Source organism: Corynebacterium sp. ED61 (assembly GCF_015233855.1).
GTDB classification, from domain to species: domain Bacteria; phylum Actinomycetota; class Actinomycetes; order Mycobacteriales; family Mycobacteriaceae; genus Corynebacterium; species Corynebacterium dentalis.
Genome location: NZ_JADGIT010000002.1, coordinates 288,141 through 345,442 on the forward strand (window position 1 = coordinate 288,141; position 57,302 = coordinate 345,442).

The 57,302-nt window shown below is 58.9% G+C and carries 55 protein-coding genes (2 of these 55 cut by a window edge); 20 read left to right on the plus strand and 35 right to left on the minus strand.

Going from position 1 to position 57,302, the window contains the following annotated elements:
* Both IM764_RS03405 and rsgA read left to right on the plus strand, forming a co-directional pair.
* On the plus strand, positions 1–314 hold the final stretch of the coding sequence (locus IM764_RS03405) for a 3-phosphoshikimate 1-carboxyvinyltransferase (RefSeq protein WP_194186901.1). 1,048 nt of this gene lie to the left of the window's left edge; only the last 314 of its 1,362 coding nucleotides appear in the window; the start codon falls outside the window, past its left edge; the stop codon is at positions 312–314.
* A complete protein-coding gene (gene rsgA / locus IM764_RS03410) occupies positions 307–1,314 on the plus strand; it encodes a ribosome small subunit-dependent GTPase A (RefSeq protein WP_194186902.1) in 1,008 nt (335 codons plus the stop codon). The genes IM764_RS03405 and rsgA overlap by 8 nt, the downstream gene beginning before the upstream one ends.
* A gap of 3 nt (positions 1,315–1,317) precedes the next feature.
* Here the strand turns inward: rsgA and IM764_RS03415 are convergent, their stop codons facing one another.
* Genes IM764_RS03415 through IM764_RS03425 form a run of 3 tightly spaced genes read right to left on the minus strand, consistent with a single transcriptional unit; the run spans position 1,318 to position 3,730 of the window.
* The gene (locus tag IM764_RS03415; RefSeq protein ID WP_194186903.1) at positions 1,318–1,824 is read right to left on the minus strand and encodes a hypothetical protein; all 507 of its coding nucleotides are present in this window, start codon (positions 1,822–1,824) and stop codon (positions 1,318–1,320) included.
* Positions 1,825–1,829: 5 nt separating this feature from the next.
* Positions 1,830–2,240, minus strand: coding sequence for an HAD family hydrolase (locus IM764_RS03420; protein WP_194186904.1), 411 nt, complete (start codon positions 2,238–2,240; stop codon positions 1,830–1,832).
* Positions 2,241–2,299: 59 nt separating this feature from the next.
* On the minus strand, positions 2,300–3,730 hold the full coding sequence (locus tag IM764_RS03425) for an NAD-dependent succinate-semialdehyde dehydrogenase (protein ID WP_228073318.1): 1,431 nt from the start codon (positions 3,728–3,730) through the stop codon (positions 2,300–2,302).
* 255 nt (positions 3,731–3,985) lie between these two features.
* Here IM764_RS03425 and IM764_RS03430 point away from each other — a divergent pair, with 255 nt between their 5' ends.
* Positions 3,986–4,915: an oxygenase MpaB family protein gene (locus IM764_RS03430; protein WP_194186906.1), complete on the plus strand. Its 930-nt coding sequence runs from the start codon at positions 3,986–3,988 to the stop codon at positions 4,913–4,915.
* A 113-nt stretch (positions 4,916–5,028) separates the two neighbouring features.
* Here IM764_RS03430 and IM764_RS03435 read toward each other — a convergent pair whose 3' ends face one another.
* The 4 genes from IM764_RS03435 to IM764_RS03450 all read right to left on the minus strand — a co-directional run bounded on the left by IM764_RS03435 (position 5,029) and on the right by IM764_RS03450 (position 8,573).
* Positions 5,029–5,901: an oxygenase MpaB family protein gene (locus IM764_RS03435; protein ID WP_228073282.1), complete on the minus strand. Its 873-nt coding sequence runs from the start codon at positions 5,899–5,901 to the stop codon at positions 5,029–5,031.
* 41 nt (positions 5,902–5,942) lie between these two features.
* Entirely contained in the window at positions 5,943–6,689 is a 747-nt protein-coding gene (locus IM764_RS03440) for an FAD-dependent oxidoreductase (RefSeq protein ID WP_194186907.1), read from the minus strand.
* 116 nt (positions 6,690–6,805) lie between these two features.
* Positions 6,806–7,999 (minus strand): DUF6114 domain-containing protein, encoded by a 1,194-nt coding sequence (locus IM764_RS03445; protein ID WP_194186908.1) that lies wholly within the window; start codon positions 7,997–7,999, stop codon positions 6,806–6,808.
* Positions 7,989–8,573, minus strand: a complete 585-nt coding sequence (locus tag IM764_RS03450; protein ID WP_194186909.1) for a DUF6230 family protein — start codon at positions 8,571–8,573, stop codon at positions 7,989–7,991. Before IM764_RS03450 ends, IM764_RS03445 begins: the two co-directional genes overlap by 11 nt.
* A 250-nt stretch (positions 8,574–8,823) precedes the next feature.
* Here IM764_RS03450 and IM764_RS03455 point away from each other — a divergent pair, with 250 nt between their 5' ends.
* A complete protein-coding gene (locus tag IM764_RS03455) occupies positions 8,824–10,098 on the plus strand; it encodes a helix-turn-helix domain-containing protein (protein WP_194186910.1) in 1,275 nt (424 codons plus the stop codon).
* A gap of 105 nt (positions 10,099–10,203) precedes the next feature.
* Positions 10,204–10,722, plus strand: coding sequence for an Rv3235 family protein (locus IM764_RS03460; protein WP_194186911.1), 519 nt, complete (start codon positions 10,204–10,206; stop codon positions 10,720–10,722).
* Positions 10,723–10,734: 12 nt separating this feature from the next.
* On the opposite strand, the gene secA is transcribed toward IM764_RS03460, so the two are convergent.
* The 9 genes from secA to IM764_RS03505 all read right to left on the minus strand — a co-directional run bounded on the left by secA (position 10,735) and on the right by IM764_RS03505 (position 22,183).
* Positions 10,735–13,347, minus strand: a complete 2,613-nt coding sequence (gene secA, locus IM764_RS03465; RefSeq protein WP_194186976.1) for a preprotein translocase subunit SecA — start codon at positions 13,345–13,347, stop codon at positions 10,735–10,737.
* A gap of 136 nt (positions 13,348–13,483) precedes the next feature.
* Positions 13,484–14,197, minus strand: coding sequence for a ribosome hibernation-promoting factor, HPF/YfiA family (gene hpf, locus IM764_RS03470; RefSeq protein WP_370551530.1), 714 nt, complete (start codon positions 14,195–14,197; stop codon positions 13,484–13,486).
* A gap of 150 nt (positions 14,198–14,347) precedes the next feature.
* On the minus strand, positions 14,348–15,088 hold the full coding sequence (locus tag IM764_RS03475; protein ID WP_194186912.1) for a ComF family protein: 741 nt from the start codon (positions 15,086–15,088) through the stop codon (positions 14,348–14,350).
* A gap of 63 nt (positions 15,089–15,151) precedes the next feature.
* Positions 15,152–16,885: an MtrAB system accessory lipoprotein LpqB gene (gene lpqB / locus IM764_RS03480; protein WP_194186913.1), complete on the minus strand. Its 1,734-nt coding sequence runs from the start codon at positions 16,883–16,885 to the stop codon at positions 15,152–15,154.
* Complete coding sequence (gene mtrB / locus IM764_RS03485; RefSeq protein ID WP_099298028.1) at positions 16,882–18,507, minus strand: MtrAB system histidine kinase MtrB; 1,626 nt, start codon at positions 18,505–18,507, stop codon at positions 16,882–16,884. The genes lpqB and mtrB overlap by 4 nt, the downstream gene beginning before the upstream one ends.
* A 194-nt stretch (positions 18,508–18,701) precedes the next feature.
* On the minus strand, positions 18,702–19,376 hold the full coding sequence (mtrA, locus tag IM764_RS03490; protein ID WP_194186914.1) for an MtrAB system response regulator MtrA: 675 nt from the start codon (positions 19,374–19,376) through the stop codon (positions 18,702–18,704).
* Between the two features lie 50 nt (positions 19,377–19,426).
* On the minus strand, positions 19,427–20,122 hold the full coding sequence (locus tag IM764_RS03495) for a dTMP kinase (protein ID WP_194186915.1): 696 nt from the start codon (positions 20,120–20,122) through the stop codon (positions 19,427–19,429).
* Between the two features lie 26 nt (positions 20,123–20,148).
* On the minus strand, positions 20,149–21,624 hold the full coding sequence (ahcY, locus tag IM764_RS03500; RefSeq protein WP_194186978.1) for an adenosylhomocysteinase: 1,476 nt from the start codon (positions 21,622–21,624) through the stop codon (positions 20,149–20,151).
* 187 nt (positions 21,625–21,811) lie between these two features.
* Positions 21,812–22,183: a DUF4259 domain-containing protein gene (locus IM764_RS03505; RefSeq protein ID WP_099297769.1), complete on the minus strand. Its 372-nt coding sequence runs from the start codon at positions 22,181–22,183 to the stop codon at positions 21,812–21,814.
* A gap of 451 nt (positions 22,184–22,634) precedes the next feature.
* Here IM764_RS03505 and IM764_RS03510 point away from each other — a divergent pair, with 451 nt between their 5' ends.
* Entirely contained in the window at positions 22,635–23,495 is an 861-nt protein-coding gene (locus IM764_RS03510; RefSeq protein ID WP_194186916.1) for a hypothetical protein, read from the plus strand.
* A 13-nt stretch (positions 23,496–23,508) separates the two neighbouring features.
* On the opposite strand, the gene manA is transcribed toward IM764_RS03510, so the two are convergent.
* From manA to IM764_RS03525, 3 genes are all read right to left on the minus strand, one after another.
* Positions 23,509–24,702, minus strand: coding sequence for a mannose-6-phosphate isomerase, class I (manA, locus tag IM764_RS03515; protein ID WP_370551531.1), 1,194 nt, complete (start codon positions 24,700–24,702; stop codon positions 23,509–23,511).
* 20 nt (positions 24,703–24,722) lie between these two features.
* Entirely contained in the window at positions 24,723–26,099 is a 1,377-nt protein-coding gene (locus IM764_RS03520; protein WP_099297775.1) for a phosphomannomutase/phosphoglucomutase, read from the minus strand.
* A gap of 80 nt (positions 26,100–26,179) precedes the next feature.
* Positions 26,180–26,680, minus strand: coding sequence for a DUF3499 domain-containing protein (locus IM764_RS03525; protein WP_370551538.1), 501 nt, complete (start codon positions 26,678–26,680; stop codon positions 26,180–26,182).
* 40 nt (positions 26,681–26,720) lie between these two features.
* Between IM764_RS03525 and IM764_RS03530 the strand changes: the two genes are divergently transcribed.
* Entirely contained in the window at positions 26,721–27,185 is a 465-nt protein-coding gene (locus tag IM764_RS03530; RefSeq protein ID WP_099297779.1) for a metallopeptidase family protein, read from the plus strand.
* A 141-nt stretch (positions 27,186–27,326) separates the two neighbouring features.
* Here IM764_RS03530 and IM764_RS03535 read toward each other — a convergent pair whose 3' ends face one another.
* The 4 genes from IM764_RS03535 to IM764_RS03550 form a co-directional block, all read right to left on the minus strand.
* A complete protein-coding gene (locus IM764_RS03535) occupies positions 27,327–27,692 on the minus strand; it encodes a WhiB family transcriptional regulator (protein WP_288802265.1) in 366 nt (121 codons plus the stop codon).
* Positions 27,693–28,157: 465 nt separating this feature from the next.
* Entirely contained in the window at positions 28,158–29,243 is a 1,086-nt protein-coding gene (locus IM764_RS03540) for a sugar phosphate nucleotidyltransferase (RefSeq protein ID WP_194186918.1), read from the minus strand.
* Positions 29,244–29,397: 154 nt separating this feature from the next.
* Positions 29,398–30,297, minus strand: a complete 900-nt coding sequence (locus IM764_RS03545; RefSeq protein WP_194186919.1) for a glycosyltransferase family 2 protein — start codon at positions 30,295–30,297, stop codon at positions 29,398–29,400.
* Between the two features lie 11 nt (positions 30,298–30,308).
* Complete coding sequence (locus tag IM764_RS03550; protein WP_194186920.1) at positions 30,309–31,193, minus strand: NAD(P)-dependent oxidoreductase; 885 nt, start codon at positions 31,191–31,193, stop codon at positions 30,309–30,311.
* Positions 31,194–31,371: 178 nt separating this feature from the next.
* On the opposite strand from IM764_RS03550, the gene IM764_RS03555 reads away from it, so the two are divergent.
* A complete protein-coding gene (locus IM764_RS03555; RefSeq protein ID WP_194186921.1) occupies positions 31,372–33,087 on the plus strand; it encodes an LCP family protein in 1,716 nt (571 codons plus the stop codon).
* A gap of 55 nt (positions 33,088–33,142) precedes the next feature.
* Complete coding sequence (locus tag IM764_RS03560; RefSeq protein ID WP_099297789.1) at positions 33,143–33,838, plus strand: TIGR03089 family protein; 696 nt, start codon at positions 33,143–33,145, stop codon at positions 33,836–33,838.
* 83 nt (positions 33,839–33,921) lie between these two features.
* On the opposite strand, the gene IM764_RS03565 is transcribed toward IM764_RS03560, so the two are convergent.
* The 4 genes from IM764_RS03565 to IM764_RS03580 are packed head-to-tail and all read right to left on the minus strand — an operon-like array spanning position 33,922 to position 37,856.
* Positions 33,922–34,734 (minus strand): hypothetical protein, encoded by an 813-nt coding sequence (locus IM764_RS03565; protein WP_099297791.1) that lies wholly within the window; start codon positions 34,732–34,734, stop codon positions 33,922–33,924.
* Positions 34,734–35,774, minus strand: coding sequence for an ABC transporter ATP-binding protein (locus IM764_RS03570; RefSeq protein WP_370551532.1), 1,041 nt, complete (start codon positions 35,772–35,774; stop codon positions 34,734–34,736). Before IM764_RS03570 ends, IM764_RS03565 begins: the two co-directional genes overlap by 1 nt.
* Before the next feature lie 41 nt (positions 35,775–35,815).
* Positions 35,816–36,640: a response regulator transcription factor gene (locus IM764_RS03575; RefSeq protein WP_194186923.1), complete on the minus strand. Its 825-nt coding sequence runs from the start codon at positions 36,638–36,640 to the stop codon at positions 35,816–35,818.
* A 25-nt stretch (positions 36,641–36,665) separates the two neighbouring features.
* Entirely contained in the window at positions 36,666–37,856 is a 1,191-nt protein-coding gene (locus IM764_RS03580; protein ID WP_194186924.1) for a sensor histidine kinase, read from the minus strand.
* Positions 37,857–37,917: 61 nt separating this feature from the next.
* Between IM764_RS03580 and IM764_RS03585 the strand changes: the two genes are divergently transcribed.
* The 6 genes from IM764_RS03585 (at position 37,918) to IM764_RS03610 (ending at position 44,012) form a co-directional block, all read left to right on the plus strand.
* Positions 37,918–38,973: an ABC transporter ATP-binding protein gene (locus tag IM764_RS03585; RefSeq protein WP_194186925.1), complete on the plus strand. Its 1,056-nt coding sequence runs from the start codon at positions 37,918–37,920 to the stop codon at positions 38,971–38,973.
* Between the two features lie 147 nt (positions 38,974–39,120).
* Positions 39,121–40,368: an ABC transporter substrate-binding protein gene (locus IM764_RS03590; RefSeq protein ID WP_194186926.1), complete on the plus strand. Its 1,248-nt coding sequence runs from the start codon at positions 39,121–39,123 to the stop codon at positions 40,366–40,368.
* A 234-nt stretch (positions 40,369–40,602) separates the two neighbouring features.
* Positions 40,603–41,589 (plus strand): carbohydrate ABC transporter permease, encoded by a 987-nt coding sequence (locus IM764_RS03595; protein ID WP_194186927.1) that lies wholly within the window; start codon positions 40,603–40,605, stop codon positions 41,587–41,589.
* A 2-nt stretch (positions 41,590–41,591) separates the two neighbouring features.
* A complete protein-coding gene (locus tag IM764_RS03600; protein ID WP_099297803.1) occupies positions 41,592–42,410 on the plus strand; it encodes a carbohydrate ABC transporter permease in 819 nt (272 codons plus the stop codon).
* 27 nt (positions 42,411–42,437) lie between these two features.
* Positions 42,438–42,680 carry a hypothetical protein gene (locus tag IM764_RS03605; protein ID WP_099297805.1) on the plus strand — a complete coding sequence of 81 codons (243 nt, stop codon included), beginning with the start codon at positions 42,438–42,440 and terminating at the stop codon, positions 42,678–42,680.
* A gap of 111 nt (positions 42,681–42,791) precedes the next feature.
* Positions 42,792–44,012, plus strand: a complete 1,221-nt coding sequence (locus IM764_RS03610) for a dicarboxylate/amino acid:cation symporter (protein WP_194186928.1) — start codon at positions 42,792–42,794, stop codon at positions 44,010–44,012.
* Positions 44,013–44,014: 2 nt separating this feature from the next.
* Here IM764_RS03610 and IM764_RS03615 read toward each other — a convergent pair whose 3' ends face one another.
* The 5 genes from IM764_RS03615 to IM764_RS03635 all read right to left on the minus strand — a co-directional run bounded on the left by IM764_RS03615 (position 44,015) and on the right by IM764_RS03635 (position 48,382).
* Complete coding sequence (locus IM764_RS03615) at positions 44,015–44,899, minus strand: YdcF family protein (RefSeq protein WP_194186929.1); 885 nt, start codon at positions 44,897–44,899, stop codon at positions 44,015–44,017.
* An 80-nt stretch (positions 44,900–44,979) separates the two neighbouring features.
* Positions 44,980–45,513 (minus strand): 5-(carboxyamino)imidazole ribonucleotide mutase, encoded by a 534-nt coding sequence (gene purE, locus IM764_RS03620; RefSeq protein WP_099297811.1) that lies wholly within the window; start codon positions 45,511–45,513, stop codon positions 44,980–44,982.
* Positions 45,514–45,573: 60 nt separating this feature from the next.
* Entirely contained in the window at positions 45,574–46,791 is a 1,218-nt protein-coding gene (locus IM764_RS03625; protein ID WP_194186980.1) for a 5-(carboxyamino)imidazole ribonucleotide synthase, read from the minus strand.
* Between the two features lie 99 nt (positions 46,792–46,890).
* Positions 46,891–47,430 (minus strand): hypothetical protein, encoded by a 540-nt coding sequence (locus IM764_RS03630; protein ID WP_194186930.1) that lies wholly within the window; start codon positions 47,428–47,430, stop codon positions 46,891–46,893.
* Positions 47,423–48,382 carry a biotin--[acetyl-CoA-carboxylase] ligase gene (locus tag IM764_RS03635; protein WP_194186931.1) on the minus strand — a complete coding sequence of 320 codons (960 nt, stop codon included), beginning with the start codon at positions 48,380–48,382 and terminating at the stop codon, positions 47,423–47,425. Before IM764_RS03635 ends, IM764_RS03630 begins: the two co-directional genes overlap by 8 nt.
* A 99-nt stretch (positions 48,383–48,481) precedes the next feature.
* Here IM764_RS03635 and IM764_RS03640 point away from each other — a divergent pair, with 99 nt between their 5' ends.
* The 3 genes from IM764_RS03640 to IM764_RS03650 are packed head-to-tail and all read left to right on the plus strand — an operon-like array spanning position 48,482 to position 50,875.
* Positions 48,482–49,951, plus strand: a complete 1,470-nt coding sequence (locus IM764_RS03640) for an acyl-CoA carboxylase subunit beta (RefSeq protein ID WP_194186932.1) — start codon at positions 48,482–48,484, stop codon at positions 49,949–49,951.
* A gap of 22 nt (positions 49,952–49,973) precedes the next feature.
* Positions 49,974–50,246 (plus strand): hypothetical protein, encoded by a 273-nt coding sequence (locus tag IM764_RS03645; RefSeq protein WP_099297819.1) that lies wholly within the window; start codon positions 49,974–49,976, stop codon positions 50,244–50,246.
* Entirely contained in the window at positions 50,243–50,875 is a 633-nt protein-coding gene (locus IM764_RS03650; RefSeq protein ID WP_099297821.1) for a nucleoside triphosphate pyrophosphatase, read from the plus strand. The genes IM764_RS03645 and IM764_RS03650 overlap by 4 nt, the downstream gene beginning before the upstream one ends.
* On the opposite strand, the gene IM764_RS03655 is transcribed toward IM764_RS03650, so the two are convergent.
* The 3 genes from IM764_RS03655 to IM764_RS03665 form a co-directional block, all read right to left on the minus strand.
* Positions 50,872–52,026: a bifunctional 2-methylcitrate synthase/citrate synthase gene (locus IM764_RS03655; protein ID WP_194186933.1), complete on the minus strand. Its 1,155-nt coding sequence runs from the start codon at positions 52,024–52,026 to the stop codon at positions 50,872–50,874. The genes IM764_RS03650 and IM764_RS03655 overlap by 4 nt on opposite strands.
* A 65-nt stretch (positions 52,027–52,091) precedes the next feature.
* Positions 52,092–53,612, minus strand: a complete 1,521-nt coding sequence (gene prpD, locus IM764_RS03660; protein WP_099297825.1) for a 2-methylcitrate dehydratase PrpD — start codon at positions 53,610–53,612, stop codon at positions 52,092–52,094.
* 144 nt (positions 53,613–53,756) lie between these two features.
* Positions 53,757–54,818, minus strand: a complete 1,062-nt coding sequence (locus tag IM764_RS03665; RefSeq protein WP_194186934.1) for a Cj0069 family protein — start codon at positions 54,816–54,818, stop codon at positions 53,757–53,759.
* 154 nt (positions 54,819–54,972) lie between these two features.
* Between IM764_RS03665 and IM764_RS03670 the strand changes: the two genes are divergently transcribed.
* Both IM764_RS03670 and IM764_RS03675 read left to right on the plus strand, forming a co-directional pair.
* Positions 54,973–55,827: a sulfurtransferase gene (locus IM764_RS03670; RefSeq protein WP_194186935.1), complete on the plus strand. Its 855-nt coding sequence runs from the start codon at positions 54,973–54,975 to the stop codon at positions 55,825–55,827.
* Between the two features lie 161 nt (positions 55,828–55,988).
* Positions 55,989–57,302, plus strand: partial view of a biotin carboxylase N-terminal domain-containing protein gene (locus IM764_RS03675; protein ID WP_370551533.1) — the 5' portion only. Its footprint extends 489 nt past the window's final position; the window shows 1,314 of its 1,803 coding nt (coding positions 1–1,314); it begins with the start codon at positions 55,989–55,991; its stop codon lies beyond the right edge, outside the window.

Below are 57,302 nucleotides of genomic sequence, written 5' to 3' on the forward strand. Positions count from 1 at the left end.
GCCACCTCTATGGCATCGCTCACCTCCGAGGACACGAGACCAACCGCTTGGCCGCACTGGCCGATAACATCAACGCGCTGGGCGGAAACGTGCGCGAAACTGAGGACGGTCTGCTCATCGAGCCGCGCCCACTGCACGGTGGGCGATGGGAATCCTACGAGGATCACCGCATGGCCACAGCCGGCGCCATCCTCGGGTTGGCAGTACCGGAGATTCTGGTGAATGACATCGAAACTACCGCCAAGACGCTCCCCGGTTTCCGCCAACGATGGGCGGATATGCTGAACCACACTGCCGAGGGTGCGGATGCCTAAACGCGGACAGCGCAGCTGGGACGAAAGCGACATCCGGGTTCGGCCCGGCAAGGGATCTCGCCCGCGCACCAAGGATCGGCCCGAGCACAACGATGCTGAATTCGGCATGGTGGTGAGCAAAGATCGCGGCAGGTGGGGCGTGGTGCTGGATGGTTCGCACACGCACGTCACCGCCATGCGCGCCCGCGAGCTGGGACGCACCGCAATCGTGGTGGGCGACCGCGTGGGCGTGGTGGGCGACGTATCCGGACAAAAGGACACTCTGGCGCGCATCGTGAAGCTGGAAGAGCGCACCAGCGTGCTGCGCCGCACCGCCGATGACAATGATCCTTATGAGCGCGTGGTGGTGGCCAACGCGGATCAGCTCTACATCGTCACAGCTGTCGCCGATCCCCCGCCGCGCGCGGGCTTCGTGGAGCGCGCGCTGATCGCGGCGTTCGTGGGCGGAGTAACCCCCGTGCTGTGCCTGACTAAATCAGACTTGGCGGATCCGCAGGAATTCGCCGCAGAGTTCCAGGACTTGGGTCTAGAGGTGGTCCTGGCAGGTGTCTCGGAGCCACTCGATGCGGTGCAGGAGATGGCTCACAACAAGGTCACGGCACTGGTGGGTCACTCTGGTGTGGGCAAGTCCACGCTGGTCAACCGCCTGGTTCCGAACGCCGAGCGCGAGACCGGCGAAGTCTCTGGAGTGGGTAAAGGCCGTCACACCTCGACGCAGTCCGTGGCACTGCCCCTGCCAGACGGCGGGTGGATTATCGATACCCCGGGTATCCGCAGCTTCGGTCTCGCGCACGTACACCCGGATACCGTGGTGGGAGTGTTCGATGATCTCCGCGAGGTGGCGGAAGACTGCCCGCGCGGGTGCACGCACATGGGGCCGCCTGCGGATCCGGAGTGCGCGCTGGACAACCTCGAGGGGGCAAGTGCCCGGCGCGTGCAGGCTGTCCGTCTGCTTCTCGAGGCGCTGCGCACCAACAACGAGTGGGAGCTGGAAGGCTAGAAGCTAGAGCAGATCCACGAGAAACGGAAGCTCCTGCGAGCCGTACCAACTCATCAAGTTGTCCTCGCAGTCACCCAGAGCCAATTCCGCTTCCTCTGATCCCAGATCGGCCTCGTCGATGACCTCCATCGCGGCCTTGGTGGTCTCTTCCGCGTCCTCGTCGTCCACGTGGATCGCGGCCAGCGCCTTGGTGGTCACCACGGATGGGGACAGACGCACCACGGACTCGCCGTCCTGTGGGCTCAGCGTCACCGCAGAATCGTCGATGTCAGCGCTGATTACTACGCGGCGATGAGGGAAGCGCTGTTCATCGCCGATGCTGAGCAGACGCAGCGAAGCACGAGCAGCATCGAGGAACGCGGTGTAGGCCAGTTCTTCCTCGTCACCACCCGTGTAGTACTCCCGCACCGCCGGAGTCAGAGCGAATCCCACGCCGGAACGCACCGGCATCTGCTGGTCTTCGGCCAAGGTGCGCAACATATCAAACGTCGCTGGAATATAAACGCGCATGCTACTTAGAACTCCCCTTCGAGTCCCAGCACGCCCGTGATCTCCACGATCGCGCGATCAAACTGCTGGTAGAAAATGCCGATCATGCCCGCATCCACTGCGCCGCGGATGTTGAGGATGGAATCATCCACCAGCACCAGGTCCTTGACGGACAAGTCCAAGCGATCGCCCACGATCTTGAAGATTTCTTCACTGGGCTTCTCTGCGCCCACTTCACCAGACAGGATCACGTCATCCACGTAACCCTGCTCCTGCCACGCGCGAATCTGCGCAGCGCCAGGACCACCGGCATCGTTAGACAAAATGGCGGTGGACAGGCCCTCCTCCTTGGCGGCCGTCAACACCTTCCGCCAACGCCGGCGATCTTCTTCGGCTCCATCGAGCACTCCGCAATAATCCACTACTAATCCACGCATGTTTTCATTGTGCCACCGCTGGCAACTTTTGTGGACAACAAGCACTAAAGCGTCAAGGTCTATGGCAATGCAACGTATTTAAGTTCCAAGTAGTCTTCGATGCCTTCCAAGCCTCCCTCACGTCCGAATCCGGATTCTTTGATCCCTCCAAAGGGAGCAGCTGGATCCGAAATACCTGACTTATTAATACCCACCATCCCCGCCTGCAACTCTCGAGCAAGACGCTGGCTGGTTGCCAAACTTTCTGTGAAACCGTACGCAGCCAGGCCAAAGGGAGTTGAATTAGCCAAAGCTATTCCCTCCGACAAGTCTGAAAAACGAGTAAGTGTTACCACTGGTCCGAAGATTTCCTCATTGAAGATTCGCGAACGGGCTGACACATCGGCGAGCAGTGTGGCCGGATAGAAATAACCCTTGCCATCAGGCACGAATCCGCCCACCGACAAGCGCGCCCCCTCTGCCACTGCTTCGTCCACTAACTGTGCTATTCGCTCGCGCTGCTTACTGGTAATAATCGGTCCAAGAGTGACACCTACATCAAAACCATTTCCCCACTTGACGTCTTTCAGGCGCTCAACAAGGCGACTCTCAAACTCTTCCACCAGCGATTCCTGAACTATGAACCGATTAACAGCAATACAGGCCTGTCCACCATTGCGTAGCTTTGCTTGCACAGCGCACTCGACAGCAAGATCCAGGTTGGCATCAGCTGCAACCAAGAATGGTGCATTTCCACCGAGTTCCATCGACGTACGCTGCAAATGCTGTGCTGACTGCTTGACTAGTATTTTTCCGACCGCTGTTGAACCAGTAAACGTCACTTTAGCAACGCGAGAGTCTCCCATGAAGAACTGAGACAACCCTGCAGCATCTAGGGTCGGGAGCGCTGAGATCACACCTTTAGGCATGCCATAATCGGCCAAGACCCTCGAAGTCAGTTTTACGAGGTACAGCAAAGTCAATGGTGTTTCCGCTGCAGGCTTCGTGATAACTGGACATCCCGCTGCTAGAGCTGGGGCGATTTTCCGACTGATCATAGAAAAAGGAAAATTCCACGGTGTAATCGCCAATACCGGTCCCACAGGATGCTTCGTCGTCAGAATGGTCCCATTTCCCGATGGAGAGACGCTAGTTCGTCCTCCTATTCGGGAGGCCTCCCCTGCAAACCAGTGAAAATACTCCGCCCCGTAGTCCACCTCTTGACGCGCTTCGGCCAGAGGTTTACCCATTTCGTACGTAATTAATTCAGCCAACTCGTCTTTGAAATCGATGATCTGTCGATAGATCTCCGAGAGGACATCAGCTCGTTCACGCAGGGTGGTGTTGCTCAATCTAGGAGCAGCATCGGAAGCACAATCGAGCGCTTCTCGCCATTGTTGCGGACCCGTATCCGCAACATCAGCAATGAGCATCCCCGTCGCAGGATCTTCCACCTCGAATGTCTTATCTAGATAATTCTCCGAATTTTTAACCCAGTATCCCGCTCGCATGCGCGATGAATCGGATGTGTCCTTCTTAGGAAAATGCATAGTCGGTATTTAACACAACTTCTCCTCAACACTGGCTATCCTCCCGGGATCTGCACTGGTCTACATGCGGAACACATCATGAAGTGCAATTAAGACCTGTGCCGATTTGTGCCTAATGCACAAACTAAAGAGTGCCTCCTCAGAATCGCTTGGATTCCTCTACATCGCTGCCTTACATTCAAATCTATATTCAATCCCTAGAGATGAAGGCATCACATGAGCACAACCGGAGAAAAGCACGTACCCGCTGAATCACAGCAGGATGTTGATGCACATCGAGACGAGTTAAAGCGGGCGCCACTAGGCCCAGACTCGCTCTTGTGGAGACTGGGAAGCGACATGAGGATCCAGCTTTGCCGCACCAACTCGGGCTTGTTGCAGAACATGCACCCTGCCATCGGTCAATCCCTCCTCGATCACTCAAAGTTTTTTGAGGAGCCCTTCGCCCGGCTGCAGCGCTCCACCCCTCAAGTCATCGAGTCGATCTATTCAGGAGCAGACGATGACCTGCCCAAGCGCATTCGGGACTACCACGTAAACATCTCCGGAAAGCTCAGGGATGGACAGCGATACCATGCGCTCAACCCCGATACCTACTGGTGGGCACACGCAACGTTTGTTTATCGCATCATCTTGGTTCAAGATCTTTTCGGCACTCCGCTCACTGATGCTGAACGTGACCAAATCGTTCGCGAAGGCGTCACGTGGTGGGAAAAATACGGGGTTTCAAATCGCCCGGTTATCGATTCCTATAGCGATCTCATGGACTATTTCGACGAGGTAGTAGAGAATACGCTCGAAAGAAACGACACCGTGGACTATGTTGTCCGAACCGCACGAAACCAGCCAGTTAAGGCCCCAGATTCCGTACCGCCGATTATCTGGAAACTCATTTGGAAGCCTCTACAGCGCAGCATGGTGTGGTTAGCCATCGGTACCTTAGAGCCTCGATTCCGTGAAATCCTAGAGGTTTCATGGACAGACAAGGATCAGAAGCGTTTTTCCAAGATCCAAAAGTTTGTGCGCAATGTCTACCCACGCTTGCCTCTGAAACTTCGCTATATGGAGCCCGGTTTTTCCAAGATGCAGGAGGCTCACATGTTCGATGACAGCGGACGCCTCAAGCCGGTCGGCTCACACTATTAATCGTGAATGGGACTAGCCACGCTGCCTTTTAAGTGTGGCCCCAACCCCAGCACATCAAAAGCTCATCGCCCTAGGGAAGTCTCCCTAGGGCGATATTCGTGAACTCGCAGAGATCAGGCTCCTTCTCGTCTGAACGCACGCTCCGCGATGCCAACCATCCGAACCCGCCGTGGCAAAACAGCAAAGATGCCACGCACGCTTCTAGATAAGAGGAAGAACTTCACCTTGTCGGCTTTGGACCACTCCCATCCAAGTTTCTTGCGAAGTGCTGGTGGAAATAGTCCTATCGTTACCCACAGCAGCAACTTGGCGATATAAGGAGATATTGGACGCCACAACCACATTGGAATCTGAGAAAGAGGAGGATCAGTATCGAGTGTGCGCACAATTCGAGAGCGCTTAAAGACTTGTGACTGATGGAGGTGATTCTCTACATAGTCGGCGAAGTACTTCTCGAATTCTGGATAGTTTTGCGGCGCGTTCTTGGGTTCTGCCACTCCGTAAAAGCTATACCAAGTTCGGGACTCTTGAAATAATTGTTCTTTTTCTCGCTTAGAAAGCCGAGGACTGAAATTTCCAGCCAGCGCGAAGGGCATCAAGGCAAAGGTTACATGCGCCCAGTAAAATACTTCCGGGTTCAGTGAGTGATATCGAGTGCCATCGTCATGCTTACCCTTGACATCCCGATGAAAGTCTCGAATCATCGCACCGACTTCCTCACCTTCATACACAGTACGAATGATGGGAAAAGCCGAACGGACCAACCGAGCTACTTCATTGTCAAAAAAGGTCGATTCTTGGATGAGAGAGGTTGATATGTCTCTCTGCGTGACCTGTAGCACGCCAGCGTAAACAGCCGCAAAAAGGGAGCGCCAGTCTCCAAACCTCTGCCACAAAATTGATTGCGGACCTAGATCAGGCAAATCCAGCTTCGCAGTTGAGAGATTCGGCTCATGTGCACGCTCGGCCATGTGATTGTTGTTCATTTTGAGCATTCCTTAGTCTTCAAGATGTTTTCCAGCACGATTTACTGTTCGATCCGGGTATAAACGTGTGTCGACCTTTCGCATTCGCGAAGATCTTTGACAGCTCCCGTCAGGGTGCTCGGGGAAACTCGCCACAGCGCCTTATTGACTTCGATGGCTCCCACCCCTTGAACCTCTAAGAGACGGAGGTAGCGCCAACAATGGTCCGCCCGAGCTTCAATCAGCTGCCAAGGCCTCTTCACTGCGGTGCGACCGAACTGGTCACTACCGTTCATCGTGAGGAGATTGGGACTGTCTAGCGGCTCGATGCCCTGATGTAATCGAGCGGCCGAGACTTCAAGGCGGTTACCCTTACCATCAGTAAAGTTGTCACCGGTCGTGTCACCGTTTCCCGTCGCAAGTATCACGACGTCGGCACGCAGAGTATAGGTTTCGTTGGGACCTTCCACCTGCACGTTCCAAAGACCATCGTTCCAATCAAATTCCGCGCCGGTCACAGTGGAGTTGGGAACCAGTTCTGCGCCTGAATGGTTCAGTGCGGATTCAATATGCTCGCGAACCGATTCAGCGTTCTGCTTCACTTTCGTGTGTTTGAGATTTCGTCTTCGAAATCCCAGATTTTTGACTACCGGAGCATCTGCGTTGGAGAGGTACCAACCTCCAGCGCTTGGCTGCTTATCCACAACTTTTGTTGGATAACCAAGTAGTGCACACTCAGCTGCAGCTGCTACCCCTGAGGCGCCCGCTCCAACTACCAAGAGAGTTGGGAGTCTGTAGTTGTCATTCATGGTTAACTTCTCCTGACTGATGTTTTAGAAAGTATGCGCTAGCCGAAAAATTTGGTTTCAACTTGCTTTTCTCGTTTATTGAGATTCAAATTCGAAATAGAACGTGGAAATTTTCTTTAGTACATAGCTTCCAACACCACTCCTGGAGCAGTTAAAGTTTTCGCTTCTACCCCCAGGGTCCCAAGGGAAACGTTTTTTAAGGAGATTACAGAGAGCAATGGGTCCGGCAGAGGAGCTTGGGAGTATCCGAGCCGATCTAGTTCGTCAATAACTTTCTCCAAATTTCCTTCTACATCCAACGAGATCGGAATTGTGCTTACGCCTCCCACAGCGGGTACAAAATCTAAAGTGCGCGCATAGACTGTGGCCGGTTCTCCTTGCAGAACCGCTTGTTGGGGCTGTCCGGTGCTCAAGTCACCTCGCATATCTCGACCTGGAATATCAAACGAAATATTTTGCACTTTGACCGTGGTCCCGGACAGGCGAATCATGTTGTAAAGACCTGTTTGGGTCTGAACTTTCACCACTGATATTGATGCGTTCCCGGACACCAGAATTTCATCCGCGGTCACCGTTGTGGTCTCTCCTACTAGCGGAAGAGGATTTGGCACATTTCGTTCAGCGTTGCTGATTATTAAGGGTGCATCTTGTCTGGGGAGAGACGGAGCGCGAATAGCTTCAGGCAGATTTAGGCCAAGTATTGGACCGAGTGAAGGAGGGGCAGGTTGAGCATAACTTTGTCCAGCAATTGGGGACGTCGTTCCAAAAATCAATAGAGAACTTGTCCCGAGAGTAGCCGTAACCACCGCAACTGACTTGGACTTCTTCTTGTGATCCCGGCTCTTCGAACGCTCTTTAGTTCTGTCTTCCCATGCCAACGTCAGGGCACCTCCGACAATTGCCAAACCACTACCGAGTAGAAAACCGCCAAAGTTTGAAGTTGGAAGCGCAACGATTCCCACGAGAATCCCGAGCACTCCCAGATAAGGAGCAGTCGCCGGTTTGAACCAGGCGCCAATCCCAAACATGATGAGCAACGAACCCACGATCAATACCGAAACTCCTGAGATAGTGGAGATCATGACGAGTAGATCGAGAATTCTGATTGATAAATAAGCTGGGACCAAGATGACAATTCCGGCCAAAATGAGCAGTAACCCCCCTGTGAAGGGCCTGTTTCGACGCCACGAGCGGTACCTAGATAATTTTCCTACCTTTGCAGGCTCATGTTCATCGGCGCCAGAGTGAACTGCATCGGACGCATCAAATTGATCGCTGAGAGATTCTTCAGGGGGATCGCTAGCGTCCACAGACATTTTCCTGTCCCTTTTCCACCGTGACATTGACGTTTCTCAATGTGAGCGAATTCGCGGCAACAGCTGTCGCATCAATGTTTCGCGCTTGAACATTGATGGTGTTGGATGCCAACCCCCACGCTCCGGAATATGCAGAATCATTTACTTGACTCACGTCCACTCCAAGCTGAGGATTTTCGAGCTTCAAGTCTCCCTGGAGAAGCCTTGCTCCAACTAAGAGACCGTCAGCTTCCACGGAGTTATCTCCCGAGGACATCAGTCGAAAGCTGACTGGACCTACTTTCGGTACATTGCCTAGCTTTGCAGAGAGACACAAATCATCCGCGGTGGCTTGCCCGAATCTGAGTCTTGTCACCGGAAGTACTTCATCGTCACCAGTCTGCTCGGCATCAACGAACAGAGAAAAATCCGTGCCGTCGACGTTACCGATAGCAATGTTGAAAATCGTTCCAGACAGCGCAAGATTCGCGCTCAAACCACCTTGTGCCATCGCCACGCCGGCGATCGAGGCACCGAAGATGCCAGATACAAGTCCTACAGATAGCTTCCATTTGCTGATTCGCCCCATGCGGACAGCCTCCTTCATTGGGCAAAACTGGACGTCCCGCCACGAAACTCATTGGTTTCGAATCAGGATAGTGAGCTTAGGATCATAGAGATCTCAGAAGCGGTAGCCTCTGCCAGATAGGCAGAAAGCCCCCGCGCACTTTGTGCATTTTGCCCAAGCGCTTTCTGTCCTCCATAACTTCTACCTTCAAGTTCCTAAGCTTGTGCCAACCCTCGATTGGCTCACCGCTTCGCTTCTTCAATTAGTTAGGATGACGGAAATTATGCAATCCGCACTCAGAGCAGCCCTCGTTGATCAGCTGCGCAAGAGTAGGCAGTCGCTGATTGTGAGCGTCACCAACCAAGCGATGCGTGACATACCGGAAATCTCTGAACTGAATTTGCCAGTCGAATTTCAAAACAGCGTAGAGAGCACTATTTCTCGGTTCATCCACTTCATTGCAGAAGGTAGTTTGCCTTCCAGCCAACGGCTCGACCCTTCACTGCAAAAGATTGTGCGCAGCCTAATTTCCCGAGGTCGTAACCTTTCTACACTCATCATGCTCTTCCATCAGTCACACAACATCCTTGAACAAAATCTCCTCGAGGTTTATATCGAGTTCGTCAAGGAGAACGATCACTTCGATCTGGCAACCCTACTGACCGATATGCGGAGTGAGACGAACAAGTTTGTAGCACTTCGCACAAGTCAATTTCCACAAGCTTTTCTAGAGCAAGCGGCAAGGCTAAAACTCCCCGGCAATCCGGATATTTTGGACCAAGTTAGACATGTTCTTGGAAAGACCACCAATGTACCCCGCATTGATAATTTTGCACTGAAAGGGAGAATTCAAGCGTTCAGGCTGTGGACGGCAGATGATTCGCACTTCTCCACGAGTGAGGGGACCGAACTGTCGCGAAAAATTTGCTCTGCTTTGGAAACGGCGAGCACTAGCCCACACGGTCACGATACCGATTCACCATTCTTAATCGTGTACCCCAGCCCGTCCTTGCTTTGGGGATGGTGCCACCCTGGTGAATCACAGAAAAGCATCGATTGGGACGCAGTCATTCCTGCCAAATTCAACTTTGTCCTTTCACCAGTTCTAGAAGGACTCGACGGCTTCCGCTCGACTCATAGGCACGCGGTCCAACTAAAGCGACTAGCCGATAGAACTTCGGCAACGGAAATTGTTAGAAATAATCGTCGGATTATCACCCCTGATCACAGCGGCGCTCTCACGATGGCGCAATTTGTTGATCGCCTTCCCATTGCAGAAGAAATGGTCACAGCAGCGCTCGGCCCGTTCGCAAAGTCTGGAACCTATGAAGACGTCGTCCGAGAGACAGTGAGACACTTCCTGCGATTTGGTGGAGCAGGAGCAGCTCAAAAAATGAACACCCACCGAAACACTGTTAAGTATCGAGTTGACAGATTCCAAGAGTCTCAAGCCACTGCTCGGATCGATAGCTTAGAAGTTCGGCTCGCATTAGAACTCGCCCACTGGTTTGGAAGTACCATCTTGGCGCCGGAAGACGAATCATAGGCACTTAGCCTCGTCTTCATTTTTCTTTCCTCATCGCTCCTGCACAGCGATAAACAACATGAAGTAAGTTGTAATCAACACGCATGATCTTTGGGGGAAGATTCAATGAGCGATGACCATCTCACAGGTTTTATCTATCTTCGACGTCCAGCTCCACCTGCTTTGCTTGACCCATCCGGCCAATCGCCTAGTTTTTCGCAGAGATGTGGCTCCTCGCTCGACAGGCCAGACCATGCACTACCTGCGCAGACAATCCACTCGCCCCGCCGCGAAGACATCGGGCGGCTGCTTATCCTATGGCTCGAAGCAGTCGATGGACGTCGCCCACCCCGATCGCTGAAAAACGGGCGTTTTCATCCGGACATCCTCAGCCAACTGGGCGGGCATCAACGCTTGATTCAGGCTGGCGGTGGAAAGCAGGCGGGCGCGGTGGCGTCGAAAATAAAGACCCTACACATACAGAAAACCACCACTCCCACGATACGATTCTGCGCCTCGGCGGTGATCGGAGGGCGCGTGCGTGCCATCGCCGGCACCACCAAACTGGTGCGCTTGCCGAAAAAAGAAGGGTCTCCACGCCCCACGCAAAAACAGTGGAGGGTGGAGACCCTGCAGATCATCTAACGAGTCGCCAGACTAGCCACCAATGGTGGTCTGAGGCTTGGCGTTGCGGCCATCCTCGTCAGAATCCGTACCCGCAGCAGGATCCTGAACATTCACGTTGGACTGGGCCTGATCCATCTGCTTGCGCACCAAGAAGAGCTGGCGAACCGTCTCCTCCTTGATGCCTTCCTTCATGCGGTTGAACATATCGCCGCCCTCGCGCTGGTACTCCACCAGAGGATCGCGCTGTGCCATCGCACGCAGGCCGATGCCCTCCTTGAGGTAATCCATCTCATAGAGGTGCTCGCGCCACTTCTGATCCACCACGTTCAGCAGAGCTGCGCGCTCCATGCCGCGCATCTGCTTCTCGCCGCCGATCTCCGTGACCTTGGCCTCCAGCTCGTCGTACTGCTCGTTAGCATCCTTGAGGATGGCCTTGAGCAACTGGCCGGAGCTCAGCTCGCCGGGCTTGCTGTACTCATCGCCATCCACCAGCTCCTGGTGGGTGATGCGTGGCTCGTAGAGGGATTCCAGCGCATTCCACAGGGTATCCAGATCCCAATCCTCCACGTAGCCATCAGCGGTGGCGTGATCCACATAAGCGGTGATGGTGGAATTCAGCATCGCGCGGATCTCATCTTCCACGTTCTCGCCCTCGAGGATCTGACGGCGCTCGCCATAGATGACCTTGCGCTGCTCATTGAGCACCTCGTCATACTTCAGAACGTTCTTGCGCATCTCAAAATTGGCGGATTCCACCTGGGTCTGTGCACCCTTGATGGCGTTCGTCACCATCTTGGAATCGATGGCCTCGTTATCTGGGATGTTCAGACGAGTCATCATATTTTCCATGGTGGGGCCCACAAAGCGGACGATCAGATCATCGCGCATGGACAGGTAGAAGCGGGTCTCGCCCGGATCACCCTGACGGGCAGAACGACCACGCAGCTGGTTGTCGATGCGGCGGGACTCATGGCGCTCGGTGCCCAACACGTACAGGCCACCTGCCTCGCACACCTTTTCCGCTTCTTCCTTGGACTTAGCGCGGAAGTTCTCGATCTCCTTGTCCCACGCTGCCTCGTAGGCCTCAGGATCCTCGACAGGATCGTAGCCGCGCTCGCGCAAGTCGATGTCCGCCAGGATGTCAGGGTTGCCGCCCAGCACGATGTCCGTACCGCGACCAGCCATGTTGGTAGCCACAGTGACGGCACCAGCGCGACCGGCCTGGGCGATAATCTCTGCCTCCTTCTCGTGGTACTTCGCATTCAGCACGTTGTGCTTGATGCCACGAGATTGCAGCAGGCGAGACAGGTACTCGGAACGCTCCACCGAGGTGGTACCGACCAGCACGGGCTGACCCTTTTCCACGCGCTCGGCGATGTCCTGAGCTGCAGCCTCGAACTTGGCTTCCTGAGTCTTGTAGATCAGGTCAACCTTGTCCGTACGCTGATTTTCCTTGTTGGTGGGAATCGTGGCGACGTTGAGCTTGTACGTCTGGTGCAGCTCAGCGGCCTCAGTTTCTGCGGTACCAGTCATGCCCGCCAGCTTGTCGTACAAGCGGAAGTAGTTCTGCAGCGTCACCGTGGCCAGCGTCTGGTTTTCGTTCTTGATCTCCACCCGCTCCTTGGCCTCAATGGCCTGGTGGATGCCTTCGTTATAACGACGTCCATCGAGGATACGGCCGGTGAACTCGTCCACGATGATTACTTCGCCATTGCGGACGATGTAATCCTTGTCCTTGGTAAACAGCTCCTTGGCCTTGATGGAGTTGTTCAGGTAGCTGACCAGCTGAGAGTGCTCTGGCGCGTAGAGGTTTTCGATGCCCAGCTGATCTTCCACAAACTCGACACCCTCTTCCTTTACACCGATGGTCTTCTTGCGGGTGTCCACTTCATAGTGGATGTCCTTGGTCAGCTTTGGCGCGATGTTGGCGAAAGCCACGTACCACGCGCTGGAGCCGCCAGCAGGGCCGGAGATGATCAGCGGCGTACGCGCCTCATCGATGAGGATGGAGTCCACCTCATCGACGATGGCGAAGTTGTGTCCACGCTGCACCAGGTCATCCACGCGGTGCGCCATGTTGTCACGCAGGTAATCGAAGCCGAACTCGTTGTTCGTTCCGTAGGTGATGTCCGCGTTATAGGCCTCACGGCGCTTCTCCGGGCTCTTGCCAGAAAGAATGACGTCCGTCTCCAGGCCGAGGAAGCGGTGCACACGCCCCATCCACTCCGAGTCACGCTTGGCCAGGTAATCATTGACCGTCACCACGTGCACGCCCTTGCCGGACAGTGCATTCAGATAAGCAGGAAGCACACAGGTCAGAGTCTTGCCCTCACCAGTCTTCATCTCAGAGACGAAGCCGAAGTGAAGACCAGCACCACCCATGACCTGCACGCGGTAGTGCTTCTGTCCCAGCACGCGCCACGAAGCCTCGCGGGCAGTCGCAAAGGCTTCGAGGAGAATGTCGTCCAGAGACTCCTTGTCCTCCTGCACGCGCTTTTTCAGTTCGTCCGTCTTGGCACGCAGTTCTTCGTCGGTGAGCTTGGCGTACTCATCTTCTAGGCCAATGACCTGATCAGCAATCTTGCCCAGTCGCTTAACCGCGCGACCTTCGCCCATCCGGAGAACCTTCGAAAGTCCTAGCACGTCCTGATTGTCCTTCGCGTTGGAGATGTCTTGGAGGTTTGTTTTGGTGTGCCGCCGTTTGTAACTTGGCACGAAACAAAAAACCATCCTACCCCTGACTCTTGCGGAGTTGTTAGGGGTAGGACGGTGTGGCTCATTACTGGCCGGACTCGTTCTTCAGAGAAATCAAGCCGTAGTCAAACGCATGACGGCGGTAGACCACAGATGGTTGCTTGGTTTCCTCGTTGATGAACAGGTAGAAATCGTGTCCCACCAGCTCCATCTCGCTCAGCGCCTCATCGACTGACTTCGGTGTGGCCTCGTGCTCCTTGGTGCGCACCACTTGGCCAGGGCGGAACATTTCCTCGTAAGGATCTACGTCATACTTCCCGGCCTCATCATTGGACTGAGCCTGGCCGGCCATAGCCTCACTTGCCTGAGGCTGAGCGTCTTCGACCAGCGCTGCCGTCGCCTCTCCCACAGAGATAGGGGTGCGATGACCGGAACGGGAAATCTTACGACGCGCCTTCACCTTGCGCAGAGAACGCTCCATGCGACCGATCGCCACTTCGAGAGCCGCGTAAAAAGAATCTTCCTTGGCCTCTGCACGGGCGATGTGCCCCTTGCCCGTCGCGGTGATCTGGATGCGGTCGGACTCATCGGAACGACGAGGGTTGGGCTCGTGCTGCAACTCCACGTGGAAGAAGTTGAGGCTGGGATCGAGTCGCTCAATCTTGGCGAGCTTGCCGTTGACTCGCTCGGCGAAGTGCTCAGGCACCTCCACATTGCGACCCGTGATCTGCACGTCAGCTTCCGGCTCCATGCGAGCCTCTCGGTTTTCTGCCTGCGATGCATTGTTGACACTAGACATGTGCAACCTCCCAAGTGGTACTCATCGTTCTCCGGAAGGCGGGGTTGCCCTCCGTAGGGGGCGACGAAACGTGTACAAAGCCGATATTACCCGCGGAAGTTCATCGTGGGTTCAAGTTTTCTTTTTCTTCTGGGAATACTCGGCAAACCCTCAAGCAGATGCCAACACCAGCGCAGCAGCCACCGTCACTCCGTTGGCTCGCAGAACGGTGGCGAACTGAGCAATGGTCGCCCCGGTAGTACACACATCATCAACGATGACGACCCGCGCGGACTCGCTACTCACCCGCAGCAACTCGCGCACTGCCGGCCGCAGAACCCGTATATTCGCCGAGACGTTAGCCCTGCGTTCAGCACGGTTCAGCCCCACCGAGTCTCGAGCCGACTCCTGCATATACGCCACATCAAAGACTTGGACCCCCGCATTGCGCTCAGCCACGAGATGACACATCCTGCTGACTACGTCACCACCTCGACGGCGCGCAGCCTGGCGTCGGGAAGGAGCAGGAACCAAAACCACCTCACCCCAGCGAGGATCCGGCACCACAGCTCGCCCAGCTAGGTGAATAATTCCCGCTTCGAGCACCCGCGCCGCCACCACAAACGCGGCGGGACGCAGGCGCTCCTTCATCGCCAAGATCAATGCCCGGCGTACTCCGCCGTACGCCCCCGCAGCGAAAACAGGCACAGCCAGCACCGGAGGATCGGCGCGCACCCACTGCTGCTGCAACTGCGCACCGCAGTCCTCGCAAAGCTGACCATTTACCGCAGCACCGGCGCTGTGGAGCTCAGAATCCAGGCCAACCAGCCGTCCGCAGCACAAGCAATCCGCGCGCAAAAGCAACCCGGCGGCGGCCTGCCACAGCTCAGATCGCTTCGCGCGTGCCCCCACCTCGCACCTCTTCCCCCAGGCCTCTTGCCCAGTGCGCAACCTGCGCGCTCATATCCCTGGATACTAATAACCCAAGATCGGTGCTGCACGCTGTCCGCGCACAGACGGGACCTCGCGCCAGAAGCTGGCATCGGTGGTGGAATTGTCTAGCTGCATCAGCGCACGAGCATCAGTAGCAAACATCTGATCCGCGGTCGCCGCCACCGCCACCACAGGCGCGGAGAGGTTGCGCGAAGGCATCTGCGCGGTGCTGGAGCCATCCACAGCCACGGTCCACAAGGGTGTATCGGCAGCGCGCGTGCCCACCAGCAACGAACCTTCCGGAGTCCAGTCCGCACTAATAGCAGTATCCCCAATTTGCTGTCCGACCTGCGTCAACGGCCCTAACTTGGGAGCGCCACTATCGCTGGATTCCAGCACGGAAACATAGACTCGTCCGTTAATCAACAACACCGCGCGCACGCCGTCGCGAGACACGCGGAACACGCTGATGCGCGCGCCCTGATCGTCCAACTGTGTGACTTCACTGGTGTCCACCTCTGTGCGCTGCACCGCACCCGCATCGCGGCGGTCCAAACGCACCACGTCGCGGCCATCCACCACTGCATACAAGAACTGCGAAGACGAGCCCCATGCTGGACGGGTGATGGAATCGGCTTCCAGAGCCGTTTGCGGGGCGCCATTCTCTTCGCCCACCAGCAATTTGCGCTTCTCATCTCCACGCCCGGTGACCAGCGCGAAAACACCACCCTGCGGGGTGAAGGAGGCAGATTCGTTGTACTGCTCATTGAGCCATCCCGGCAGCTCCTCGGTGCCGTTATCGCTCGTGACATCGACAAGGTTTCCATCAATCAACGCGCGCAAAGTGGTTGTGGCCACGGCTCGCGGATCGAAACGCGATACGTCGTCTACCTCCCAGGTCTCCCCCACGGATTCGGATAGCGCCACGCCATCCGCCTTCAACTCGTACGGTCCGCGCACTTCCGCAGCCGCTAAGGTCCACACCAGCTGGGCCGCCAAAAGTTCTCGCTCCGCCGAGCTGAGATTGGTCAGGCCGGTAAGTTCCACTGAGACACCACGGCCCTCCAAGTTGCGGGTCTGCGCGGTGGTTTTCGCGGGCAGCATGGAGCGCACTCCACCACTCAAGTTGGTCCGTGGCCCCGTGATCAGCAAGGACACCAAGGAGGCGGCCACGGACTGCTGGCGGGTGTAGATCCATCGGCGGTCCGGAACCAGCGTGGATCCTTGCTTGTCCACGAAGTAGAGATTGCGCGGTTGGTAGGCGGCGGTGAAGTCACTACGGTCCACAATCACCGCATTGGGCAACTGATCGACTCGCCATTCGCCGTCCACTTTGACCAGGTCGTACATCGTCTCGTAGCCGGTGAACAGTGGCGTGTACGCACCGCCTTCGCCAACTTTGCCGATCAAGCTGCCGCGCACCTTATAGGTGATTTTGTTCTCACTGGCGCCGCCTTCGGAGGCGATTTCCATTTTGTCCAGCACAAATACCTCGCCTTGTGCTTGCCACTTGGAGCTGGCCTCTTCGGTGAGGAAGCGACGCGCAGCCTCGTGGTCTGCCAAGGGATGTGCGCTGGCCGCGAAGAAGTCTCTGAGCATCAGGTCAGACGGGTTGCCCTTGGTGGGTTGAATGACTTCTTCCATCGCGGGCGTGGTGGAATACGAGCTCACCGCTTCCGGCGAGCTATCACCCGGCAAGGTGGTGCACGCGCTGAGCAAGGCGGCGCTGCAGACAGTCGCGGTGGTGGCTTTGAGGCGCGCGTGGCGGGTGGTCATGAGTCCCCGTCCTTTCCGTGGCTCGCGTCGTATCCTTCCGGCGTTTTTTTAGTTTCGACGCCAGGCTTGTCCTCTTCCGCTTCCAGTTCCGAACCTGGCGATTGTTCGTCCAGGTACGCCAGCTTGAGTGGCAAAGGAGAGTTGCGGACTGTCGTACCGGGAACCAGCGGGAGGGTGAGCCGGAAGCACGCGCCGATTCCCAGTTCGCCGGCGGCTTCCAGCCGGCCACCGTGCAGCTCCGCATCCTCCTTGGCGATTGCTAGGCCCAAGCCTGTGCCACCGGTGCGACGCTCGCGGGAGGGGTCCGAGCGCCAGAAGCGGTTGAACACCATGTCCTCTTCTCCCTGCTTCAGGCCCACGCCACGGTCCGCCACGGTGATGCCGAGCGACTCGGTGCCCACGGCCAGAGTGACATCGATGGGCTTGCCTTCCGAGTGATCCACCGCGTTGGCCAACAGGTTGCGCAAAATGCGTTCGACACGGCGGGAATCGATCTCTACCAGCACGGACTCGTCCGGCAGGGAGAGGTTGAAGCTGGTTCCCACTTCCTCGGCGATAGCGCGAACCTGTCGCAGGGCGGAACGGACCACACCGCGCACATCCACGTGTTCACCGGAGAGATTCGCCACGCCTGCGTCGTGCCGAGAAATTTCCAGCAAGTCCCCCAGCAGCGATTCGAAACGGTCCAGTTCCTTGTTCATCAACGCTGCTGCGCGGGCGGAAACGGGGTCCAGACTTTCGGCGTTGTCATTGATCAAATCCGCCGCCATGCGCACGGTGGTCAGCGGCGTGCGCAGTTCGTGAGAGACGTCTGAAGTGAACTGCCTCTGCAAACTGCCGAACTCCTCCAAGTTGTGGATCTGGGTGGAGAGCTTTTCTGCCATGTCGTTGAAACTATCGGCCAGACGGGCCACTTCGTCGTGCCCATCCACCACCATGCGCTCGCGCAGATGCCCTGCGGCGAAGCGCTCCGCGATACGTGAAGCGGTGCGGATAGGTACGGTCAGCTGCTGCGAGAACACCCACGCAATCACCACGAGGAGCACCAGCAGCACGATCGCGCCGGCCACCAGCAAACCGCGCATCAGGCCGAGCGTGGACTCTTCAGAATCCAGGGGCATGACCAGATACAGCTCCACGCCAGGAATGTCCGTTGCAACGGGTGAGCCGATGACCAGCGCTTTAGACGGTCCCGAGCTGGTATCTCGAGTGACGTACTCAAAGGCCACCTGTCCCTGCTGGACAAAGGATCGCAGGTCGTTGGGGATATTCGACTCTGCTGGGATGATCGTCTCGCCCTCCCGAACCCCGGAGGCGATGAGAACGGGCTCGTAGACCACGGAGTTGGAATCTTCGATGGCGCCTTGCCGGTCAGAGACCGCGGCCAGGGCAGAGTTCAGCCGCACAGATGTTGGGTTAGACGCATCCGTGGAATCAATCTGTTCTTCGACCACCGCACGGGCGCGATCCAGCTCTTCGGTGGCGGTTCCGTACTTCTGGTTGAGCAACTGTTGGCCCACGAAGCTAATCAGGACAAACCCCAGGACCATGATCACCAGGGTGGAAGACAGCAGCACCGAGCCAATCACGCGAAGCTGGATGGAGGTGCGCCATCGCAGCATGAGCAGATGCCACAGCCGTTTGGTGGTATCCACCGGGGCCGCGAAGAACTGGCGGACGCCATCCTTGGCGGTGCGCGGCGCGTTGATCTTCTTTAGATCGGCACGCTCCACGGCAGACAGCGATACGGTGGGTGAATCGTCACGCACCGGACTGGGCTGTTCCGCGGTGGAATCTGCAGGGGAGGTCACGGAGCTCAAGCGCCGGTCTTGTAGCCGATGCCTCGGACGGTCTGGATGATCTGCGGATCATCAACATCGTGCTCGATCTTGGAGCGCAGACGCTGAATGTGCACGTTGACCAAGCGCGTATCGGACGCCTTGCGGTAACCCCACACCTTTTCCATCAGCGCTTCGCGGGAGAATACTTGACCTGGACGGGTCGCCATGACCACCAGCAGCTCGAACTCGATGGGAGTCAGGGAGATCTCTTCTTCCCCACGGCACACTCGGTGTCCGCCCACGTCGATGGTCAGATCTGCCACCGTCACGGTATCCGGGCGTTCTTCTGGCTGCCTGCGCAAACGTGCGCGCACGCGAGCCACCAGCTCCTTGGGCTTGAATGGCTTGTGGATGTAATCATCCGCGCCCGTTTCCAGGCCCAGCACTACGTCCAGGGTGTCCGTGCGCGCGGTAAGCATCACGATGGGCACTGCGGATTCCTCACGGATTTCCCGGCATACATCGATGCCGTTCATGCCGGGAAGCATGACGTCCAGCAGGATCAAATCTGGGTGCACGGATCGCGCGGCATGGACCGCTTCTAGGCCATCGCCTACAACGACGGTTTCAAAACCCTCACCCTGTAACACGAGGGTGAGCATTTCGGCAATCGCTGGGTCGTCATCAACAACCAAAATCGTGGGGGTCATGTGAACCTAAGCTGTCCGTTCTTCGCGAGGCTGGCGGGAATTCAATGAAATTAGTCTACAACGAGGTCGCGACAAATCAGGTCGGCGATCTCTGACGCGAGTCGGCTGGTATCACCTGCCGTGGCGTTGGCCACGGTCCAGGGGCTGCGCCACCGGGCGGCGGCCAGTCCGCGGTACGCCGCGACAGTCAGCTGCTGCAGGCGGGAGTTAGCCTCGTACGCATCTCGCGTGCGCGAAACATCCGCAGCCTCTCGTTTTTCCGCGCGCTCTGCCGCGACCTCTGCCTCCACGTCCACCAGCACCTGGTGATCGGGCTCAGGAATACCCAGCGTGTCGAACTCTAAGTCCGCCACCCACTGAACGATGGGATGCGTGACCAGCTCGGAGTGCTCAGACTCTCCGTCTTGCTCGTCGCGCAGCACGCTGCGGGCGGCGGAGTACGCGGCATTCGAGGCCGTAAAGCGGTCCAGCAGAATCACATAGCCCTCGGCATCCAGCTCTGCCAATTCTTCTGCCACTTCGTGGCGGTCCAAGGCAAACAGCGTAGCCATGCCATTGATGGATTCCGTGAGATCGCCCATGTTCTTGTGCAACGCGGCCTGCGCTAGCTGAGCCATCACCGAATGCTCATAGCGCGGGAAACCCAGCTTCGCCACGGGAACCTCGCGGGATTCCAACTTCTTGGCCACCGCGGTGACCAAAGTGTTCTTTCCCGCACCGTCCACGCCCTCAAAGGCAATGATCATGCCGCTTACTCCCTCAAACTCACGTCTTAGTAGCGGTAGTGCTCCGGCTTGAATGGGCCTTCCACATCCACGCCGATGTAGGCGGCCTGCTCCTTAGACAGCGCAGTCAGTGTACCGCCGAGAGCCTCCAGGTGAATGCGTGCCACCTTCTCATCCAGCTTCTTGGGCAGACGGTAGACCTCATTGCTGTACTGATCAGGCTTGGTGAACAGTTCAATCTGCGCGATAGTCTGGTCCGCGAAGCTGTTAGACATCACAAAGCTGGGGTGGCCGGTGGCATTACCCAAGTTGAGCAGGCGACCTTCAGACAGCACGATGATGCTGGTGGGCTCGCCCTCGGCGTTCGGGAAGGTGAACTCGTCCACCTGCGGCTTGATTGTCACGCGGGTGACATCGTCACGGTGAAGCAGGGAGGCCATGTCGATCTCATTATCGAAGTGGCCAATGTTGCCCAGGATCGCGTGATCCTTCATGTTCTGCATGTGCTCGAAGCTGATGATGCCCAGGTTGCCGGTGGCGGTGATCACGATGTCCGCTTCAGCAATCGCTTCTTCCACAGTCACCACTGGGAAGCCGTCCATGAGCGCCTGCAGGCCGTTGATTGGGTCGATTTCAGTGACCTTGACTCGGGCGCCTTGGCCAGCCAAGGCCTCCGCACATCCCTTGCCCACATCGCCATAGCCACAAACCAGCACGTTCTTGCCGCCGATCAGCATGTCGGTGGCGCGGTTGATGCCGTCCAGCAGGGAGTGACGAGTGCCGTAGCGGTTATCGAACTTGGACTTGGTCACCGCATCGTTGACGTTCATCGCTGGGAAAGGCAGTACGCCCTGTTCAGCGAAATGGTAGAGACGGTGCACGCCGGTGGTGGTCTCCTCGGTCACGCCACGGATTTCCTCTGCGGCTCGAGTCCACAGACCGTTGTCCTTATCCAGCACGCGCCCCAGCATTCCCAAGAAGGCGCTGTGCTCGTCTGATTCTCCGGTGCTTGGATCCGGAACCACACCGGCCTTTTCGTATTCGGCACCCTTGATCACGGCCATGGTCGCATCGCCGCCGTCGTCCAAGATCATGTTGGCGTTAACTGCCACGCCGTCTGCTTCGCCCCACGCGAAGATTTGCTCCAGACACCACCAGTACTCGTCGAGGGATTCGCCCTTCCATGCGAACACGGGAACGCCCTGCGGTTGTTCTGGAGTTCCTTTTCCGACGACAACAGCAGCGGCTGCCTCGTCTTGCGTCGAAAAGATGTTGCACGATGCCCATCGAACCTCCGCACCCAATGCGGTCAGGGTCTCGATAAGAACGGCGGTCTGCACGGTCATGTGGATGGAACCGGCGATGCGAGCGCCCGCGAGAGGCTGCTCTTGTGCGTATTCTCGACGCAGTTCCATCAGGCCTGGCATTTCGTGCTCAGCGAGGCGGATCTGGTGACGTCCAGCCTCCGCCAGCGAGAGGTCTGCGACCTTAAATTCCAGCTCTCCCACGCGATCGACGTTCATCTCCATGACCTCATCGGCTCCTTGCCCACAGTTCGACACTCATTAACGTGCCTTAGTCTAACTGGTGCCGAGACAACGCTGTTCCATGACTCAACCAGGCGGGTGGTGAAGAGATTGTTGGATCGCCGATTGTGGCCGGTACACAGGCTGTGCGGACTATGAACGAGTCCACCAACTGCGCCGCGGGCTAAGACAGGGCTTCGGAGAACGTCTCCAGCCCTTCTGGGGCGTCCTCACCACGAAGTTCCAGCTCGCGATCCAGCAACGTGCTGGCGCGCTCTTGCAAGGAATCCGAGCACTGCCCGATGTACTGACGGACAAAAGGGTGTACGTCAGCAACGGTTGCGGAGCTAAAAGGTGCACCGCACCAGATTGCTGCGACACTGGCGGCACACAGCCCGTTGCTGTATTCCACCTCGCCCGGCTCAGCGTGGCGAAGCGCGAGAGTTACTGCATCTTCCAACGCTTCCTCGATGTCCTGCTGATCCATGTCGACGAGCTCGTCGAGGAATTCAATGTTGTCTTCATCCTGGAAGATAACCTGATCCCACACGCTCATGACACCCACTCCCTCTCTGCAGACTGGCTGCAGTTACAACGACTGCTGTTACCAAAGCTTTATAAACCGATTGCGTGCTTTTGACCTTAGTCCAAAGTCCTGGAGACGCGCGGGGACCGAAGTGTGACAGGGGAGACAAAATGGCCGTCACCTGTACTTTTCTTAAGAATCCGAAACGCCGAATGTGTTGTCAGCCCTTTACTCTATGAAGAAGATCGTGTTAGCCTTACTCAGACTTTGTAACCAAAACGTGATTTTTTGCGATGTAGTTAACGAAGCGGGTTCACCACGACCAGCTCGCGATGACAGGAAGGGCTCGTGCACACGAGATTCTTAGCAAAGTTGTCCGCACTCACCGCACACGAAATACCAGCAACAAACAGAGCGAATAAACATCTCTTCTTCAACCCCGAATCACCACCGCAACTCCCCACAGAGAAAGGAGGAGACAATGGATAGTCACCCAGGCAACGACAAGTCTGATTCTCAATCTGCATCAACAACTCAAAACTTCGAGTTGGCTCCAATGAAATCCGAGAACGACGAGGATTCTCAGTCCAGCCCGGTGTACGTCAATGCCAGATCACACCCCGCCGGTGCCGCCTCCTCTGAATCTCGCGGTGTCGGTGCACGCTTCATTGCTGGGTTCGCCGCTGTCGGTTTGCTGGCAGCAGGTGCTGTGGGTGTGTGGACTCTGCAGACCACAGATAACTCTGCTCAGGATCGTCAGGAGAGCGTGGCCGAGCAGTCGCAGGTCAGCGAGCTGACTGGGGAGTCTTCCTCGAACGAACCCCAGTCGGCAGATCCACGCGATGCCACGGAAAGCCCACGCATGCCTTCGGCGGCTGGTAGTTCTTCGGCTTCACATAGTTCGGAGCGCGGTGGATCTTTGTCCTCTCTGCAGGATGATCCCTACCTTCCGCCGAACTCTTGGAGTGGCCATTTTTTTAGTACCCAGTCACAGCCAAGCAGCATTGCTCCCAGTGTTGAACAGAGCCCGTCCTCTGTCTCTGAGCTTTCGACCCCGACACCAAGCGCTCCATCCCAGCCCAATAGCTGGACCGATGACCCGGGCGGCATCTTCGACGAAATCACCCCCGGAACGTCAAAGGCCACCACAGAGCCTCAACCCACCGAGACTCTAACTGAGCTTCCCACCAGCGCAGCAGAGACCACTGAGCCTTCTGAGCCATCGACACCAGGAGCCACGAGCACTTCTGAGTCCAATACCGCAGGAGCTCAATCCACTGGCACGTCCACGAGCACTCACAGCAACTCCAGCGCGCCAACCACGGACACCACTGGCCGCTAGCCAGATCCAGCAGCTACTCGTTGCCACCCACGGTGGCGATGAACGCTAATGATCCCTCCGCGCGAACAGCCACGCGCGTGCCCTGATCCTCGTTACTCACCCACACAGCCCCGCCGGAAGCCAAATCCGTCTCTCGGCAACCGTGGCCGCTGGTGACCACCACTCCCCCGTTGCCCACGCTCAACACGATCGCCGGGCCGGTCACCGTAGTTTCTTGGCCCTGTTCCATCCGACGCAAACAAAAGTCCGGCGCGGGAGTCTCAAAAATCCCCAGCTCATTGGCCGTCAACGAAGGATCCTCGAGCTGCTCGAAGGTCAGCACCTTCATCAGCTCCGGCACGTCCACGTGCTTGCTGGTCAGACCGCTGCGCAGGACGTTATCCGAGTTCGCCATGATCTCCACCGCGGTACCACCCAGGTAGGCGTGCAGTTGTCCTGCATCCAAGTAGAGACCGTCACCAGGCTGTAGGCGTAGGCGGTTGAGCAGCAGCGAACATAGCACGCCAGAATCTCCCGGGAACTGCTCCGCCAGCGTGACGACCGTTTCCAGTGATGGCTTGATCCAGTCGCTGAGCTGCGCGGAGTTGGCGTCGAGAAGAAACTCACAACGAGGAACCACCACTGCGAGCAACTCATCCATGAACGACTGCGGAAGTGTGACCCACGTAGTGAAGAGGCTGCGGATATCGGCGGCGGCATCGCCGGAGCCGAGGATGCCCGCGTAAGACTGCAGTTCCGGCAGATCCAGCACGCGCAGAATTTCGGTGATTTTTTCCACGCTGCGGAAGCCCGCCAGCGCGTCGAATTGCGTGAGCGCAACCACCAGCTCGGGCTTGTGGTTGTCATCTTTGTAGCTGCGCTCATAGGCCGTCAGGGGCACCCCCGCTGCGTCCTCCGCAGCAAAGCCCGTCTCAGCTTGGGCCTTGGACGGATGCGCCTGCAGACTCAAGGCTTTGTCCGCGGCCAGCAACTTCAGCAAAAAGGGCAGGCTCTGGTACCCCTCGCCCAACTGGCGCTCAGGATCGGCATCTATGAACTGATCAAGAGTGACGTCCTCGCTCATCACCATGCTGGGCGCCGCATGGTGCGCACCGAACCACATCTCAGCCTCGGGGTGGTCCGTGGGGGACGGCCGACCCGTCAGCTCCGCAATTGCGGTGCGGGAACCCCAGTCATAGGAGCGAATAGTGCCCTCGATGAGTTGCACGATGAAGTCACTTCCTCGGATCAGGACCGAATGACAGTCAAAGCCTCATCGACGATGGCTTCAACCTCGTCCTGCGTCTTGGCCTCCACGTTGAGGCGCAACAGCGGCTCCGTGTTCGATGCACGCACGTTGAGCCAGGATCCGTCATTCAAATCAATGGTTACGCCATCCAGTTTATCCACACTTGCGGCGCGATCAGCGAAGGCCTCCACCACGGCTGCAGTGCGCCCCTGCTGATCTGCCACCTCGGAGTTGATCTCTCCGGAGGCTTCGTATCGGTTGTAAGCCTGTGCAAGCTCACTGAGCGGTTTGTCCTGGGAACCGAGCGTGGACAGAACATGCAAGGCAGCCAGCATGCCCGAATCCGCGTTGAAGAAGTCCGCGAAGTAGTAGTGCGCGGAGTGCTCGCCGCCGAAGATCGCGCCGTGCTCTGCCATCTGCGCCTTGATAAAAGAATGTCCCACGCGGGTGCGGACTGGTTTACCGCCCTTTTCCTGCACCAGTTCCGGCACGGACTTGGAGGTGATCAGGTTGTGAATGATGGTGGAACCAGGCTGCTCATCCAGGTAGTGCTCCGCGATGATTGCGCAGATCGCAGACGGGGAAACCGGCTCGCCCTTTTCATCCACGATGAAGCAGCGGTCTGCATCTCCGTCGAAAGCAATGCCTAGATCTGCACCCACTTCAACGGTGAAGTGTTGCAGGTCCACCAAGTTGGCGGGATCCAGCGGGTTGGCCTCATGGTTGGGGAAGTTGCCGTCTAGTTCGAAGTACAGGGCTTCCAGCTCAAGCGGCAGTCCCTGGAATACCGCAGGAACCGTCAGGCCACCCATGCCGTTGCCGGCATCGACCGCGACCTTGAGTGGGCGAATGTCTAGAGGAACGAGGTCGCGGAGGAACTCCGCGTAGCCCTGGAGCACGTCCTTGCGGGAATTATGGCCTGGGGCTCCCTCGAACACTGGGACGCCCTGGATGAGGTCATCGGTGATCTCCTTCAGACCGGACTCCTGGCCCACAGGGCGTGCACCCGCACGACACAGCTTGATGCCGTTGTACTTGGCCGGGTTGTGGGAGGCGGTGAACATGGCGCCCGGGCAGTCCATCACGCCGGATGCGTAATAGAGCTCGTCCGTAGAAGTCAGACCCAAAGATACCGTGTCTAGCCCTTGGGAGTTGACCCCTTCCGCGAAGGCCATAGACAGCTGTGGAGACGTTTCACGCATGTCGTGGCCGATGACCACGTTGGTTGCACCTTCCCCGCGCATCAGTTTGCCGAAGGCCGCGCCGGTATCGCGGACGAAGCTCTCATCCACTTCATTCGCACCACTGCCCACCACGCCGCGCACGTCATATGCTTTGATGATCGCTGAAATCGCCTCACGGGTACGTTCCGTCATAGCTGGGGTTCTCCTCGGGTTGGGGCGCGGACGGTCATCCGCGAAAGTCTTAATCGGCTGGGCGCAACGGGTTAGTTCGCTTAGTTCTCCATTTCTCGCACGGCACGCAGATGGCGCCGAGGAGAAGTTGGTGGGAGATTCCGATGCGCAGGGTGGTGGCCGGTGGGCAGCGGGAGGTGTTCGCGTCGCACCATGCGAGGTGCGGGTTCCGCCACTTCTTCGTCGACATGGCTGGACGCTTGCTGCACGGCCTCCATGAGGGCCATGAGGTCTTCATCATCGGTGTCATCTTCGGCGTGAAAGCCGATGGCTCCAGGGTCTGCGGTCTGTAATTCCCATCCTTGGGGGACGGTGGTCCGGCCGGCGTGGTCCGCGCAGAGATCCCAGCGGTGGGGGTTGCCTTGGACCTGCAGTGGCCCGATGATGGCGATTTGCTCGGCGTAGTTGTACTCGAGCGTGGCCACCGCAGGCTTCCTGCATCCAGGTCTGGAACATTGTCGGCTCACAGTCACGGAGAATATCTTAACGGTTTGCAATACGAATAGTGTCAATTGGCGCACGTGAGACTCTTCACGTGTCACAGCGCTAGACGAGCGCGCTGGCTCGTTAGACTGTGTGCTCATGGGACACATCACGCGAGTGCGCAATGACCGGCACGGACGAGGCCCTCGGGGCCCTTTCCTGCCCAAGCTACCTCGGTATAAGACGCGTTCCCAGAAGTTTGATGCCGCCGTCATGGACGCCTACGAACCCATCGCCGAGCAACTAGAGAGCCAACTGGCTTCATTGGATGTTGCTGTTGATGTGGTTCCGCGCATGCGGTTGGACGTGGGGTACCGCCAGTGGCCGGATGACGTGGTTGCCGATGGCCAGGTTCCTTTAGGCCGATTGGTGTTTGCTGGCGTGGATGCGTCTGGTTGCCCTACGCGGCCGCGGATCATTATTTTCCGACGCCCAGTCGAATCCCGAACGGACTCCGCCGAGAGCCTGCGGGAGCAACTGCACTACATTTTGGTACGGCTGGTGGCCGTCTACCTCAATGTTTCCCCGAACACGATTGATCCCCGTTTTAGCTGGGAAGACTGAAGGGCCAGTGGGGCCGGAATGACCTCACGTGCGCAACGATCCCCCGGAAGTGCCGGCCCGGTCTTCGCGACCTGGGGAAATACAAAACTAGTGGCACTTCCGGGGGATCATTGTGCAATTAGCAGCCCCCACGGGGCGTAATTAGCCAAGGCGCTTCTTTAGCTTGCGGCGCTCGCGCTCGGACAGGCCGCCCCAGATTCCGAAGCGCTCGTCATTAGCCAGTGCGTACTCCAAGCATTCGTCTCGCACACCGCAGGCTTGGCAAATGCGCTTGGCCTCGCGGGTAGAGCCTCCCTTTTCCGGGAAGAACGCCTCTGGATCGGTCTGCGCGCAGAGTGCTTGTTCCTGCCAGTCCTGTTCGACTGCGTCGAACAACAGGTCAAAGTCCTCAGTGAGATCAAATAGATTGCGCTGGCGTGTATCACCGTGCACGTTAGCGCTCCTATCCACCGCAGCAGAGCCGTCAGCGAACTGGCCGCTAAAGGCCGTATCTACTGACTTTTCCACCGTTTTCTCCTTATTACTACTGCATGCTGTGTCTGATTTACACGCTGTATCTTCCGTACCTGCTTGAAGTCCTATCGAACTACAGCTGGCGCACAATCCCCTGTCAGATCCTTAAAGCACATTCCCTTTACGGAAACTGAAGCCAAAACCTTTGGGAGGACTACGCGGGAAAACCGTACTGCGTGTCACTACTGGACAGATTACACAATGGTAATTACATCGCGTCAACCTTTGCGAAACCCCATGTAGTCCCAATATTCACTTGAGTCACATCAGCCACAGAAGCATTGAGGTTACTTTTGCCGCACCCCGCTGCAGCAACACGAGATATCCCCCAGCCCAACGAAGCAACCACAATATATGGGAGAAAACCTGAACAATCCTGTGTCTAGCCACCACATCTAGAGAAATTTTAAAAATTTTCTCCTCAGCAGCTTTTGGCCCCCAAAGGGAACTCAATGTCTACTAAATGTCCGAAGAAAAACGCAGTCCACCGTCGGGAAGCTGCACTCCTGGCCACACTCGCGCGCCATCTCGCAACTCACAACGGGCGCCCACCACAGCACCTTCGCCGATGATGCAATCCGTCAATTGTGCCCGCGCGCCAATGCGTGCACCTGCACCAATCACACATCGCTCCACGATGGCGCCAGCTTCAATCTGCACACCATCAAAAATCACCGAAGTATCCACACGTACTCCAGCCCCCACCTCAGCACCTCTGCCAATCACAGTTCCGCCAAGCAGCAGCGCTCCCCCAGCGATAGCCGCGGATTCATCCACCAAAGCCTCACCGTGGCGCCCGTCCAACAATGGCGATGGCGCGATACCACGCACTAGATCAGAAGACCCGCGCACAAAGTCCGAAGGCGTTCCCATATCGCGCCAATACGCCTGGTCCACGTGACCAAACACACGGCTGCCTAGCTCCAGCAGCTCGGGGAAGACCTCGCGCTCCACAGACACTGCGCGTCCGGCAGGAATAGCCTCGATCACCTCACGCTGGAACACGTAGGTTCCCGCATTGATCTGATCCGTTGGAGGATCCTCCGTCTTCTCCAAGAAGGCACTCACTCGGCCGTCAGAATCGGTGGGGACACAACCAAAAGCACGAGGATCGGACACACGCAGCAGGTGCAGCGTCACATCAGCTTCCCGCTCCACGTGACTGCGCAATACAGCGCCCAAATCCGTGCCACCGAGGACATCGCCGTTGAACACCATCGCACGGTCGTGTCGCAGGTGGGACGCAACGTTGCGGATGCCGCCGCCCGTGCCCAGTGGTTCATCTTCGACGACATACTCGATCTCTAGCCCGGACTCAGAGCCGTCACCAAAGAACTCCTCAAAGACCTCTGCTTTAAAGGACGTCCCCAACACCACGTGAGTCATTCCCGCGTCCTTGATGCGGGCCAGTAGGTGCTGCAAGAAAGGAAAGCCCGCGGTGGGCAGCATCGGCTTAGGGATGGAGTTCGTCAACGGACGTAGCCGCGTGCCCTTACCGCCAACCAGAATGACCGCATCAGTGGTTGCTGCGAGATTCTCAGTCATGCTTTCCTCATTCATTGTCAGACGTTCTTGTTGCAGAGTTAGTTTGAGTTCGATTGCCGTTCAAAATACCTTCACCCGGCAGACTATCCACGAGAAAGACAACTGTCCCGTACCCACGCCGGGCAGGCTGCAGAATTATTGTCGGCTGAGTACCTCAGGCAGACTCGCGCGCCAGCTCTCGCTTGGCCCACCAAATAGCCACCGTGCAGCGAACTGTCAGCCCGGCCTTCAATACCCATCGCACCGGCGCATACAACGGTCCGCGCAGACGATCAGCCTGGAATCGATACGCGCTCTGGTGGTGCGCATTGAGCGAAGTCTCAGGGTGCTTGCTGGCCGAATGCCCCTGCGCGTGCGCAATCTCCGCAGACGGGGTGAACACATTCGTCCACCCGGCCTTCGCCAGGCGATCGCCTAGGTCCACGTCCTCCATGTACATGAAGTAGCGCTCGTCAAAGCCGTCGACAGACGCAAAAGCATCCCACCGCAGCAGCAGGCAGGAGCCAGACAGCCAGCCCGCCAGCCGCTCGCGGCGCATGTCTGACTGATTCATGTAGCGCACCGTCCAGGGGTTACCCGGCCAGATGGGACCCAACAGCGCGTGCCCAATTCCGGACAGCAGCCCGGGGATCTCTCGCGCAGAGGGGTAGGCGCTGCCGTCGGCCTCCTTGATCACGGGGCCCACCGCACCAGCGCGCGGATTACGGACAGCAACCTCCACCATCGCGTCCACACAACCGGGACCGAACACCACGTCGGGGTTGGAGATCACAAAGAACTCATCGTCGATTTCGCCCGCTTCGCGCAGCTCGCGCAGGTGGCGCGCACCCAAGTTCATTGCCGCGCCATAGCCGATGTTGCCTCCGGAATTCACCAGTTGCACCGGCATGGAGTGCTCCGCGGCGGCAACTGCCTCCGGTGCTCCGTCGGTGGATCCGTTGTCCACCATCACCACGTGCGCGCCCTGGGTGGTGGCGGCAGGAACAGAGTTCACGAAATCCCACAGGTGTTTCCCGGGAGAAAACGTGACTGTAATGATCGCAATCGGTGCCATGGTCAAGCACCCTACTGCATTGCTTTTGCCAGCCCTGCCTGCCACGCGGGCAGAGGTGCAAGACCCAGCCGTTCCCATTCATCTACGCACAACGCAGCGTTCAGTGGCCGCTTGGCTGGGGTGGGGTACTCACTGGTGGGGATGCCCGTGACGCGCTGGGAATCGTAGCCGGCCGCAGCAAAAGTGGCCGTGGCCAGCTCGTACCACGTGATGGGCTCCCCCGAGCCCGCGCAGTGCAGCACCTGCGGGATATCTGCCGGGTCTACCGCCTCGTGCTGCCCCGCTAACGCACGAGCCATCTCCCCCAAGCCACCAGCCAGGTGGGGCGCGTAGGTGGGCCTGCCCCACTGGTCATTCACCACGTTTGGGTCGATGCCCCGTCCCGCCAGATCCGCCATGGTCTTCACAAAGTCCCGTCCAGAATTTCGTGGCCCCGTATACACCCAGCTGGTACGCACCACGTGTGCGCCGAAGGCCAGCGCCGCCTGCTCGCCTTCCCATTTGCTCTGTCCGTAGTAGCTCAGTGGTGCGGGAGTTTCGGTGGTGGGGTTGCACTGTCCTTTTTCCCGACGCCCACTCAGCACGTATTCCGTGGACACCTGAATCATTGCCATTCCCAATTCCTGGGATTGCCGCGCTAACTCCCCCGGCGCGATGGCATTAATCCGGTGCACAAGCTCCCGGTTTTCTTGCGCCTCCGCATCATCCACGGCGGTATAAGCGGCCAGGTTAATCAAGACGGAATGGGGCGGAGGTGGCGTCGAAAAGAAAGAACGAAGATCCACCACGTCCCCCGCCAGGTCCACATCGCGACGGGTCAGACCCACGGCATGGGGAGACAAAGCCCCCATCGCGCGGCCGACTTGCCCAGAGGCACCGGTGAAGTACAGCGTCATGGTTTCCAAGTGTCGCACCTGAAGTGATTTCGCGCACCATCACCTATCATTACTATGTTCAACCACGCACTCGCGCACTACAGTGTGGGGATACTTTTAGACACAGTCCCGGCGCACTGTCCCTTTTTGCCGCGCTGACCCGTTGCCCCCGATCGACATTGGTAGGAAACCGAAGCATATGAATCCTGAAGACTCTGAGCAGCGCAGCACACGGTCGCGCCACTCTCGGCAGATTCAGGCTTCCCCGGTTTCCGCACAACGCCCGCGGCAGATCGGCGCGCGCCCGGTCAAGGCTGGGCTGGCTCTCATTTCTGCGATTTTCCTGCTGGCCACGGGCATTGGATACGCCACCATCGGCAACCTGAACAGCCAACTGGCCCAAGCCAGCGGCTTGGACCTCGGCGCGCAACCAGATGGCGCCACGGACATCCTGCTGGTGGGCGTGGATTCCCGTACGGATGCCCAGGGCAAGCCTCTGAGCCAGCAGGAAATCGACATGCTGCGCGCAGGTGAAGAAGAAGCCACCAACACGGACACGATAATCCTCATTCGCGTTCCCAACGATGGATCCTCCGCCACCGCCGTGTCCTTGCCCCGCGATACGTACGTATCCACCGAGGACATGGGCAATATGAAGCTCAACGGCGTGTACGGCTCCGCGAAGTTCGAGAAGGCTCAGCAGCTGGAGCAGAGCGAGGACACTGATGCCCAAGATGTGGACAAGCAGTCCACCGAAGCCGGGCGTAAAGCCCTGATCAGCACGGTGGGCGACCTCACCGGTATTCACGTGGACCACTACGCCGAGGTGGGCCTGCTGGGATTCGTGCTGCTCACCGATGCTGTGGGCGGCGTGGATGTGTGCCTCAACAACCCGGTGGATGAGGCACTGTCTGGCGCGAAGTTCCCCAAGGGCTACCAAACACTCGACGGCCCCGATGCCTTGAGCTTTGTGCGCCAGCGCCATGAGTTGCCCCGCGGCGATTTGGATCGCATCACCCGTCAGCAGGCATACATGGCGTCTCTGGCCAACCACATCCTCAGCTCGGAAACTTTGACCAACCCTTCCAGCCTGAACCACATCAACGAAGCGGTGAAGCGCTCGGTGGTTCTGGACGAGGGATGGGACATCATGGGCATGGCCACCCAGATGCAGTCTCTGGCCGGTGGCAACGTGACGTTCCAGACGATCCCCGTGACCAGCATCGATGGCACCGGCGACTACGGCGAATCCATCGTCACCGTGGACCGCAATCAGGTGCACAAGTTCTTCGACGATCTCGCCAACACTGATGACGAGGCAACAGAGGAAAAGCCGGAGGAGACCACCGATCCCAACGCGCCGATTGAGGACTTTAAGGCGGAGGATTACACCGTGGATGTCCTCAACGGTGGTGACGTGGCCGGACTGGCTGCGTCCGTCGGTTCTCTGGTGGAGGGCTACGGCTACAAGCAGGGCAAGGTGGGCAATGCCCCTGAATCCGGCATCTCCGAATCCCAGGTCAACGCGAAGGACAAGAACGATCCCGCAGCGCGCGCCTTGGCCCGCCAGCTGGGTGGCCTGAAGGTGGTGGAGGATCCGGACTTGGGCGATAAGGAACTGTCCATCACTCTGGCTGGAACGTACTCCGGTCCAGGTGCCAACGGCATCATGGTGGCTTTGCAGGATCCGAATTCCCCTAACGTTGGCACGCTGACCGAGGGCATTAAGGACCTGGATGGCGACGGTTACGAGGACACGGATTCCAGCTCCACTAGAGATTCCAGCTCGAACTCCAGCGATACCGGCAGTGATTCCGGTACGGGTGTGGTGGGCACGGAGGGCTCCATGGGCGATGATCCGAAGCTGAATCAGACCTTGGACGCGGGTTCCAACGCCCCTATGTGCGTGAACTAGCTCCCTTGCTGAGCGCCTCGGATTCGCGTGCGGCGAGCACGTAGTCTGGGGAGCCATGGATCTCATCGCAGACCTTCTCAACGACCCTGCTGCTCCCCGCCTGACCACGTACACCGAGGCTGGGCGCATGGAATTGTCTGGCATCACGCTGGCGAATTGGCAGGCCAAGGTGGCTAATCTGCTCACCAGCATTGGCGTGGGCGAGGGCGATACCGTCGCCATCGCCGCCGCGCCCGGATGGCAGCCAGCGTGTATTGCGGTGGGTGCATGGAAGGTCGGTGCCTTTATTTCCGACGCCAACTCCGGCGAGCCTGCAGTTCTGTTCACCGACTCACTGGAACTGGCCGAGGGCTTCGAGGACTCCCCCACGGGCGCTTCCGTGCAGGAAATTTACCTTTTGTCTTCCGACCCTTTCGGCCGGGGCGTGGAGGAAGCTGGCGGCGATGTGCCCTTCGGCATTAATGACTTCTCCCCCGAGCTGCGCGTGCACCCCGATGCGTTCATGGGTTCGGCACCGCTCAATCCCAGCGCTGATGTGGACGTGGTTCGCGCGGCTGCGGAGCAGCTGGAGACTGAGCACGGAATTGGGCGCGGTGCACGCGTGGTGATGGGGCCGTGGGATGACGTTCGCGGCTTGGCGCGATGCTTGTCTCCCCTGCTTGTTGGCGGTTCCGTGGTGATGTCCACGGATTCCCACCCAGCGCGCTTGGAGGAGCTAAAGGACACGGAAAAAGCCGACGTCATCGCGTAGATGACGCCGGCTAGATCTTCGGCTTCACAGAGCTGACTTCGTAGTACTGTCTTCGCAGGGTGAGGTCGTTTGACCGTTGGTGCTTAGCGCACGTCCCGCTTGCTGTTGAAGAACAGTGCGGCTGCTACCGCGACCGCTACCCACACGGCGAGCACCGTCACGTTGTGGGCAACGGTGAATGCCGGAGCTTCTGCTGTAAAGGCCTCCATGGAGAGATCCTGCATGGCGTGCCCCGGGGAGATTTCGTAGAGCTTCTTGGCGATTTCGTAAGTAGTTCCGAAAGCAAAGAGCAGATTTTCAATGACCAGGAACCACACCAACGGCAGTGCCAGTCCAGCCACGCGGCTACGCGTAATCATGGCCACACCTGCTGCGACAAGGGCGTATCCAGCCAGGTAGATTGCTGGGACCCACGCGAATTTGATGTCTCCGCCGTTGAACTCCAGCTTCGGCATAATGACCGCGACGAGGAGGGACACGAGCAGGCCCACTGCGTAGTTCACGATGACGAACATCACCGTGATGATTAAGCGTGCGGACAGCCAGTGCCAGCGGGCCTTCTGGGTCAAGAATGAGTGGGCCTGCATGTGGTTGCCCAGCTCACCGGCACTAGCTCCCGCTCCATAGACGATCGCCAGCAGCATGAACACCAAAGTGCCAGTGGTGAGGTCGTTCCAGTTCAACGGAGCCTTCTCTGTGGTGAACAGGCCTTGCAGCACCACGAATCCGTAGAGTGAGCCAGTCATCAGGACAACCCAGATGATGGAGCTGCGCAGAGTCAGCACCTTGCGTAGCTCGGACTTGAATGCGTGAGCGAATTGATTTCCTTGCGCCACTACCGGCTGGCGGCGTGGCACAGATTGAGAATTGTGGTTTTCGGCAACTGTGGCGTTCATTACTTGGCCTCCGAGCGCTGTTGTGGGGTGTTGGTTGGTGCCGAATTCTGACCTGGGATCTGTTGGGTGCGGTACTCCTGGGCACCCGAAGTGGCTGCGAGGAAGCGCTGTTCCAAGTTGGCGGCTTCAGTCTTCAGACCAGTGACCAGGAAGCCTTGAGAAAGTGCTGCTTCGGCGACCGCCGTACGGACTTTTTGTTCCGAGATCTGCTGTCCCACGGTGATGCTCAACACGCGTTCGCGTTCCACATCTGCCTTCAGGCCTTGCTTGCGCAACTCCTCTGCCAGCAGAACGGCCTCGCGGCATTCCACCAGCACGCGGGTGCCGTCTGCGAGGAACTCCGCCATCGAATACTCACCGATGAGCTCTCCCTTACCGATCACCACGAGGCGGTCAGCCGTCTGCTGCATTTCCGAAAGCAGGTGGGAGGAGACCAATACAGCGCGCCCCTCGGCGGCCTGCAGGCGAATGACACGGCGGATCCAGGACACGCCTTCTGGGTCCAGGCCGTTGACGGGCTCGTCCAGCAACAGATGCTGTGGATCGCCCAGCAGAGCGCCTGCCAGGCCGAGGCGCTGCTTCATACCCAGGGAGTAACCGCCGACCTTGCCCTTCGCAGCCTTTTCCAGACCGACTAGTTCCAAACACTGTTCCACTCGCTTGTCCGAAATGCCGGCACCAGCAGCGATGACGCGCAGGTGGTTACGTCCGGAGCGCTTGGGTTCGAACCAGTGGGCGTCGAGAACAGAACCCGCCACGGCGGCCTTCATGTTCAGAGAAGCAAACGAGGCGTTGTAAGCCTCGCCGTGTGGGTATGCGCCGCTGAAGGACACATGCCCCGTCGTAGGAGCGTCCAGGCCGAGCATGCAGCGCATGGTGGTGGACTTTCCGGAACCGTTGGGCCCAAGGAATCCTGTGACCTGGCCGTCCGGAACGTGGAAGTTAAGCTGATTGACTGCGGTCTTTTTTCCATACCGCTTCGTGAGATTTTCGACTGTGATCATGACATCTACAATGCCGGAAACTTTAAGACTGCACATCCGACCGAAGTACTATTTCTTTCGGTCTGAATCGGTCATCCTCAGGGATGATCCCCCACATCCCCCAGAAGATCCTCAGGGTCAACCACCCCGTTTCTGAAGGCGAACAGTACGGCGTGCACCCTGTCACGGGAATTTGTCTTGAGCAAGACCTTACCCACGTGGGTCTTCACGGTCGGCAAAGAGATAAATAGCTCTGTGGAGATTTCTTGATTGCTTTTGCCCTTGGCCATCAGCCGTAGGATCTCCAATTCGCGCGGGGTGAGCGGTTCTACCAATCCGAAATCTGCGCTCGCATCAGAATTCCCCTGAGTGCCATCCTCGCTCGCGCACTCTCTATTCGCACCCTTGTCGCAGACACACTCGCCATCCATACCTTCTGTGGACGCGGCGCCGTCAAATTCTTCACCCGTCCCCATCTCCCGCACGTGTCGCAGCAAACGGGCGGTGGACTTGGGGCTAATGACGGACGCAGATTCCCCGACCGTGCGCACAGCAGACAGCAGATCCTCGGGCTCCGCGTCCTTCAACAGAAACCCGCTGGCGCCCGCCTCCACTGATTTCAACACGTAGCTATCGTTATCAAAGGTGGTCAGCACGATAATCTTCGTCACTTCGCCACCGGGGCCGACCGGAGCTGCATCCAGGATCTTTCGCGTAGCAGCAATGCCATCCATCACGGGCATCTGCACGTCCATCAGCATGATGTCCACCGGCTGCTGCGTTGCCAACTCACAGGCCTGCTGTCCCTGTTCTGCCTGCCACAGCACCTCGATGTCGTCCTGTGAATCGAGCACCAAGGAAAAACCGGCGCGCACCAGTTGCTGATCATCGACCAACCCGACCGTGATGTGTGGTGAGTTCATGCCCTTCACAATATCGTCCTAATTTCTAGCGCCCAGTAGGAAGCTCAGCAGTGACGTTCCAACCACCCGCGAACAGGCGCGAAGGCCCCCAGGTTGCCGTGCCACCGTGTACGCGGGCCCGTTCCGCGATGCCCGTCAGTCCCCGACCGCTGCCTTCGATCTGGTCCTCGCCGCGCTGATTGTCCACGGCGATGCGCACCTTCTCCTTGCTCCACTGCATGCGCAGCACCACGCGCACGCTGCCTGCGTGCTTCATGACATTCGTTAAAGACTCCTGCACGATGCGATAGACCGTGAGGTCACGCACCTCCTCCAAGGATTGCGGTTCGCCTTCGACCTGGTAATCAACGGTAAGGCCGGAGCGCTTGGCGTCGGACACTAGATCAGGAATCCCCGCCACACCCGGCGCGACAGAAACTTCGCGCTCGTCCTGCGAATCGTCGTGCAATACGGACAGCAAGGATCGCATCTGCGCCAACGCATCGCGACCGCGCGCGGAGATCGTCTCCAGCGCTTCCATGGCCTTGTCCGGGTCTTTCCGGCCCGCGTACCTGCCCCCGTCAGCCTGGGCGATGACCACGGTGAGGGAATGGGCGACGATATCGTGCATCTCTCGGGCGATTCTGTTGCGCTCCGACACGGTGGCCAGTTCGGCGCGCGCGGCAAGCGTTTCCATCTTCTCGTTGCGCTTGGCGGTGGAACGCCCCAGCATCGTGGACAACCCAATACTCGCCGTGATCAGCAGTGTCAGCACTACCGCCAAGAATCCCACTTGTGGCACCGAACTATAGTCGCCACCCAAGTTCACGCGCATGTAACCCCAGGTCACGGATGCCATTGAACCGACCCACAGGATCGCCAGCCACCAGCAGTTTTTCCGGCGCAGGTATGCCGCGATGTACCACGCCTCGAAACAGACAACGAAATACGCCAAAAAGTAGACCTGCACCGCAGAAATGCCCTGCATTGCCAGCCCCACGCCAGAGATGACCAGCCCTAACCTGGCTCTCCACCGCTGCACCAGTAAGCCCACAAAAGTCACCGCCAAACCTGCGAAGCACAGCAGGCTCGCAGAAAACGGCAGAGACGTCGCAGGAGGAAGTCCAAAGATCAGCCCCGTTAGCGTGAACGTCACGGCTTGCATCACGATCTGGATCCATAAGGTCACATCGCGGTACCACGGGCCGTCAGCCGCCAAGGGATATGTATTCGGCATAAACGTAGAGCATAGGCATTTCGCCCCGTGCCCGCGTCCTGCTGCAGTATGATTAGCGCCCATGGCTGACGTGAACTTCGATCATGTGTACATCCAATACCCGGGAGCTGAACGCCCCACGGTGAAGGATCTTGATCTCCAGATTTCCGATGGAGAGTTTTTGGTTCTGGTCGGGCCATCTGGCTGCGGCAAGTCCACCACCCTGCGCGCGCTGGCGGGCCTGGAAGAAACGACTGGCGGGCGCATCACCATCGGCGACAAGGACGTCACGGGCACTGAGCCCAAGGAGCGCGATATCGCGATGGTGTTCCAGGATTACGCCCTCTACCCGCACATGACGGTAGAGGAGAACATGGGCTTCGCTCTCAAGGTAGCCAAGACTCCCAAAGAGGAGATCAGAAAGCGCGTGCGCGCAGCTGCCGAGACCCTGGGCCTGGAGGAGTTCCTGGCACGCAAGCCGAAGGATCTCTCCGGTGGTCAGCGTCAGCGCGTGGCTATGGGTCGCGCAATTGTGCGCGAGCCGCAGGTGTTCCTGATGGACGAGCCGCTGTCCAACCTGGATGCCAAGCTCCGCGTGCAGACCCGCGCGCAGATCGTGAAGTTACAGTCCTCCCTGGGTGTGACCACCGTGTACGTGACTCACGACCAGGTAGAGGCCATGACCATGGGCGATCGTGTGGCTGTGCTGAACTTTGGCGAACTGCAGCAGGTGGATAGCCCCAAGGAACTCTACGACCGTCCCGTGAATGCCTTCGTGGCCGGTTTCATCGGTTCCCCGTCGATGAACTTGGTGACCACCGATGGCCCGATTGCCGGGTGGAACTACACCGCACCCGCGGGTCATGAGAACAAGCCGTTGATCGTCGGCGTGCGTCCGGAGGGCCTGGAGGTTCGCCCCGAAGATTCCCACGAGGGAATCTCCGGCACCGTGGAGATGGTGGAGGAACTAGGCGCAGATTCATATGTATATGTGGATACCGAACATGGGCAGCTGATCGCCCGTGGTGGGGACTCTCGCCAGCTGCCGTCCGTGGGATCACGTGCTCAGGTTGTTATTCGTTCCGACGCCAAAGTGCATTACTTTGATGCAGAAACCGAGCTGAGAGTGGAAAACTAATCCCGCTCGGTTGCCCTGGGGGTACGGCTGCGCCAGCAGTTATCTCGAATCTCTAGGGCAGAACCCGCGCAGCCATTATGATGAGCCGACAAAGAGTTTCCGTTTGGAAATCTTGACTGTTTCTCGAGGACGATAGAAAGGCTCACGATGGCTCTGCAACACAAGAAGCTGCTGGCTGTCTTGGCGGTATCGGGTTTGACGCTCGCTGCCTGCTCCGAGACCGAAGAGGGCGGCCAGGCCGCACAGAACACTGACGGCCGCGGCGAAATCACTTTCGCCATGGGCAAGAACGATACAGACAAGCTCCGCCCGATCATCGACAAGTGGAACGAAGAGCACCCAGACGAGAAGGTCAACCTGCAGGAGTTGGCTGGTGAGGCGGACGCTCAGCGTGACACCCTCGTGCAGTCCCTCCAGGCAGGATCTTCTGACATCGATGTCATGGCGCTCGACGTCGTCTGGACCGCTCAGTTCGCCGCCAACGGCTGGCTGACTCCTTTGACCGGTGACATGCAGGTGGACACTGAGGCGCTGCTGCCTGCCACCGTGAAGTCCGCGACCTACAATGACACCCTCTACGCGTTGCCGCAGAACACCAACGGCCAACTGCTCTACCGCAACACTGACATGGTCAAGGAAGAGCCACAGAAGTGGGATGACGTGGTTGAGGCCTGCAAGAAGGTGGAAAACCAGGACTGCCTGACCACCCAGCTCAAGCAGTACGAGGGCCTGACTGTGAACACCGCCGGCTTCATGGCTGGTTGGGGTGGAGGTCTGACCGACGACAAGCTGCAGCCAACCGTCACTTCCAAGGAGTCCCGCGAGGGTCTGCAGGCACTGGTGGACGCATACAAGGACGGCACCATCAGCTCTGCATCCACCGGCGCCAGCGAGGAAGAGACCAACCTCGCGTTCACCCAGGGTGATACCGCGATGGCCATCAACTGGCCATACATGTACGCCACTTCCGAGGAGGAGGGCTCCGCGGTCAAGGGCAAGGTCGAGGTCTCCCCACTGGTGGGCAAGGACGGCGTGGGCGTGTCCACCCTCGGCGGTTACAACAACGGCATCAACGTCAACTCTGAGCACAAGGCCACTGCCTTGGACTTCATGAAGTTCATCATCAATGAGGACAACCAGCGTTCCTTCGCTGAGGCATCCTTCCCGCCGGTGCTGGCTTCCATCTACGATGAGGCCGCCATCCAGGAGCAGTTCCCGTACATGGAGGCGCTGAAGATCTCCCTGGAAAACGCGCAGCCTCGCCCGGCATCCCCTACCTACGATGCACTGTCGAAGGCAGTGCAGGACAACGCCTACGCAGCGCTGACTGCAGGTATGTCTGTGGACGATGCCACCACCGAAATGGAAAAGGCAATCCAGAACACGCAGGGTTAAATCCCCGCACGCCGCCTAGGCACTTTGCGCCCGGCATAAGTAATGCTGGACGCACCAACTAACGCCCGTGCTGTGACAACTTCGGAGCATCCCGCACAATGTGGGATGCTCTACTTAAGTTCACAGTGCTTTTGACGGACAGGAGACCGCGTGTCCACGCCCCTCACCTCAAGTGCGCCCCCGGCGCCGAAAAAGAAAAGAGATTGGCGCCCGCTGTGGCTCGTCGGACCCTCGATGGCCTTACTCGCAGTGGTGATCGGATATCCGGTTCTCCGTGCGATTTATCTGTCCTTCCTCGCAGATAAGCACATCAATCCAGAAACGGGACGCTTTGTCACCGGCGGATTCGCCGGCCTACAGCACTATCTGTACTGGCTATCCAACCGATGCATGAGCCCCTCCGGGCAAGTCATGGAGTGCGCCAACGGACAGCTGTCCACCGACTTCTGGCCGGCCCTGAAGATCACGCTGTTCTTCGTGGTGGTCACCGTCTCTCTGGAAACTCTCCTCGGGTTGTGGATGGCCCTGGTGATGAACCGCAGCTTCATCGGCCGCGGATTCTTGCGCGCAGCAGTGCTGGTCCCCTGGGCTATCCCCACCGCCGTGACCGCCAAGCTCTGGCAATTCATCTTCGCGGATAAGGGAATCGTCAACTCACTGTTGGGCACCACCGTGCACTGGACAACCGACCCATGGGCAGCCCGATCCGCAGTGATCATCGCCGACGTGTGGAAGACCGCCCCATTCATGGCACTGCTGATTCTTGCTGGCCTGCAAATGGTTCCACAGGGAGTCTACGAAGCCGCCCGCGTGGACGGCGCATCCAAGTGGCAGCAGTTCACGCAGATCACCTTACCGCTGATCAAGCCCGCACTGATGGTCGCGGTACTATTCCGCACCCTCGATGCCCTGCGCATGTACGACCTGCCGGTCATCATGATCAGCGAGGCCACCAGCTCCCCCACCGCTGTCATCTCCCAGCTGGTCATCGGAGCAACTCAACAGGGTAAGTACAACTCCGCCTCCGCAATGTCCACGCTGATCTTCCTGCTCATCTTCGCCATCGCCTTCATCATGGTGAAGTTCCTCGGCGCCGATGTCAGCGGTACCCAGAACTTACCGAAGTCTAAGAAGACACCGATTTGGCGTCGGACAAAGAAAAACACCACGGACGCGAACGCAAAGAACAGCGCGACCCACGGCGCGAAGGAAGGGGTCTAAACATGAAGACTTTCCGCAACTACCTCGGCGTGCTGTTGATCCTGGTGTGGGGCCTGGCACCGTTTTATTGGATGGTCATCACCGCACTGCGGGACAAGGCCTACACCTTCTCCACCAACCCCCTGCCCAGCCACCTGACGCTGGATAATTTCGCGGATGCGCTAGCCACGGACGCGGGCAACAACTTCCTGCGCGCGATCGGCAACTCGCTGCTGGTCAGCTTTGCCACCACTCTGATCGCCCTGGCCGTGGGCGTGTTTACGGCGTATGCGCTGGCTCGCGTGAACTTCCGCGGCAAGGGTGCGGTGACCGGCATCATCTTGGCGGCCTCTATGTTCCCGGGAATCGCGCTGGTCACCCCGCTATTCCAGCTGTTCCGCTCCATCGAGTGGATCGGCACGTACCAAGCGCTGATCATCCCGAACATCTCCTTTGTGCTGCCACTGACTGTTTACACTCTGACCAGTTTCTTCCGCGAGCTGCCGTGGAAGCTGGAAGAAGCCGCCCGCGTGGACGGGGCGTCTCGGTCCCTGGCTTTCCGCAAGGTCATCCTGCCGCTGGCTGCTCCCGCGCTGTTCACCACGGCCATCCTGGCGTTCATCGCAACATGGAACGAGTTCATGCTGGCCAAGCAGCTGTCCACCACTCGTACCGAGCCGGTGACGGTGGCCATCGCCCGCTTCTCCGGCACCAATTCCTTCGAATTCCCCTATGCGGCCACCATGGCCGCGGGCGCACTGGTGACCATCCCACTGGTGATCATGGTGCTGATCTTCCAGCGCCGTATCGTCTCTGGCCTGACCGCCGGTGGCGTGAAGTAAAGCTTGAGAAGTGAGAGGCCAGACCCGATGCACGAGGATCAGCAGCGCGGCGGAGCATCCGATATCAACGGCGGCTCCGCGGACGATCAACGTAAGAAGCTGATATGGGAATCACTATTGGGATTCCTGGGATTCTTCACCGTTCTGGCCCTGATTCAAGGCGTGTGGAATCTGTTCCAACCGGAGCCCAGCTTGGCCCCCTCAATCATGCTGGTCGTGCTGCTTGTCTTCCTATGGCTGGCATGGCGCGGATATAGCCGCTACCGCTAGCTGCAAAACTCCCCCGCTAATTCCCCGCAAGTTTTAACTACACAGGCTGCATACAGGTTACGCTCCTTGTAGTTCGTTGTGTCTCTCCAATTATTAGTGATGGAAACCTTTATGAAAGCTAGTCGCGTCACGCAGTCGCTGCTGTTTAAGATCGTCATCGCGATCATCCTTGGCATCATTGTCAGCTTCTTCGCCCCCGAATGGCTGGGGCGGTTCTTTGCCACCGTCAATGGCCTGTTCGGCAACTTCCTGGGATTCTTCGTCCCCGTCCTGATCTTTGCTCTGATCACACCGGCCATCGCCAACTTAGGGCGTGGCGCAGGCAAGTGGCTCGCGCTGACTACCGCCATCGCCTACGGCTCCACCATCTTCTCCGGCCTGCTGGCGTTTGTGGCTTCCCAGACGCTGTACCCCTCCTTGCTGGATGGCCTCAGCGTGGACACTGTCGCGGATATCGAAGAGGGCCAGCTGGCTTCCTACTTCACCGTGGAGATGGATCCACCGTTCGCCGTGATGACGGCCCTGTTGCTGGCTTTCAGCATGGGGCTGGCCATGACCGCCGTACCTTCGGAGATCCTGCGACGCGGCAGCAATCAGCTGCGCGACGTGGTTATGAAGATCATCGAATCCTTCATCATCCCGCTGCTGCCGATCTACATTTTCGGCGTATTCCTCACAATGGGAATGAACGGAAACCTCACCCACACCATCAGCATGCTGCTGATCGTGCTGGTAGTTGCCGTGGTGGGCACCCTGGTTCTGCTGGTCATCCAATTTGCCCTCGCTGGTGCGATTGCGGGCAAGAACCCGTTGACCGCGTTCAAGAACATGCTCCCTGCGTACGCCACTGCTCTGGGCACCTCGTCCTCAGCTGCGACCATCCCAGTGACGTACAAGTGCGCGCAGAAGAACGGAGTTTCCGAATCCGTCGCCGGTTTCGTCGTTCCGCTGTGCGCCACCATCCACCTCGCGGGTTCCACCATGAAGATCACGCTGTTCGCCTTCGCCGTGCTGTTCATCTCCGGCGATACGGTCAGCTTCGGTCAGGCGCTGGGCTTCGTGATGATGCTGGGTGTCACCATGATTGCGGCCCCAGGCGTGCCAGGCGGAGCCATCATGGCTGCAGTTGGCCTGCTGTCCTCCATGCTGGGCTTCACCGATGAGCAGGTGGCCCTGATGATCGCCGCCTACATCGCCATCGATTCCTTCGGTACCGCAGCAAACGTCACCGGCGATGGCGCCATCGCCCTGATCGTGAACCGTTTCACCAAGGGCAAGCTGGACCGGGAAGAGCCCGAAGAATTGAGCGACGACGAACTCCTGGCTCGCTAACCTCAAGATTTAAGACCACGGAGAGTCCACAGCACGTACGCGACGAATTCGCGAACGTAAGCGGCGGGACGTGCCACCGGCGGTGTATACGCACCAAACACGGAAAAGCGCACGTTACCGCCGTTTTCTCTATCCAGGCCTGCCACCACATCGGTGGTCATCTCTGTGCGCTGCACGTGAAAGTCACTGGTGACCACGGCCACTTCTCGGATAGCCAGGCCGTGCTCACGCAGAATCTCTAGGCTGTGTCGCAAGTTCTCTCGCGTGTTGGTGGCTCGATCCTCCACCAACACTTGGTTACGGTGTCGCCGTAGATGCTCGCCGTGAGTGGAGTGCAGGTAATCGGCCATTGCCTGGCCTTCAGACGTGAGCTCGTCAGCTCCCTGCCCACCGGAAACCACCACGGGCACATCTGGGGAGGACAGCTGAATGGCACGGTCTAGGCGTCGACACAACATGGGGCCTGGCCACCGACCCACCAGGCCACAGCCCAGCACCACCACCGCATCGACCGGGCGGCTGGGAAGCGCAGTGCGGCTCGGCGAAATCCGACGCACAAAGATCACACTCCACGCGGCCACCGCCAGCCAGGCGCACAGCGCAAGTAGCACCGCAGAGCGCCACAACCAACCGGGAACCCACACGGCCACGCACAGTCCCAGCACCAGTGAAGCGAAATCCGCAGCGGCCACCACCGTCAACAAGTGCACCCACCCGCGCCGATCCCCCGAGCGCACCAATGGCGCCGATACTGCGGCACCTGCGATCAACGGCAGCAGATGGGCGCCGTAGGCCACCTCAAACGCCGCGCTGAGCAGTTCAGAATGCGCCGAGCTAACCAGCAGCCACAGAGCCACCCATCCCAGCTCGGCGCCAGCTAGAGCCACCACGCCCACCCATGCAGAGCGCTTGAATCGGTTCAGCGCCGCACTCAGCGGGCCGCTGCCCGGAGACTGCGGAACAGGAATTACTCCCCGCCCATCAGCTTGTACTTCAGCGCCCGATCCTTCTCAAAGACCTGATCTCGCATGGCCTCTTGGTAGCGCACCATCTGCTCCATCAGCTGCTCGCTACCCACGGCGAGGGTCCGCACAGCCAGCAAACCGGCGTTCTTAGCACCGTCGATGGACACCGTGGCCGTGGGCACGCCCGCTGGCATCTGCACGATAGACAGCAGAGAATCCAAGCCGTCCAGGTTGCCCAGCGCCCGTGGAATGCCAATGACCGGCAGCGGAGTGGCCGCGGCGATCATGCCCGGCAAGTGAGCAGCACCACCAGCACACGCGATGATGACCTTGATGCCGCTGGTGTGCGCGTTGCGCGCATAGTCCAGCATCCGCTCCGGGGTGCGGTGTGCGGATACCACGCCAATCTCCATGGGGATGCCGAACTCCGCGAGTACTTCGGCGGCTGGCTGGACCGTCGGCCAGTCCGAATCCGATCCCATCACGATGCCCACCAATGGCTGTGGAGTGTTCTGCGTGTTTTCCGGAGAGGTCATGGGAGTGCCTTTACTTCTTCTCGTTACTGATGCAAACGGGTGGCTTAACGCTTTCCCACTTTAACCCGTGTAGCCATCCGTCCACTGCGCCGTGACCAGATAGTTTGCGGCTTCACGCGCTGCGGTTCGCAGTTCATCGACGCTCTGGCCTTCCGTGCGCACCATGTTCACGTGGCCCATCTTGCGGCGCGGTCGCCATTCCTTGCCGTACATGTGGATCTTGGCGTTCGGGTATCGACGCCACACTTCATCCATCCTGCGGTGCATCGCCATGTCTGGGTCATTGTCTGCTCCGAGCACGTTGGCCATGACTGTCGTGGGGCCGATCGGAGAGGTATCGCCCAGCGGACGGTCCAGCACGGCCCGCAGGTGTTGTTCGAACTGGCTGGTCACGCAGCCATCTTGGGTCCAGTGGCCGGTGTTGTGTGGGCGCATGGCGAGTTCGTTGACGATGATCTCTGGCTGGCCTGCTTCGTCCACGGTCTCGAAGAGTTCCACGGCGAGAACTCCCGTGACCTCGAGTTCAGAAACCACAACGCGGGCGAGTTCCTCGGCGGCGGTGAGGATAGATGCGCTGGTATCCGGTGCGGGTGCAACTGCCTCCACACAGATGCCGTCTTCCTGGACGGATTCCACCACGGGCCAGGTGCGGACTTCGCCTGAGGGAGTCCGGGCCACCATCGCGGAGAGCTCGCGCACCAGCTGCACCTTCTTCTCCGCCATCAGTGGCAGTCCTTGCTCCAGCAGATCCGCGACCAGTTCGGCAGCATCGTCTGCGGTAGCTGGGAACCACACGCCCTTGCCGTCATAACCGCCGCGGCGCGTCTTCAGGCAGACGTTTCCGCCAGTGATGTCAAAGAACTCGCGGATCTCATCCACCGAGGTAATTTCTATGAACGGTGGAACTGGGGCACCGATTTCCCGCATGCGCTTGCGCATGACCAGCTTGTCCTGGGCATTAACCAGAGCCTTGGGCTGGGGTTGCACATTAATTCCCTCAGCGATGAGGGCTTCTAGGAACTCGTTGGGGACGTGCTCGTGATCAAACGTCACGGCGTCGGATCCGCGAGAAACCTCTTCCACATGGGCGCGGTTGGTGTAATCCCCCAGCACCACGTCCGGCGTGACCTGCGCGGTAGAGGAATCGGCAGCACCCGCGAGCACGCGCGTGGTCAGGCCCAGCTCGATTCCCGCTTGGTGCATCATCCTGGCCAGCTGGCCATCGCCGATGATGGTCACCAATGGTGCACCCAGCGCGTGGGCAGAGGCGCGGGACAGGCTCCAATCGGCGACAGTTTCCGCGAGTTGGGCCGCAGGGGTCTGGTTCGTTGGGTTGTTATCTGCAGAAGAGCTCGTCTGTTGTGGCACGGCTATTAACTATAGTGGCCGGATCTCGCTCTTTAGAAGGCGCACGAACTTCTTGGCCTTGGGCACGTTGTGCAGCACCACGGGCATACGAGCTCCCATGGTGTACAGCGCAACGTCGGACCCGCGGTGACGGGCATCAACAATGTGAGCCAAAGGGATCTGAGCGATCTCGCTGCGCCAATGCCCGGTGGCGGTGATGAGCCTTTCGTCGGTAAGCATCATGCGCGAGCGAGAGCGGAACACCAGGTGACGGATGCAGCGGGTCCAGGAGAGCACCACCCATGCCACCAGGACGGCGCGGCGCAACCAGAGCAACACCATCAGCGTTTGGTCTTCTGGGAGCATTGCCACGATCTGGCTCGGCGGGCTGTACACCGCACCAAAGGTGGAGCGGGCGACGGAATCGAAGTGGGCATCGATCAATCCGACGAGCAACCACGCCAGACCAGTAATGATGATGAGTTCCAGCACGGGGAAGATCACAGAGCGACGCTGTGGGCTTAAGTCCGCCAGCAGGTGTTCCTGCGGGTCAATGGTTAATTTAGTCACGGCCTGCCTCCCCCTGTGTTTCATTCGTGTTTGCAGAGTTTTCTGGTGAATTAGCGTAGTGGTTGTCGCTTGTTGCTCCGCCCGGGCGCAGGTGCACCACGTCTCCCGCAGACACGCTGGTGCGTGAACCGCCGGTGTCCACGATCAGCTGGCCGTCCTCGGCAATATCCACGGCGGTACCTTCCATCACGCTATCGCCGGGAAGCATCACCTTCACCGTGGTTCCTAGCGTGGTGGAGAGCTTTTTGTACCGCGAAAGGAACGTCTGGGGTGCCCCACCCATGGTGCGAAAACGCTCCATGTCCTCTTGCAGGCGCAGCAAGATCGCCACGATGATGTCCTCGCGGGAGGCCAACTCGGGCGCTGGCTCTTCAGAGTTAACCCCTGCCGCCTGCGACCTCGTCGTCTCGAGCGCTACAGACGTGGCGTGCGGCACGGGTAGCTCACTGGTTGTCAGGTCATAGTTCACGCCGAAGCCCACCACCACGCGCGACACATCGCCCACGTGCGGAGCTTCCACCAGAATCCCCACCAGCTTGCGCGCGTCCACCAGCACATCATTCGGCCACTTCAATGTGGCCTCCACGCCAGCAGACTTCCGCAAGCCCTCGGCAATGGACACCCCTGCAAGCAAGGAAACCAAACCCAAGCGATTCGAAGGAACACCCGGGAGCAAGAAGGATGCAGACACGATGACCTGGCTGAAAGCCGGTGCGCTCCACGCTCGGTTGAGGCGGCCGCGGCCCTGCGATTGCTCTTCGGCAATCAGCACGGTCCCGTTGGGCGCCTCAGTGCGGTTGCAGAGATCCGAGTTCGTCGAGCCCGTGACTCGCACCACGTCTACGTCTGCGTACCCCAACGTCCGCAGGCGCGCAGTCAACCTCGCAGCATCCAGCGGCGCGCGGGCAGGGGTGGCCGCCGCGCTCTCCGGGGTGTACTGTCCGTTGCTCATGGTGCTTCAGCTTAGCGTGCGCGCGGGACAGCGCCGATTACTCGCGCAATGCGCCCCTTTATTGTTGTGTGCCAAAAATTAGTCCGTAAACTATGGCGCATGACTGCTACCACGGATACATCGACAACCGCTGGGAAGATCGGGGATCTCCAGCAGCGCCTCGCTGAGACCCGCACCCCGGTGGGCGAGGATGCGGTGCGCGCCACGCACGATGCGGGCCGCCTCACCGCGCGTGAGCGCGTGGAGTCTTTGCTCGATGAAGGTAGTTTCGTGGAGATCGACGCCCTGGCTCGCCACCGCTCCACGGCGTTTAAGTTGGATAAGTCTCGCCCGGTCACTGATGGTGTGGTCTCCGGTCACGGCACCATCGATGGTCGCCCTGTGTGCGTGTTTTCGCAGGATTCCAGCATCTTCGACGGTCAGCTGGGCGAGGTCACCGGCGAGAAGATCGTCAAGGTTGTGGAGCTGGCCGTGAAGTCCGGTACTCCCCTGATCGGTTTCTACGATGGCCTCGGCGCACGCGCCAAGGAGGGCATCGTCACGCTGGAGATGTACTCCAAGATCTACCGTCTGCAGGCGCTGGCCTCCGGTGTGATCCCGCAGATTGCCATCGTCGCCGGCGAAGTTGCCGGTTCTCAGGCCCACGGTGTGGCGCTGTCTGATGTGGTCATCGAGGTCGCTGGCCAGGGCAGCGTGCGTTTGAACCTGCAGGATTCCTCCAGCTCTGTGTCTGATGCCGAGGAGGGTCTGACACATCTGACCGCCCGCGATGAGCACGCGGCACTGGATCTGGCTGCGGACATGCTGAGCTACCTGCCGTCCAACAACCGCGCTGTGACTCCGTCGGCGGATGCCAAGCCGGCCGGCGATTCCATCGCGCTGGATTCCGCGATCCCCGATGCTGACGGCGCCGAGTTCAACATGGTGGACATCATCTCCGGCGTGGTCGACGATTCCTCCCTGCTGGAGTTGCAGCCCGTCTTCGCCCGTAATGCGCTGACCGCCGTGGCCCGGATCAACGGCAACGCGGTGGGTATCGTGGCCAACCAGCCGACTCAGAATGATGCCTGGTTGGATACTGATTCTGCGGAGAAGATTGCTCGTTTCATCCGTTTCTGCAACACCTTCAATCTTCCTTTGGTGACGTTCGTGGATGCTCCCGGTTTTATTTCCGACGCCACCTCCCTCGGCGCCGCTCGCCGCACCGCCAAGCTCCTGTCTGCGTCCGCGGACGCGTCGGTGGGCAAGATCACGGTGATCGTTCGTCGCGCGTTTGGCTCCGCATACTTGGCCATGGGCGCCAAGCGGATGGGCACGGACCTGGTCTTCGCCTGGCCTACCGCCCAGATCTCCACCGACGACGCTGAGGCTCTATCCGAGGTCACCGGCGAAGATGCCCAAAAGATGGAGCAGAAGCTGGTCAATCCTTATGCCGCCGCAGAGCGCGGTTTGGTGGACGCAGTGATCAGCCCTTCCGCCACGCGCCAGCAGCTCATCGATGGATTGCGTCTGCTCGAGCGCAAGGTGGAGGACGGATACCACCGCAAGCACAACAACATGCCGCTGTAAGAGAAGTTAGGGATCACTAGATATGTCACATACTCCTCCCACCAGCGCCACCTCTCCCGCGGAGGCACCAGAAGATAACGTCTCCTCTCCTGCCACCAATGTGGAGATCATCAAAGGCAACGTGACGGACACGCAACGCGCAGCCTTGGAGCAGGTCGTGAACTCCGTTGCCGAGGCCGTGGAGCGCGAGAAAAACGTCAAGCCCAATCCGCGCGGGCACTACGGGACGCCCCTGCGCCAGCGCGCCACCAACACAGCGAATCCCACCGGATTTCGCACTGCGCCGCTGCCGTGAGCGCGCCCCACACGGGCCGGATTGTCCTGGCCTCCACGTCTCCGTCACGCCTGAGCATTCTTCGCTCAGCGGGGATCGAGCCGATTGTGGAACCCTCCGACGTGGACGAGGACGCCGCAGCCGCCGAGCTGACGGAACCGTCCCCGGAGGAATTCGTCCAACACTTGGCTCAAGCCAAGGCGCGGGCGGTGAGTTGGCGTCGAGAAAAAGAAAACACCGCAACCGCAAGTGACGTAATCATTGGCGGGGACAGCATGCTGCTGCTCGACGGCGAGCTTCAAGGCAAGCCGTACACCGTCGAGGAAACGGTGCACAGGTGGCAGGCACAGCGGGGCAAGGTCGCGCACCTAGTCACGGGGCATTGCGTGATGTATCGGGGCGAGGTGGTCACGGAAGCTGCCACCACCGCCGTGCATTTCGGCGATGTATCCGACGCCGACATCCGCGCCTACGCGGAAACCAACGAACCGCTTTTGTGCGCTGGGGCATTCACCTTGGAGGCGATGGGCGGCTGGTTCATCGACAAGATCGAGGGGGATCCCTCTTCGGTGATCGGGCTCTCGCTACCCGTGGTGCGCAGGTCCATGGAGCACTTCGGCCTGCGCGTCAGCGATTTCTGGAACCTCTAGCGCTGATCCATCGGCACCACGTGGCGCTGCTCCGGACCGTTGTACTCGGACAGCGGGCGAATCAGCGAGTTGTTCTCATACTGCTCCACGATGTGCGCCGTCCAACCGGCCACGCGGGCGATGACGAACAGCGGAGTGAAGAAGTCCACGGGGAATCCCAGCAGGTAGTAGGCCGGACCGGCAGGGAAATCGAGATTCGGCTGGATACCGTTGCGGGCATCCATCGCGCCCTGCATGTTCTCGTACATTGCTACCCACTTGGCGCCGTCATGCCGCTGGGCAAGAGCGCGGAAGGAACGCTCCATGGACGGCACGCGGCTATCGCCTTTCTTGTACACGCGGTGGCCAAAGCCCATGATGAGCTTCTTGTTGTCCAAGGCATCGTTGACCCACGCTTCCGCTTGATTGGGATCATCGATTTCCAACATGGTGTGCATGACGAATTCGTTGGCACCGCCGTGCAGGGGTCCCTTGAGCGCGCCGATAGCACCGGTGATGGCGGAGTAGACGTCCGAGCGTGTGGACGTGATCACGCGGCTGGTGAACGTAGAGGCGTTGAAGGAGTGCTCCGCGTAGAGGATGAGAGACTTCTCGAAGTCCCGGGCGTCCTCTGGGTTCGAGGCGGGCGAATCCTCCTCGTTGCCAAAAACCATGGACAGCAGGTTCTCCGCTACGCCCTTATTCGGATCAGGGGCCACGATGTCCTTGCCCTGGCGCCTGCGGATGTCCATGGCCATCGCCATGGGCAGCTGCGCCAGCAGATTGTGGCCTACGTGGGTGATGTGCTCCTTATCCGGTGTGAAGTGCTCCGGATCCTTGGTGCCCATGTAGGACACGGCCGTGCGCATCACGTCCATGGGATGGCAGTCCGTGGGCAGCGAGTGGATCAGGGAGATCAGGCCTGGATCCAACTTGCGGTAAGAACGGCCGCGCTTGTTGAACTCCGTGAGCTGGTCTTGAGTGGGCAGCTCGCCGTTCCACAGTAGGTAGAAGACTTCCTCAAAACTGCAGTTTTTCACAAGATCCTGCACCGCGTATCCGCGGTAGGTCAGGGAATTGGTCTCTGGCATGACCTTGGACACGGAAGTGTAATCCGCGATGACTCCATACAGGCCCTTACGGACATCGGATGCTGGTGTGGTGGTGCTCATGGTTGTTCTCCTTGAAACGGATGAGACGAGGTGAAGGTGAAATCTAGTGAAGACGGGATGGAGAGTTAGAAAAGTCCCTGCGGAATATGTGGAGCGCGGGCCAACACGTCATCGTCGAAGACCACGTTGAGCTGCCCCAGATCCACGGCACCCAAGTCAGCGGTGTTTTCTGCGACGCTGAGGAAGCGGTCCTGCTCGGCGTCGGACACAATTCCCTCCGCAAGCGTGCGGAACTTCGCGATGTAATCCTCGCGCTGGAACGGACGTGCGCCCAGCGGGTGTGCATCGGCCACAGCGAGTTCTTCCTCGATGACTGTGCCGTCCTTCAACGTGATCACCGCACGAGCGCCAAAGGCCTTCTCGTTTGGATCCTCGGAGTGGTAGCGACGCGTCCACTCCGGATCCTCAACGGTGCTGATCTTGTTCCACAGCTCGATCGTGGACGGGCGGTTTGCTCGCTCTGGGGCGTAACTGCGCTCGTGGTGCCACTCGCCGTCTTCCAACGCGACGGCAAAGATGTACATCACCGAGTGGTCCAGCGTCTCGCGGGAAGCGGAAGGGTCGAACTTCTGCGGATCGCCCGAACCCGTGCCGATCACGTAGTGCGTGTGGTGGCTGGTGTACAGCACGACCGATTCGATGTCATCCAGGTTGGAGATCTTCTCCCGCATTGCCCGGGCCAAGTCGATAGGGGCCTGCGACTGGTACTCGGCGGAGTGCTCCTTAGTGTAGGTATCCAGGATCGCGCGCTTTTCCTCGCCCGCTTCGGGCAGCGGAACCGTGTAGCTGGCCTCGGGACCATCCAGCATCCACGCGATAACTCCGTCCTCGCCTTCCCAAATCGGAGCGGGAGCACCTTCTCCGCGCATGGCGCGATCCACGGCCTCTACCGCCATTTTTCCGGCGAATGCTGGGGCGTGGGCCTTCCAGCTGGAGATCAGTCCCTTACGGGACTGCCTCGTGGCCGTGGTGGTGTGCAGAGCCTGGCCTACCGCCTGATAGATCGTCTCCTGATCCAAGCCCAGCAGCGTGCCGATTCCGGCTGCGGCGCTGGGGCCTAGGTGTGCGACATGGTCGATCTTGTGCTTGTGCAGGCTGATGCCCTTCACCAGATTCACCTGGATCTCGTAGCCGGTGGCGATGCCACGGATAAGGTCTTGTCCCGTCAATCCGTTGGCCTCGGCGCGGTGCTGCGCCACGGCGAGGATGGACGGGATGTTATCGCCGGGATGGGAATATTCCGCGGCCAAGAACGTGTCATGGAAGTCCAGCTCGCGCACCGCCACCCCGTTAGCCCAGGCAGCCCACTCTGGGCTGACGACATCCTGGACACCGAATACTGCTGACCCGCCAGAACGGGGAGCCGCATGCGCTAAAGCTTGCGCCCGAGCTGCGGAGACCGGGCGTCGAAGAACGGAAGCCACCGCAACAGACGCATTGTCGATGATTCGGTTGACCACCATCTCCGCGGTCTCCTCGGCGACAGCGACGGGATCTGTGGCCACCCCCGCCACTTTCCAAGCCAAGTGCTGGTCCTGCGGAAAATCCTCGGCGGACTTCCATACCCGCACGGTGTGATCGATCATCGCGATAAAACCTCTCCTATAAATGTGAAAGTGTTGCAGATCACATTAGCGAGAAGAGTGATTAATTTCCTTTAAAAAACAAAACCCTGCAGCCTCCCCGCCCCATCACGGGGAGGGCGCTACAGGGTTCGGCGCGAAGCGAAGTTACGCGTGCTTTTCCTCCACGCGCTTGATGGCCTCTTCTGCCACCAGCTGCTGGATGCCCATGTCCAGCTCGGAGGTAAAACCAACACAAGAGCAGTTTATTTCGCCCAGCACGTACGTATCGGTGCCGTCTTCCGCATCGGCCAGCATGAAATCTGCGGTCCAGATCAGAGGAATGTTGTCTCCACCGAGCTTCTCCGCGATGACCGGACGAGCATCAGCAAACATGTCGATCAGGTCCTGCCATGCCTCTGGCTTGTCATAGGTGTACTTCGCGCCAGAGAACAGGGTCGCAGAGAAGTTGTCTCCGCCCTCTGCTGGCTTCTTGTGCACCACGAACACTGGGTGTGGGCCAACCAGCAGGATGCGCACCTCGCCTTCGACGATGCGTGGGCAGAAACGCATGTCCACCAGCATGCCGTTATCGCCGATGATGTACTGGTCACAGAAATCCATGAAATCGCCCAGCTCGCGAACCTCGGTGTGGTTGTCCACAGCCTCGGTGCACTTAAGCATGGTGTCCAGTGGCAACTCGGTGCCTGGCTCCACGGACTGCGCCAGCTCGCGATCCTTCAGCTGCACGCGCCAGATGCCGGAACCAGTGGATCCGCGGTTCTGCTTGAGCACGCGCTCGTCGTAGGACAGGGTCTTCGGGAAGGTCTCGTGGAAAGACTCCACGTCGTAGTAAGCAGCCGTGTCATCCGGCACCAGGTTAGTGTCATTGAGCTTGACCAGCGCATCCTTGGCACCGTAGGCCATCATTTCCTCAGGAGTAGACATACCCACCAAGTCGGCCTCGTGGGACAGCTTGGTCAGCAGCTCAAAGTAGCCCTTTTCTCCACCTGGAATGTTGCCCGGATTCACGCGGGAGATGTAGGCATCGTAATTTTCAGAAACGTCCTGGAAGATCTCTTCTGCGCGGTCGGGGTGGAAGTACACAACCTCGGCGTTCCATCCCTTGTCTCGAATCGCGTTGACGATGGGCATCGTATCCCTACGGTGTCCGTCGTCCCCCTTGTCGTTGCCACCCTCAACTTCAAATACAACAATGCTCTTCTTCAATGCAGTTACCTCTCTGAGTGTGCCCGGTCTGAGCAGTTGAAAATACACTGCTAATTTTATGCAGCTACCAGCCCATTCGCAGGGTGAGCATGACCCAGAAGTGACCCTTAAAGGGGTCAAACAGTTAGACTTTCTGGGTTAGGAAGGTGGACCCATGGGAATTGAATTCGATCCGAGCCCGCAGTTAGCTCAGTACGCGCACCCAGAAAAGCTCGTGACCAGCGCTTGGCTTGGCGCGAAGCTGGGTTCCCCGGACTTGAAAGTGCTGGAGAGCGACGAAGACTCGCTGCTCTATGACATTGGGCACATTCCCACTGCTCATCGTGTGAATTGGTCTGCGGATCTCAATGACTCTGTGTGTCGGGATTTCGTCGACGGTGAGGCCTTCGCTCAGCTCATGAACTCTCGGGGCATTTCCCGCGAGGACACGGTGGTTATCTACGGCGATCAGTCCAACCTGTGGGCCGTCTACACGCTGTGGGTCTTCGAATTGTTTGGCCACCCCGACGTGCGCCTTTTAGATGGTGGCCGTGATGCGTGGATGCAGGAAGAAAAGGAAACTTCCTACGAGGTACCCAACCGCACCACGGATAGTTATCCCGTCATTAATCGGGACGACGCCACTCATCGCGTCTTTGCTGATGAACTGCAAGCCCACTTGGATTCTCTGCAGATTCTCGATCTTCGTTCTCCCGAGGAATTCTCTGGCAGGACCAACGAGGAGGAACACCCGAGCGTCAGCAGGGCGGGTCACGTTCCCGGCGCACACAATCTCGCGACGGCGAACAACCTCTACCCCAACTCTCGTTTCCGCAGCCACGCGGAGCTTGCTGCCGCACACCAGCAGCTCGATTCTTCAGCCCCTACCGTGGTCTACTGTTCCTCCGGTGCCAGCGCCGCGCACGAGTGGTTCACGCTGACCTACCTTCTCGGGTGGGAAAACGTCCGTGTCTACGACGGTTCGTGGACCGAATGGGGCAATAAGGTTCGCGCCCCAATCGCACACTAATTCGAAGCGCTTTCCAAGCGCGCACATAAAATGCGGAAAGAAAACAATTCCCGCTGAAGTAACATGTGCGGGAGAACACACGCTTCTACATTATGGAATAAATTCCACACGACGTAGTAGCGTCAATGGGAATCTCTCAAAACAATCGTGGAGGATATGACGTGACTGAGACTGCTCGGGGTATCACCAAGGTGCTTATCGCCAACCGCGGCGAAATTGCCGTGAGGGTGATCCGCGCAGCTCGTGACGAGGGGCTGACCTCCGTCGCCGTTTACGCAGAGCCTGATGCCCATGCTCCCTTCGTGCGGATGGCTGATGAAGCCTTCGCACTGGGCGGACAGACCTCCGCTGAGTCCTACCTCAACGTGGACAAGATCCTCGAAGCGGCCGCGAAGTCCGGCGCAGATGCCGTGCACCCCGGTTACGGATTCCTCTCCGAAAACGGTGACTTCGCAGAAGCCGTCATCAACGCTGGGCTGACTTGGATCGGCCCCTCCCCCAAGGCTATTCGCCAGCTCGGCGATAAGGTCACTGCGCGCAACATCGCCACCGAGGTTGATGCACCACTGACCCCTGGCACTAAGGAGCCAGTCAAGGATGCCGAGGAGATCAAGGCGTTTGCGGAACAGCACGGTCTGCCCGTTGCCGTAAAGGCAGCTTTTGGTGGTGGCGGTCGCGGCATGAAGGTCGCCCACACCATGGAAGAGATCCCTGAGCTCTTCGAATCCGCCACCCGCGAGGCCATCGCAGCCTTCGGACGCGGCGAGTGCTTCGTGGAGCGCTACCTTGACCGCGCCCGCCACGTGGAGGCTCAGGTTCTGGCAGATTCCCACGGAAACGTGGTTGTTGCTTCCACTCGCGACTGCTCCTTGCAGCGCCGCTTCCAGAAGCTCGTGGAAGAGGCACCGGCACCTTTCCTCTCCGACGAGCAGAACGCGCGCATCTACGAGTCTGCCAAGGCGATCTGCCGTGCCGCAGGCTACCAAGGCGCAGGCACCGTGGAGTACTTGGTCAGCAGCGATGGCCTCATCAGCTTCCTCGAGGTCAACACCCGGCTGCAGGTGGAGCACCCCGTGACAGAGCAGGTCACGGGATGGGACTTGGTGCGCGAACAGTTCCGCATCGCCAACGGTCTGCCACTGAGCCGCACCGAAGATCCAGAGATCAACGGCCACGCCTTTGAATTCCGCATCAATGGTGAAGACCCGGCCAATAACTTCATGCCCGCCCCCGGATGCGTGACGGCATACTCGGAGCCATCCGGTCCTGGCGTGCGCATGGACTCCGGCATCGAAGAAGGTGCGACGATCGGCGGACAGTTCGATTCCATGCTCGCCAAGCTCATCGTCACCGGCGAGACTCGCGAGCAGGCTCTGCAGCGCTCCGCCCGCGCGCTGGAAGAATATGTGGTGGAAGGTCTTCCCACCGTGATCCCGTTCCATCAGGAAATGGTCACGCACCCAGAATTCGCTGCT

Excerpts from the sequence above, each read along its gene's own strand:
- rsgA (WP_194186902.1), top strand. The coding sequence starts at position 307 with ATGCCTAAACGCGGACAGCGCAGCTGGGACGAAAGCGACATCCGGGTT.
- IM764_RS03415 (WP_194186903.1), bottom strand. The coding sequence starts at position 1,824 with ATGCGCGTTTATATTCCAGCGACGTTTGATATGTTGCGCACCTTGGCC.
- IM764_RS03420 (WP_194186904.1), bottom strand. The coding sequence starts at position 2,240 with ATGCGTGGATTAGTAGTGGATTATTGCGGAGTGCTCGATGGAGCCGAA.
- IM764_RS03425 (WP_228073318.1), bottom strand. The coding sequence starts at position 3,730 with ATGCGAGCGGGATACTGGGTTAAAAATTCGGAGAATTATCTAGATAAG.
- IM764_RS03430 (WP_194186906.1), top strand. The coding sequence starts at position 3,986 with ATGAGCACAACCGGAGAAAAGCACGTACCCGCTGAATCACAGCAGGAT.
- IM764_RS03435 (WP_228073282.1), bottom strand. The coding sequence starts at position 5,901 with ATGAACAACAATCACATGGCCGAGCGTGCACATGAGCCGAATCTCTCA.
- IM764_RS03440 (WP_194186907.1), bottom strand. The coding sequence starts at position 6,689 with ATGAATGACAACTACAGACTCCCAACTCTCTTGGTAGTTGGAGCGGGC.
- IM764_RS03450 (WP_194186909.1), bottom strand. The coding sequence starts at position 8,573 with ATGGGGCGAATCAGCAAATGGAAGCTATCTGTAGGACTTGTATCTGGC.
- IM764_RS03455 (WP_194186910.1), top strand. The coding sequence starts at position 8,824 with ATGACGGAAATTATGCAATCCGCACTCAGAGCAGCCCTCGTTGATCAG.
- IM764_RS03460 (WP_194186911.1), top strand. The coding sequence starts at position 10,204 with ATGAGCGATGACCATCTCACAGGTTTTATCTATCTTCGACGTCCAGCT.
- hpf (WP_370551530.1), bottom strand. The coding sequence starts at position 14,197 with ATGTCTAGTGTCAACAATGCATCGCAGGCAGAAAACCGAGAGGCTCGC.
- lpqB (WP_194186913.1), bottom strand. The coding sequence starts at position 16,885 with ATGACCACCCGCCACGCGCGCCTCAAAGCCACCACCGCGACTGTCTGC.
- mtrB (WP_099298028.1), bottom strand. The coding sequence starts at position 18,507 with ATGCTGCGATGGCGCACCTCCATCCAGCTTCGCGTGATTGGCTCGGTG.
- mtrA (WP_194186914.1), bottom strand. The coding sequence starts at position 19,376 with ATGACCCCCACGATTTTGGTTGTTGATGACGACCCAGCGATTGCCGAA.
- IM764_RS03495 (WP_194186915.1), bottom strand. The coding sequence starts at position 20,122 with ATGATCATTGCCTTTGAGGGCGTGGACGGTGCGGGAAAGAACACTTTG.
- ahcY (WP_194186978.1), bottom strand. The coding sequence starts at position 21,624 with ATGAACGTCGATCGCGTGGGAGAGCTGGAATTTAAGGTCGCAGACCTC.
- IM764_RS03505 (WP_099297769.1), bottom strand. The coding sequence starts at position 22,183 with ATGAGCGTGTGGGATCAGGTTATCTTCCAGGATGAAGACAACATTGAA.
- IM764_RS03510 (WP_194186916.1), top strand. The coding sequence starts at position 22,635 with ATGGATAGTCACCCAGGCAACGACAAGTCTGATTCTCAATCTGCATCA.
- IM764_RS03520 (WP_099297775.1), bottom strand. The coding sequence starts at position 26,099 with ATGACGGAACGTACCCGTGAGGCGATTTCAGCGATCATCAAAGCATAT.
- IM764_RS03530 (WP_099297779.1), top strand. The coding sequence starts at position 26,721 with ATGGGACACATCACGCGAGTGCGCAATGACCGGCACGGACGAGGCCCT.
- IM764_RS03540 (WP_194186918.1), bottom strand. The coding sequence starts at position 29,243 with ATGACTGAGAATCTCGCAGCAACCACTGATGCGGTCATTCTGGTTGGC.
- IM764_RS03545 (WP_194186919.1), bottom strand. The coding sequence starts at position 30,297 with ATGGCACCGATTGCGATCATTACAGTCACGTTTTCTCCCGGGAAACAC.
- IM764_RS03550 (WP_194186920.1), bottom strand. The coding sequence starts at position 31,193 with ATGACGCTGTACTTCACCGGTGCCTCTGGGCAAGTCGGCCGCGCGATG.
- IM764_RS03555 (WP_194186921.1), top strand. The coding sequence starts at position 31,372 with ATGAATCCTGAAGACTCTGAGCAGCGCAGCACACGGTCGCGCCACTCT.
- IM764_RS03560 (WP_099297789.1), top strand. The coding sequence starts at position 33,143 with ATGGATCTCATCGCAGACCTTCTCAACGACCCTGCTGCTCCCCGCCTG.
- IM764_RS03565 (WP_099297791.1), bottom strand. The coding sequence starts at position 34,734 with ATGAACGCCACAGTTGCCGAAAACCACAATTCTCAATCTGTGCCACGC.
- IM764_RS03570 (WP_370551532.1), bottom strand. The coding sequence starts at position 35,774 with ATGTGCAGTCTTAAAGTTTCCGGCATTGTAGATGTCATGATCACAGTC.
- IM764_RS03575 (WP_194186923.1), bottom strand. The coding sequence starts at position 36,640 with ATGAACTCACCACACATCACGGTCGGGTTGGTCGATGATCAGCAACTG.
- IM764_RS03580 (WP_194186924.1), bottom strand. The coding sequence starts at position 37,856 with ATGCCGAATACATATCCCTTGGCGGCTGACGGCCCGTGGTACCGCGAT.
- IM764_RS03585 (WP_194186925.1), top strand. The coding sequence starts at position 37,918 with ATGGCTGACGTGAACTTCGATCATGTGTACATCCAATACCCGGGAGCT.
- IM764_RS03590 (WP_194186926.1), top strand. The coding sequence starts at position 39,121 with ATGGCTCTGCAACACAAGAAGCTGCTGGCTGTCTTGGCGGTATCGGGT.
- IM764_RS03595 (WP_194186927.1), top strand. The coding sequence starts at position 40,603 with ATGGCCTTACTCGCAGTGGTGATCGGATATCCGGTTCTCCGTGCGATT.
- IM764_RS03600 (WP_099297803.1), top strand. The coding sequence starts at position 41,592 with ATGAAGACTTTCCGCAACTACCTCGGCGTGCTGTTGATCCTGGTGTGG.
- IM764_RS03605 (WP_099297805.1), top strand. The coding sequence starts at position 42,438 with ATGCACGAGGATCAGCAGCGCGGCGGAGCATCCGATATCAACGGCGGC.
- IM764_RS03610 (WP_194186928.1), top strand. The coding sequence starts at position 42,792 with ATGAAAGCTAGTCGCGTCACGCAGTCGCTGCTGTTTAAGATCGTCATC.
- purE (WP_099297811.1), bottom strand. The coding sequence starts at position 45,513 with ATGACCTCTCCGGAAAACACGCAGAACACTCCACAGCCATTGGTGGGC.
- IM764_RS03635 (WP_194186931.1), bottom strand. The coding sequence starts at position 48,382 with ATGAGCAACGGACAGTACACCCCGGAGAGCGCGGCGGCCACCCCTGCC.
- IM764_RS03640 (WP_194186932.1), top strand. The coding sequence starts at position 48,482 with ATGACTGCTACCACGGATACATCGACAACCGCTGGGAAGATCGGGGAT.
- IM764_RS03645 (WP_099297819.1), top strand. The coding sequence starts at position 49,974 with ATGTCACATACTCCTCCCACCAGCGCCACCTCTCCCGCGGAGGCACCA.
- IM764_RS03655 (WP_194186933.1), bottom strand. The coding sequence starts at position 52,026 with ATGAGCACCACCACACCAGCATCCGATGTCCGTAAGGGCCTGTATGGA.
- prpD (WP_099297825.1), bottom strand. The coding sequence starts at position 53,612 with ATGATCGATCACACCGTGCGGGTATGGAAGTCCGCCGAGGATTTTCCG.
- IM764_RS03670 (WP_194186935.1), top strand. The coding sequence starts at position 54,973 with ATGGGAATTGAATTCGATCCGAGCCCGCAGTTAGCTCAGTACGCGCAC.